Annotated in this window: 36 protein-coding genes (1 of these 36 running past the window's edge); 24 read left to right on the forward strand and 12 right to left on the reverse strand. The window is 73.6% G+C overall.

Annotation, left to right across the window (positions count from 1 at the left end):
- The 3 genes from ACFTWP_RS27280 to ACFTWP_RS27290 form a co-directional block, all read left to right on the forward strand.
- Positions 1 to 308, forward strand: the final stretch of a protein-coding gene (locus ACFTWP_RS27280) for a response regulator (protein WP_380267521.1). Its footprint begins 442 nt before the window's first position; only the last 308 of its 750 coding nucleotides appear in the window; its start codon lies off the left edge, out of view; the stop codon is at positions 306 to 308.
- Between the two features lie 181 nt (positions 309 to 489).
- The gene (locus ACFTWP_RS27285; RefSeq protein ID WP_380267522.1) at positions 490 to 1,128 is read left to right on the forward strand and encodes a DUF485 domain-containing protein; all 639 of its coding nucleotides are present in this window, start codon (positions 490 to 492) and stop codon (positions 1,126 to 1,128) included.
- A 23-nt stretch (positions 1,129 to 1,151) separates the two neighbouring features.
- Positions 1,152 to 2,801, forward strand: coding sequence for a cation acetate symporter (locus tag ACFTWP_RS27290; protein ID WP_380267558.1), 1,650 nt, complete (start codon positions 1,152 to 1,154; stop codon positions 2,799 to 2,801).
- A gap of 36 nt (positions 2,802 to 2,837) precedes the next feature.
- Here the strand turns inward: ACFTWP_RS27290 and ACFTWP_RS27295 are convergent, their stop codons facing one another.
- Both ACFTWP_RS27295 and ACFTWP_RS27300 read right to left on the reverse strand, forming a co-directional pair.
- Positions 2,838 to 3,530 carry a response regulator gene (locus ACFTWP_RS27295; protein WP_380267523.1) on the reverse strand — a complete coding sequence of 231 codons (693 nt, stop codon included), beginning with the start codon at positions 3,528 to 3,530 and terminating at the stop codon, positions 2,838 to 2,840.
- Positions 3,527 to 5,161: an ATP-binding protein gene (locus ACFTWP_RS27300; RefSeq protein ID WP_380267524.1), complete on the reverse strand. Its 1,635-nt coding sequence runs from the start codon at positions 5,159 to 5,161 to the stop codon at positions 3,527 to 3,529. Before ACFTWP_RS27300 ends, ACFTWP_RS27295 begins: the two co-directional genes overlap by 4 nt.
- 350 nt (positions 5,162 to 5,511) lie before the next feature.
- Here ACFTWP_RS27300 and ACFTWP_RS27305 point away from each other — a divergent pair, with 350 nt between their 5' ends.
- The 3 genes from ACFTWP_RS27305 to ACFTWP_RS27315 all read left to right on the forward strand — a co-directional run bounded on the left by ACFTWP_RS27305 (position 5,512) and on the right by ACFTWP_RS27315 (position 8,426).
- Entirely contained in the window at positions 5,512 to 6,387 is an 876-nt protein-coding gene (locus ACFTWP_RS27305; protein ID WP_380267525.1) for an ABC transporter ATP-binding protein, read from the forward strand.
- The gene (locus tag ACFTWP_RS27310) at positions 6,377 to 7,288 is read left to right on the forward strand and encodes an ABC transporter permease (RefSeq protein ID WP_380267526.1); all 912 of its coding nucleotides are present in this window, start codon (positions 6,377 to 6,379) and stop codon (positions 7,286 to 7,288) included. The genes ACFTWP_RS27305 and ACFTWP_RS27310 overlap by 11 nt, the downstream gene beginning before the upstream one ends.
- A gap of 76 nt (positions 7,289 to 7,364) precedes the next feature.
- Positions 7,365 to 8,426, forward strand: a complete 1,062-nt coding sequence (locus tag ACFTWP_RS27315; protein WP_380267527.1) for an ABC transporter substrate-binding protein — start codon at positions 7,365 to 7,367, stop codon at positions 8,424 to 8,426.
- Positions 8,427 to 8,706: 280 nt separating this feature from the next.
- Here ACFTWP_RS27315 and ACFTWP_RS27320 read toward each other — a convergent pair whose 3' ends face one another.
- The gene (locus ACFTWP_RS27320; protein ID WP_380267528.1) at positions 8,707 to 9,609 is read right to left on the reverse strand and encodes a sucrase ferredoxin; all 903 of its coding nucleotides are present in this window, start codon (positions 9,607 to 9,609) and stop codon (positions 8,707 to 8,709) included.
- A 251-nt stretch (positions 9,610 to 9,860) separates the two neighbouring features.
- Entirely contained in the window at positions 9,861 to 12,311 is a 2,451-nt protein-coding gene (locus ACFTWP_RS27325) for a DNA topoisomerase (ATP-hydrolyzing) subunit A (RefSeq protein ID WP_380267529.1), read from the reverse strand.
- Between the two features lie 377 nt (positions 12,312 to 12,688).
- Here ACFTWP_RS27325 and ACFTWP_RS27330 point away from each other — a divergent pair, with 377 nt between their 5' ends.
- The 3 genes from ACFTWP_RS27330 to ACFTWP_RS27340 all read left to right on the forward strand — a co-directional run bounded on the left by ACFTWP_RS27330 (position 12,689) and on the right by ACFTWP_RS27340 (position 17,057).
- A complete protein-coding gene (locus tag ACFTWP_RS27330) occupies positions 12,689 to 14,056 on the forward strand; it encodes a M16 family metallopeptidase (RefSeq protein ID WP_380267531.1) in 1,368 nt (455 codons plus the stop codon).
- A gap of 20 nt (positions 14,057 to 14,076) precedes the next feature.
- A complete protein-coding gene (locus ACFTWP_RS27335; RefSeq protein ID WP_380267559.1) occupies positions 14,077 to 15,441 on the forward strand; it encodes a M16 family metallopeptidase in 1,365 nt (454 codons plus the stop codon).
- Positions 15,442 to 15,845: 404 nt separating this feature from the next.
- Positions 15,846 to 17,057, forward strand: coding sequence for an RtcB family protein (locus ACFTWP_RS27340; RefSeq protein ID WP_380267532.1), 1,212 nt, complete (start codon positions 15,846 to 15,848; stop codon positions 17,055 to 17,057).
- A gap of 170 nt (positions 17,058 to 17,227) precedes the next feature.
- On the opposite strand, the gene ACFTWP_RS27345 is transcribed toward ACFTWP_RS27340, so the two are convergent.
- Positions 17,228 to 17,506, reverse strand: coding sequence for an HPr family phosphocarrier protein (locus ACFTWP_RS27345; protein ID WP_380267533.1), 279 nt, complete (start codon positions 17,504 to 17,506; stop codon positions 17,228 to 17,230).
- Positions 17,507 to 17,724: 218 nt separating this feature from the next.
- Between ACFTWP_RS27345 and ACFTWP_RS27350 the strand changes: the two genes are divergently transcribed.
- The 4 genes from ACFTWP_RS27350 to ACFTWP_RS27365 all read left to right on the forward strand — a co-directional run bounded on the left by ACFTWP_RS27350 (position 17,725) and on the right by ACFTWP_RS27365 (position 23,144).
- Entirely contained in the window at positions 17,725 to 20,529 is a 2,805-nt protein-coding gene (locus ACFTWP_RS27350; RefSeq protein ID WP_380267534.1) for a GNAT family N-acetyltransferase, read from the forward strand.
- 95 nt (positions 20,530 to 20,624) lie between these two features.
- Entirely contained in the window at positions 20,625 to 21,215 is a 591-nt protein-coding gene (locus tag ACFTWP_RS27355; RefSeq protein ID WP_380267535.1) for a DUF5998 family protein, read from the forward strand.
- Between the two features lie 40 nt (positions 21,216 to 21,255).
- A complete protein-coding gene (locus tag ACFTWP_RS27360; protein ID WP_380267536.1) occupies positions 21,256 to 22,443 on the forward strand; it encodes an alkaline phosphatase family protein in 1,188 nt (395 codons plus the stop codon).
- Positions 22,444 to 22,490: 47 nt separating this feature from the next.
- Positions 22,491 to 23,144, forward strand: a complete 654-nt coding sequence (locus ACFTWP_RS27365) for a thymidine kinase (RefSeq protein WP_380267538.1) — start codon at positions 22,491 to 22,493, stop codon at positions 23,142 to 23,144.
- A gap of 22 nt (positions 23,145 to 23,166) precedes the next feature.
- Here ACFTWP_RS27365 and ACFTWP_RS27370 read toward each other — a convergent pair whose 3' ends face one another.
- Positions 23,167 to 23,952 carry a VOC family protein gene (locus ACFTWP_RS27370; RefSeq protein WP_380267539.1) on the reverse strand — a complete coding sequence of 262 codons (786 nt, stop codon included), beginning with the start codon at positions 23,950 to 23,952 and terminating at the stop codon, positions 23,167 to 23,169.
- An 11-nt stretch (positions 23,953 to 23,963) separates the two neighbouring features.
- Positions 23,964 to 24,119 carry a hypothetical protein gene (locus ACFTWP_RS27375; RefSeq protein ID WP_380267540.1) on the reverse strand — a complete coding sequence of 52 codons (156 nt, stop codon included), beginning with the start codon at positions 24,117 to 24,119 and terminating at the stop codon, positions 23,964 to 23,966.
- On the opposite strand from ACFTWP_RS27375, the gene ACFTWP_RS27380 reads away from it, so the two are divergent.
- Positions 24,118 to 24,969 (forward strand): sulfurtransferase, encoded by an 852-nt coding sequence (locus tag ACFTWP_RS27380; RefSeq protein WP_380267541.1) that lies wholly within the window; start codon positions 24,118 to 24,120, stop codon positions 24,967 to 24,969. The genes ACFTWP_RS27375 and ACFTWP_RS27380 overlap by 2 nt on opposite strands.
- Positions 24,970 to 25,076: 107 nt before the next feature.
- Here ACFTWP_RS27380 and sepH read toward each other — a convergent pair whose 3' ends face one another.
- Entirely contained in the window at positions 25,077 to 26,153 is a 1,077-nt protein-coding gene (sepH, locus tag ACFTWP_RS27385; RefSeq protein WP_380267542.1) for a septation protein SepH, read from the reverse strand.
- A gap of 575 nt (positions 26,154 to 26,728) precedes the next feature.
- On the opposite strand from sepH, the gene ACFTWP_RS27390 reads away from it, so the two are divergent.
- Positions 26,729 to 27,574: a hypothetical protein gene (locus ACFTWP_RS27390; protein ID WP_380267543.1), complete on the forward strand. Its 846-nt coding sequence runs from the start codon at positions 26,729 to 26,731 to the stop codon at positions 27,572 to 27,574.
- A gap of 51 nt (positions 27,575 to 27,625) precedes the next feature.
- Here the strand turns inward: ACFTWP_RS27390 and ACFTWP_RS27395 are convergent, their stop codons facing one another.
- Both ACFTWP_RS27395 and ACFTWP_RS27400 read right to left on the reverse strand, forming a co-directional pair.
- Positions 27,626 to 28,942: a D-arabinono-1,4-lactone oxidase gene (locus ACFTWP_RS27395; RefSeq protein ID WP_380267545.1), complete on the reverse strand. Its 1,317-nt coding sequence runs from the start codon at positions 28,940 to 28,942 to the stop codon at positions 27,626 to 27,628.
- Positions 28,943 to 29,045: 103 nt separating this feature from the next.
- Positions 29,046 to 30,302 (reverse strand): MFS transporter, encoded by a 1,257-nt coding sequence (locus ACFTWP_RS27400; protein ID WP_380267546.1) that lies wholly within the window; start codon positions 30,300 to 30,302, stop codon positions 29,046 to 29,048.
- 133 nt (positions 30,303 to 30,435) lie between these two features.
- Here ACFTWP_RS27400 and ACFTWP_RS27405 point away from each other — a divergent pair, with 133 nt between their 5' ends.
- Positions 30,436 to 31,638, forward strand: a complete 1,203-nt coding sequence (locus ACFTWP_RS27405) for a ferrochelatase (RefSeq protein ID WP_380267547.1) — start codon at positions 30,436 to 30,438, stop codon at positions 31,636 to 31,638.
- Positions 31,639 to 31,669: 31 nt separating this feature from the next.
- Positions 31,670 to 32,485: an inositol monophosphatase family protein gene (locus tag ACFTWP_RS27410; protein WP_380267548.1), complete on the forward strand. Its 816-nt coding sequence runs from the start codon at positions 31,670 to 31,672 to the stop codon at positions 32,483 to 32,485.
- 169 nt (positions 32,486 to 32,654) lie between these two features.
- On the opposite strand, the gene ACFTWP_RS27415 is transcribed toward ACFTWP_RS27410, so the two are convergent.
- Positions 32,655 to 32,840, reverse strand: coding sequence for a hypothetical protein (locus ACFTWP_RS27415; RefSeq protein ID WP_073924886.1), 186 nt, complete (start codon positions 32,838 to 32,840; stop codon positions 32,655 to 32,657).
- Positions 32,841 to 33,303: 463 nt separating this feature from the next.
- Here ACFTWP_RS27415 and ACFTWP_RS27420 point away from each other — a divergent pair, with 463 nt between their 5' ends.
- The 4 genes from ACFTWP_RS27420 to ACFTWP_RS27435 all read left to right on the forward strand — a co-directional run bounded on the left by ACFTWP_RS27420 (position 33,304) and on the right by ACFTWP_RS27435 (position 37,321).
- Positions 33,304 to 33,957 carry a response regulator transcription factor gene (locus tag ACFTWP_RS27420; RefSeq protein WP_380267549.1) on the forward strand — a complete coding sequence of 218 codons (654 nt, stop codon included), beginning with the start codon at positions 33,304 to 33,306 and terminating at the stop codon, positions 33,955 to 33,957.
- A gap of 74 nt (positions 33,958 to 34,031) precedes the next feature.
- Entirely contained in the window at positions 34,032 to 35,345 is a 1,314-nt protein-coding gene (locus tag ACFTWP_RS27425) for a sensor histidine kinase (RefSeq protein ID WP_380267550.1), read from the forward strand.
- Positions 35,346 to 35,557: 212 nt separating this feature from the next.
- Positions 35,558 to 36,541 carry an acyl-ACP desaturase gene (locus ACFTWP_RS27430; RefSeq protein ID WP_380267551.1) on the forward strand — a complete coding sequence of 328 codons (984 nt, stop codon included), beginning with the start codon at positions 35,558 to 35,560 and terminating at the stop codon, positions 36,539 to 36,541.
- A gap of 480 nt (positions 36,542 to 37,021) precedes the next feature.
- A complete protein-coding gene (locus tag ACFTWP_RS27435) occupies positions 37,022 to 37,321 on the forward strand; it encodes a DUF4193 domain-containing protein (RefSeq protein ID WP_073924890.1) in 300 nt (99 codons plus the stop codon).
- 315 nt (positions 37,322 to 37,636) lie between these two features.
- On the opposite strand, the gene ACFTWP_RS27440 is transcribed toward ACFTWP_RS27435, so the two are convergent.
- Positions 37,637 to 38,083 (reverse strand): DUF3093 domain-containing protein, encoded by a 447-nt coding sequence (locus ACFTWP_RS27440; protein ID WP_380267552.1) that lies wholly within the window; start codon positions 38,081 to 38,083, stop codon positions 37,637 to 37,639.
- A gap of 188 nt (positions 38,084 to 38,271) precedes the next feature.
- On the opposite strand from ACFTWP_RS27440, the gene ACFTWP_RS27445 reads away from it, so the two are divergent.
- Genes ACFTWP_RS27445 through ACFTWP_RS27455 form a run of 3 tightly spaced genes read left to right on the forward strand, consistent with a single transcriptional unit; the run spans position 38,272 to position 40,139 of the window.
- The gene (locus ACFTWP_RS27445; protein WP_380267560.1) at positions 38,272 to 38,811 is read left to right on the forward strand and encodes a PaaI family thioesterase; all 540 of its coding nucleotides are present in this window, start codon (positions 38,272 to 38,274) and stop codon (positions 38,809 to 38,811) included.
- Complete coding sequence (dut, locus tag ACFTWP_RS27450) at positions 38,808 to 39,275, forward strand: dUTP diphosphatase (protein ID WP_380267553.1); 468 nt, start codon at positions 38,808 to 38,810, stop codon at positions 39,273 to 39,275. The genes ACFTWP_RS27445 and dut overlap by 4 nt, the downstream gene beginning before the upstream one ends.
- 57 nt (positions 39,276 to 39,332) lie before the next feature.
- Positions 39,333 to 40,139: a DUF3710 domain-containing protein gene (locus ACFTWP_RS27455; protein WP_380267554.1), complete on the forward strand. Its 807-nt coding sequence runs from the start codon at positions 39,333 to 39,335 to the stop codon at positions 40,137 to 40,139.
- Positions 40,140 to 40,453: the final 314 nt, after the last annotated feature.

A 40,453-nucleotide genomic window follows, 5' to 3' on the forward strand; every position in this document is an offset into this window, starting at 1 on the left:
TCTCGCCGCAGATCCAACGGCGGCTGCTGGAAAGGCTGTCGGCGGGCACGGCCGAGGAGCGGGCGCCGGAGCGGCGGCCGCACGCGCTTCCCGCCTCGCTGCCGGACGGGCTGACCACCCGGGAGGCCGAGGTGCTGGCCCTGATCGCCGAGGGCCTGTCCAACGCCGAGATCGCCGGGCACCTGTTCGTCAGTCCGGCCACGGTGAAGACCCACATCAACAACCTCTTCGCCAAGACCGCCGTCCGCGACCGGGCCCAGGCGGTCACCTACGCCTTCCGACACGGGATCGCCCGGCCGCCGGCCTGAGCGGACCGGACCCGCACCAGGGGGACGGTGGTGAGGGAGTGTCATCCGCAGCCCGGACGGTCTAGGCCTTCCGGGCTGATTCCTCACCTCATTGAGTGAACGTATCTGCCATCGGGCATGGCCCGGCGCGGGGGCGCGACCATCATGGGGCGGTCAGCGTGCGCCGGGCCCAGGAGCAGCAGTGCCACAACAGCACACGAGCAGTCCCGACCAGGGGGAGCGGTTCGACTGGTGGGCCGTACGGCCCGCCGGGCCGGACGGTGCTGTTCCGACGTCCCGTCAGGTCTCCCCGCCGGACCAGCGTCCCGCGCAGCCGCAGCCGCAGCCGCAGCCGCAGTCCCAGCCGCAGGCAGGACGGCGGCCCGGGCAGGCCGGGGTGGCGGCCTCCCCCGTCACGGCCACGCCGTCCGTACCCGCCCCCGCCGTGGCCGCTTCCGCCGCACCCGCCCCCGCCGGTCCGGCCGTGGCGCCGCCGGCCGAGCCCGCCGACGCCGTCGACGTCCCCGACGCCGCCGAGGTGTACCGCGCGGTACAGGAGAGCGCGGCGTTCCAGCAGATCCGCCGCAGCTACCGGGCGTTCGTGTTCCCCGCCGTGGGCGCCTTCCTGGGCTGGTACCTGCTGTACGTCGGGGCCCAGGCGGTCGCCCCCGCGCTGATGCGCAGTCGGGTCGCCGGCCCGCTCAACGTGGCCTGGGTGCTCGGGCTGCTCCAGTTCGCCTCGACCTTCCTGCTGACCTGGCTGTACGCCCGCAACGCCCGGACCCAGCGCGACCGCGCCGCACTCGAACTGCGCTGGACCACCCAGGACCGGCTCCGGTGAGCGCCGCCACGGCCCTGGCCGTCCTGACCCCGGCGACCGTCGGCACCGCCACCCCGCCCCCGGGAGCCCCCGGCGGGGACCACCACGGGCTCGCCGTCGCCCTGTTCGCGCTGGTCGTCCTGGTCACCCTGGCGATCACCCTCTGGGTCGGCCGGCGGGGTCAGGCCGCCGAGGACTTCTTCGCCGGCGGGCGTGACTTCAGCCCGCTGCAGAACGGTTTCGCACTCTCCGGCGACTACCTCTCGGCCGCCTCCTTCCTCGGTGTCGCGGGCCTGATCTCGCTCTACGGATACGACGGTGTGCTGTACAGCATCGGATTCCTGGTGGCGTGGCTGGTGGTGCTGATGCTGGTGGCCGAACTGGTGCGCAACGCCGGCCGCTACACCCTGGCGGACGTCCTCGCGCTGCGGATGCGCGACCGCCGGGTCCGGGCGGCGGCCGGCAGCGCCAGCATCGTGGTCACGCTGCTCTACCTGATCGCCCAGATGGTCGGAGCCGGCAGCCTGGTGGCGCTGCTGCTGGGCACGGACAGCGGCCAGGCCAAGACCTGGACGATCGTCGGCGTCGGTGCGCTGATGATCGTGTACGTGACGGTGGGCGGGATGCGGGCCACCACCTGGATCCAGATCGTCAAGGCCTTCCTGCTGATCGCCGGGTCGGTCCTGCTGACGGTCCTGGTGCTTGTCCGGTTCCACGGCGACCTGGCCGACCTGATGCGCACCGCCGCCGACCACAGCGGCGCGGGGCGGCGGTACCTGGAGCCCGGCCTCAAGTACGGGACGGGCCTGACCAGCCGGCTGGACTTCTTCAGCCTCGGCCTGGCGCTGGTGCTCGGCACCGCCGGGCTGCCGCACATCCTGTCGCGCTTCTACACGGTGCCCACCGCCCGGGCCGCCCGGCGCTCCACGATGTGGGCGATCGGACTGGTCGGCGCCTTCTACCTGATGGCGATCGTGCTGGGCCTGGGCGCGACCGCCCTGATCGGCTCGCCCGCCGTCCGGGCGGCGAACCCGGCGGGCAACACCGCCGTCCCGCTGCTCGCGCTCGACCTCGGCGGCGGTGAGGGCAGCACCTGGGGGATCATCCTCTTCGCGCTGATCTCCGCCATCGCGTTCGCCACCATCCTGGCCGTGGTCGCCGGCCTGACCCTGGCCTCCTCGGCGGCCTTCGCGCACGACCTGTACGCCCGGGTCTGGCGCCGGGCGGACGCCGGCGGTCAGGTGACCGGGCGTCAGGAGGTGGTGGTCGCCAGGGTCGCGGCCGTGGTGATCGGGGCGCTGGCCATCGCGCTGAGCCTGTTCGCCCAGCAGCTGAACGTGGCCTTCCTGGTCGGCCTGGCCTTCGCCGTGGCGGCCTCGGCCAACCTGCCGGTGCTGCTGTACAGCCTGTTCTGGCGGCGGTTCACCACCCGGGGCGCGATCTGGTCGGTGTACGGGGGGCTCGTCCCCGCGGTGCTGCTGGTGGTCTTCTCGCCGGTGGTGTCGGGCAGCCGGACGGCGGTCTTCCCGGGAGTGGACTTCCACTGGTTCCCGCTGGAGAACCCCGGGCTGGTCTCCATCCCGCTGGGATTCCTGGCCGGCTGGCTCGGCACGCTCACCTCCCGGGAGCTGCCGGACCCGGACCGGTACGCGGAGCTGGAGGTCAGGGCGCTGACCGGCACCGGGGCGGCCTGAGCGGCCCGACTGCCGCCCGGCCGGCCGCTGCCGCCCTCAGCGGCGTTCGGCGGGCAGCACGTAGCGGTGCTCGGGCCGGCCGGTGTCGCCGTAGCGCAGGCTCAGCCGCAGCCGGCTGTCCCGCTCCAGCTGCTTCAGGTACCGCTGGGCGGTGGAGCGGCTCAGACCGGTGGCGTCGGCGACCTCCTGGGCCGACAGCGGACGCCCGGCGCGGCGCAGTTCGCCCAGCACCAGTTCGGTGGTCGGCGCGGAGTGACCCTTGGGCAGGGTCGCCATCGGGGAGGCGGCGCTGCGCAGGGTGGCGAACATCCGGTCGACCTCGTCCTGGCAGGCCTCGCGGGCGGCCGGCCCGGCCAGGGCGTGCCGCAGGTCGGCGTACGCGACGAGCTTCTCGCGCAGCCCGGCGAAGGTGAACGGCTTCACCAGGTACTGCAGCGCGCCGTGCTGCATCGCCGCGTGCACGGTCGAGACGTCGCGGGCGGCGGTGACCATCATCACGTCGCAGCCGATCTGCCGCTCGCGCATCCGGCGGACCAGTTCGAGGCCCGTCGCGTCCGGGAGGTGGTGGTCGAGCAGGAGGAGATCCACCGGCCGGCGCTCCAGCGCGGCCAGCGCCTCGGCCGCGCTGTGCGCGGTGCCGACCACCCGGAACCCGGGCACCTTGGCCGCGTACGCGGCGTGCACGTCGGCGACCCGGAAGTCGTCGTCCACCACCAGGACGTCGATCACGGCGCCACCTCCAGGGTGAGTTCCACGGCTGCCTCCGCGAGGGCCGCGGGGTGCAGGGCCTCCGGCAGTTCGACGGTGAACCGGGCGCCGCCGAGCGGGCCGCGGTCGACCGCGATCCGGCCGCCGGCGCGTTCGGCCAGCCGCCGCACCATCGCCAGGCCGAGGCCGCGCGGGCGGTGCGCGGGGGCGTCCTTGCTGGTCCAGCCCTCGTCGAAGATCCGGATCCGCAGCTCCTCGGGCACCCCCGGGCCGCTGTCCTCGACGCCCAGCAGCAGGGTCGAGCCGGCGGACAGCAGGGTCACCTCGATCCTCCCGCCCACGGGCGAGCCGGCGGAGCCGAGCGAGTCCACCGCGTTGTCGACCAGGTTGCCGAGCACGGTGACCAGCGCCCGGGGGTCCAGGGCCGCGTCCGGCAGGTGGCTGGCGGGTGTGATCGTGAGCCGGACGCCGCGCTCGGCGGCCACCGCGGCCTTGCCCGCCAGCAGGGCCGCCACGTGCGGGTCCTGCACCTGCTCGGCGATCTTGGCGGTGACGGCCGCGTGCGAGCCGGACTGCTCGGAGATGAACGCCACCGCCTGATCGTGGCGGCCGAGCTCCAGCAGGCCGAGCAGGGTGTGCATCCGGTTGGCGTGCTCGTGGTCCTGCGCCCGGAGGGCCTCGGTGAGGCTGCGGGTGGTGTCCAGCTCCCGCACCAGGGACTCCAGCTCGGTGCGGTCGCGCAGCGTGACCACCGCGCCGTCCTGTTCGGTGGTCGTCCGGTTCACCACCAGCACCCGGTCGCCCTGGACGGCCGGCAGGTCGCTGCCCTCGGTCCGCCCGGTCAGCACGTCGGCCAGCCGGCCCGGTGGGAGGACCTCGTCCACGGGGCGTCCGACGCAGTCGGCCGGCAGGGCGAGCAGCCTGACGGCCTCGTCGTTGGCCAGCCGGATCCGCCCGCGGCGGTCCAGCGCCACCATGCCCTCGCGGATGCCGTGCAGCATCGCCTCCCGCTCCACCAGCAGCGCCGAGATGTCGGCGAGCGCGATGTTGTGGGTGCGCCGCTTCAGCCGGCGGGCCAGTACCAGGGTCGCCGCCAGGCCCGCCGCGAGGCCGGCCCCGGCGCAGAGCAGGATGCCCGCGACCATGCCCAGCATCCGCCGGCGGATCGAGTCGTCGCTGATCCCCACCGACACCTCGCCGACGATCCGGCCGTCGGAGAGGCGCAGCGGGACCTTGCCGCGCGCGGTGCGGCCCAGCGTGCCCTCCTGGATCGCGGTGACGCTGCGCCCGCTGAGCGCGGGCTCGGGGTCGGTGCTGACCCGCTGGCCGATCCGTCCGGGGTCGGTGTGCGAGAGCCGGATGCCGTCCAGGTCGGTGATCACCACGAAGCTGGCCCCGGTGGCCAGCCGGATCTGCTCGGCGTCCTGCTGGGCGGCGCCGGAGTCCCGGGCCGCGGCGGCCCGGGCGATGCCCTCGTCGGCGGCGGTGGACTGGGCGATGGACAGCGCCCGCTGCATGGCGTCGCGGTCCAGTTCCGAGCTGACCGGGGCGAGGAACAGCCCCGCCGTCACGGCGGTGACGCCCACGGTGACGACGGTCTGGCTCAGCAGCAGCTGGGCGAAGACCCGGCGGGGCCAGTGCGGGCGCTTCATCGGGTGCTCCTTCCGGCGGCTGGGCCGGGCTGGGCCGGGCGGGTGTGGGCGGGTGCGGGCTGGGTCGGCGGGGGCGGACCGGGCGGCGGCGACTGCGGTCGGGTCGGCCGCTGGGGTCGGGGCAGGTCAGGGCCGGTCCTGGCGGCGGGGTCGGGTCGGCAAACCATACGTTTCCGAAGTGTTTCTGTCAGCTGCGCCCCCGCTGTTGTAGCGGAAGCAAAACGAGCAGAACACCCCTCAACGCGCGGAAGCCGCAGTACGCCGACAAGGCTCCCGCCGTGACCCGCGCCACTCCTAACCTCCGGAGCACAGCACAGAACCCGGCGACGGAGCCGGACCTCGGAGGTCTCATGAGCGAGCAAGGCAAGCCGGTCACCGGAGGGGGGACCAGCGCCCCGGAGCGGCCGGGCGGACCGGTCACCACCGTCCCCGCGATCGAACTGGTCAACGCGACCAAGCGGTTCAGGACGCCCTCCGGGGCCCTGCACACCGCCGTCCGCGATCTGGACCTCACCGTCGCCCAGGGTGAGTTCGTCGCCGTGGTCGGCCCCACCGGCTGCGGCAAGTCGACCACGCTGACCCTGGTCAGCGGTCTGGAGGAGCCCACCGAGGGGGAGGTGCGGGTACAGGGACGGCCGGTCGAGGGGATCGGCGACGAGGTCGGCTTCGTGTTCCAGCAGGACGCGGTGTTCCCCTGGCGCACCGTGCTGTCCAACGTGATGGCCGGCCCGCGCTTTCGCGGGGTGCCCGCCGCGGAGGCCCGGGAGCGGGCCCGCGACTGGCTGGCCCGGGTGGGTCTGGCCGCCTTCGAGGACCGCTACCCCCACCAGCTGTCGGGGGGCATGCGCAAGCGCGTCGCGCTCGCCCAGACCTTCGTCAACGACCCGAAGATCCTGCTGATGGACGAGCCCTTCTCGGCGCTGGACGTCCAGACCCGGGCGCTGATGTCCGACCAGCTGCTGGACCTGTGGGCCGGCACCGGCTCCTCGGTCGTCTTCGTCACCCACGACCTGGACGAGGCCATCGCCCTCGCCGACCGGGTCGTCGTGATGACGGCCGGGCCGGCCACCGTCAAGGAGGTCTTCACCGTCGACCTGCCGCGTCCGCGCACGGTGGAGGCCGTCCGGCTGGAGCCCCGGTTCATCGAGATCTACCGCGAAATCTGGGCGTCCCTCGGCGAAGAGGTCCGCATCACCCGCGAGAGAGGAGCGGGCAATGCCGCTTGACCGCACGTTGTCGCCCGAGGCCGCCGCAGCCGCCGGGGCCGCCCCCGCGACGGCCGTGGCCACCGCCCCCGAGCAGCCGGCCACCCGGACCGAGGCCCGTGAACGCGCCGCCCGCAACCGGAAGTTCACCGTGTACGGGGCCCGGGTGCTGGTACTGGCGGCCTTCCTCGGACTCTGGGAGGTCTGCGCGCGCAGCGCGGTCATCGATCCCTTCAACTTCTCCCAGCCGTCGAGGATCTGGAACCAGATCTGGCTCTGGATCACCCACGGCACCGCTCAGGGCTCGCTCGGCGAGCAGATCGCGTACACCCTCTACGAGGCCCTGACCGGCTGGGTGATCGGCGTCGTCGGCGGCGTGCTGCTGGGCATCGCCCTCGGCCGCGTCCGGTTCCTGTCGGACGTGCTCGGCCCGTACATCAAGGTGCTCAACGCGATCCCCCGGATCGTGCTGGCGCCGATCTTCCTGATCTGGTTCGGGCTCGGCCCGGCCTCCAAGGTGGCCTCCGCCGTCGTCCTGGTGTTCTTCCCGGTCTTCTTCAACGCCTTCCAGGGCGCCCGGGAGGTGGACCGCAACCTGGTGGCCAACGCCCGGATCCTGGGCGCGAACAACCGGAAGGTCACCCTGCAGGTGGTGATCCCGGCCGCCACCACCTGGATCTTCACCAGCCTGCACGTCAGCTTCGGCTTCGCGCTGATCGGCGCCATCGTCGGGGAGTACATCGGCGCCACCAAGGGCCTCGGCCTGCTCGTCGCCGCCGCCCAGGGCACCTTCAACGCGGCCGGCGTGTACGCCGCCATGACCATCCTGGCGGTGGTCGCCCTGCTCACCGAGGGCGTGCTCACCTTCGCCGAGAAGCGGCTCTTCCGCTGGAAGCCGGCGGACGCCGGCGATGGCCGCTGACCTCGCCCCCACCCCCACCCCCACCCCCACCCCCTCCTTCGCCCCGACCGCAGATGCAGAAAGAGGCCCCCACCTCATGCGCAGAACCGTCGTAGCCGCCGTCGCCGCCGCGCTGCTCGCCTCCCTCACCGCCTGTGCCAACGACGCCGCCTCCACCTCCCACAGCGGTGCCGCGCCCGCCGGGCCGGCCGTCGAGGGCCCCAAGGTCAAGATCATGGTCGGTGGCCTGGACAAGGTCATCTACCTGCCCGCCATGCTCACCCAGCGCCTCGGGTACTTCGCCGAGGCCGGCGTCAACGTCGAGCTGATGAGCGAGCCCGCGGGTGTCAACGCCACCACCGCGCTGCTCGCCGGCGACGTCCAGGGTGCGGTCGGCTTCTACGACCACACCATCGACCTCCAGGCCAAGGGCAAGTCCGTCGAGTCGGTGGTCCAGTTCTCGCAGGCCCCCGGCGAGGTCGAGGTGGTGTCCAGCAAGCAGGCGGACGCCGTGAAGTCGGGCGCCGACTTCAAGGGCAGGAAGCTCGGCGTCACCAGCCTCGGCTCCTCCACCGACTTCCTCACCAAGTACCTGGCCGTCAAGAACGGGGTGGCCGTCAGCGAGTTCAGCCCGATCGCGGTCGGCGCCGGCCAGACCTTCATCGCCGCGCTCCAGCAGGGCAGCATCGACGCCGGCATGACCACCGACCCGACCGTGGCCAACATCCTGGCCAAGGACATCGGCAAGGTGCTGTACGACATGCGGACCCCGGAGGGCTCGCGGGCCGCGCTCGGCGGCCTGTACCCCTCCTCCTCGCTCTACATGAACACCGACTGGGTCGAGAAGAACAAGGACACCACCCAGAAGCTCGCCAACGCGTTCGTGAAGACGCTGAAGTGGATGTCCACCCACGCGCCGGAGGAGATCGCCGCCAAGATGCCCGCCGACTACGGCCAGGGCGGCGCCGAGCAGTACGCGGCCGCGATCAAGGCGACCCTGCCGATGTTCACCACGGACGGGGTGATGCCCGCGGACGGCCCGAAGACGGTGCTCGCGGTGCTCGCCGCCTTCCACCCGGACGTCCAGGGCAAGGAGTCCTCGATCGACCTGGCGAAGACCTACACCACCGAGTTCGTCGCCAAGGCCGCGACCGGCTGACCCCGCCGGACCGGCTGGACCGCCGGCCGGGCCGGCTGGTCCACTCCGCTGATCCACCCCGCTGATCCACCCCGCCCCGGCGGGCCCCAGGGCCCGCCGACCCCGGCGCGCACCGCGGCCGCCACGCCGCCCCCCTCGGCGCGCGCCCGCGTGGCGGCCCCCGCACCCCCGGACAGTGGGCGCGGGGGCCGCCACAGCCGTCCCAGCGGCCTCGCACGCCCCATCTGTGCCGGGACCGCCGCCGTGCGCCCCGGCGGTCACGCCCTCACAGTTGGCGCCGTCACAGCCGGCGCAGCGCCGTCACGTCCATCCGGGCCGGCGTCGCCGCGGCCTTGCCGCAGCTCTCCGGACGCGGCGGCTCGCTCGCCCCCCGGACCACCTCGACCTCCCAGCCCCGGCCGTCCGCGTGCCGGACGCCGACCAGCCAGCGCCCCTCGCCGGCCGGCTGCTGCGTCAGCGTCAGCACGTCCACCCGGGTCTCCCCGGTCGCCTCCCGCACCGCCTGCTCGGCGGCCTGGCCCGGCCGGTCCCACCCGGAGCAGCCGCGCGACCACTCCGGCACCATGTGGCCGGAGGCGGTCGCCGCCAGTACCTCCTTGGCGCTCTCCGGGGTGAGCCGCCCGTACGCGTAGCCGTGGGGGAGCACCAGCATGGTGGGGGAGAAGCGGTGGCCGCCCAGGTGGGTGACCTCCCACACCTCGCTGTGCCCGGCCGCGGCCAGCTCGGCGGCGAGCGGGCGCCCCAGCAGCGCGCAGCAGCGGTCCCGCCGACCGTTGGTGCACACCAGGGCCAGCGGTCCGCCCACGTGCTCGGCGCCGAAGCCCTGGTGCAACCCGGCCCCGAGCGCGCCGAAGTCCAGGGCCAGCAGCTCGGCCGGGTCCGCCACCGAGCCGCGCCGGACCCACGACCGACCCGGCACCGTGTGCGCGACGATCACCTCGCGCCCGCTGGCCGGCAGGTGGTCGGCGTGCCGCCCGGGCCGCCGGATCAGCGCCACCCGCACGCCCGTGCCCTCGCAGGCGGCGTCCAGGGCCCGGCCCAGCGAGGGGTCGAGGTGGCTTTCGGTGAGGGCCTTGGCGCCCCACGGCCCGGTCTGCTCGACCAGCAGCCAGGTCATCGCGACCGCGGCGGTGGCGGCCAGCGGCTCCGACAGTTCAAGCGACGCCGTCGCACAGGTGCTCACCCGGCCGAGCCTACCTGCGCCCGCCGGCGCGGACCCGCGTACGAGCGGTTCGCACTCCTGCCCCCGCACTCCTGCCCCCGCACGCCCCGCCCCCGCACGCCCCGGGGACGCGCGGCCGGCCGGAGGCGAGGCCGGAGACGGCCGAGGGAGGGGCGCCGGACAGCGCCCCTCCCTCGTCCTCGTCCCCAGCTACCGCGAGGCCGTTACGCCTGCGCGGCCGCTAGCCCGCGTGACGTTCGCCCGCGCGACCGTCACGCCGGCCCGGCCACCGCCGCGATCGGCGTCGTCACCGGCAGTCCGGAGCCGTCCCGGCGCGGGTCGCGCTCCGGCAGCTCCACCGGCACGCCCTTCTCCGTCGCCGCCCGGGCCGGCGCCGCACCGACCCAGGCGAACGCCAACGCGTCCTCGCCGCGCAGGAACCGCTGGCAGCGCACGCCGCCCGTCGCCCGGCCCTTGCGCGGATACTGCTCGAACGGGGTGACCTTCCAGCTGCTCTGGGCCTCGCCCGTCAGCGTGCCCGAGGCACCGGCCACCGTGACCACCACCGCGTCCGCCGCCGGATCCACCGCCGTGAACGACAGCACCCGCGCCCCGTCCGTCAGCTTCACGCCCGCCATGCCGCCCGCCGGCCGGCCCTGCGGACGGACCTGGCCCGCCGGGTAGCGCAGCAACTGGGCGTCCGAGGTGACGAAGACCAGGTCCTCGTCGCCGGTCCGCAGCTCCACCGCGCCGACCAGCTCGTCACCCTCCTTGAGGGCGATCACCTCGAACTCGTCCTTGTTCGCCGGCCACTCCGGCACCACCCGCTTCACCACGCCCTGCACGGTGCCCAGCGCCAGGCCCGGCGAGGACTCGTCCAGCGTGGTCAACGCGATCGCCCGCTCACCGGCCTCCAACCGCAGGAACTCCGACACCTGCGCGCCACCCGCCAGGGTCGGCGAAGGCGTCGGCGGCAGCCCGGGCAGGTCGATCACCGGCAGGCGCAGCACCCGCCCGGCCGAGGTCACCACACCGACGTCGGCCCGCGCCGTCGCCGGCACCGCCGAGACGATCACGTCGTGCCGGCCCCGGGACTCGGCCGGCTCCAGCGGCTCCCCGTCCGCCGTCCGCGCCAGCAGGCCCGTCGAGGAGAGCAGCACCCGGCACGGGTCGTCCGCCACCTCCAACGGCACCGACAGCGCCGCGGTCGGCACCGCACCCGCTTCCAGCAGCACCGTCCGGCGCTCGGTGCCGAACTGCTTGGACACCGCGGCCAGCTCGGCGGAGACCACCCCGCGCAGCTTGGTGTCCGAGTCCAGGATCGCGGTCAGCTCCGCGATCTCGCTGTTCAGCTTGGCCTGCTCGCTCTCCAGCTCCACCCGGTCGAACCGGGTCAGCCGCCGCAGCGGCGTGTCCAGGATGTACGAGGTCTGCGTCTCCGACAGCGAGAAGCGCTCGATCAGCCGCTCCTTCGCCTGGGTGGCGTTCTCGCTCGACCGGATGATCGCGATGACCTCGTCGATGTCCAGCAGGGCGACCAGCAGCCCCTCGACCAGGTGCAGCCGCTCCTGACGCTTGCGCCGCCGGAAGTCGCTGCGCCGGCGCACCACCTCGAAGCGGTGGTCGACGTAGACCTCCAGCAGTTCCTTCAGGCCCAGCGTCAGCGGCTGGCCGTCCACCAGCGCCACGTTGTTGATGCCGAAGGTCTCCTCCATCGGCGTCAGCTTGTAGAGCTGCTCCAGCAGCGCCTCCGGCACGAACCCGTTCTTCACCTCGATCACCAGCCGCAGCCCGTGCTCGCGGTCGGTGAGGTCCTTGACGTCCGCGATGCCCTGCAGCTTCTTCGCGTTGACCAGGTCCTTGATCTTGGCGATCACCTTCTCCGGGCCCACCGTGTACGGCAGTTCCGTCACCACGATGCCCTTGCGGCGCGCGGTGACGTTCTCCACCGTGGTGGTGGCCCGGATCTTGAAGGTGCCGCGGCCGCTCTCGTACGCGTCCCGGATCCCCGACAGGCCGACGATCCGCCCGCCCGTCGGCAGGTCCGGGCCCGGCACGAAGCGCATCAGGGTGTCGAGGTCCGCCGTCGGATGCTTGATCAGATGCCGGGCCGCGGCCACCACCTCGGCCAGGTTGTGCGGCGGCATGTTCGTCGCCATCCCGACCGCGATCCCGGACGTGCCGTTCACCAGCAGGTTCGGGAACGCCGCCGGCAGCACCGACGGCTCCTGCTCGCTGCCGTCGTAGTTCGGCCCGAAGTCGACGGTGTCCTCGTGGATCGACTCCACCAGCGCCATCGACGCCGCGGTCAGCCGCGACTCGGTGTACCGCATCGCCGCCGGCGGGTCGTCGTTGCCCAGCGAACCGAAGTTCCCGTGACCGTCGATCAGCGGCAGCCGCATCGAGAACGGCTGCGCCATCCGCACGACCGAGTCGTAGATGGACGCGTCACCGTGCGGGTGCAGCCGGCCCATCACCTCGCCCACCACGCGCGCGCACTTCACGTGCGCGCGGTCCGGACGCAGGCCCATCTCGTTGGCCTGGTAGAGGATCCGCCGGTGCACCGGCTTCAGACCGTCCCGCGCGTCCGGCAGCGCACGCGAGTAGATCACCGAGTAGGCGTACTCCAGGAAGGAGCCCTGCATCTCGTCCACGACATCGACGTCGAGGATCCGCTCCTCGAAATCTCCGGGCGGCGGGGTAGGCGAACTGCGGCGGGCCATCGCGGCGGGGCTCCCTTGCGTCTGTCGGCTTCGTCTGCCGCTCCGGTCCGTGGGCCCGGGGCGGCGCTGTGCTCTGGGACTGCTCTCTGTGCACTGCGGACTGCGTCGGTACTGCGTGGACGGCGCCGTTCCGGCGGACCGGGCGGCGCCCCCGGGCCACTCCCGGTCAGTCGTTCGGCGCCCCCATTGTGAACCCTACGGCCGACAGACCCCGCCAAGGGCCGCCACCCCACCCGGCCGCCACCCGCGCCGCCGCGCTTCCGCCCGTGGCGAACGCCCGCCCCGCGCGGACACAACCACGGCTCCCACGCGTTGCACCACAATGGGGGACGCCCAACGAACCCCCCGACCCTAGACGACGGGAAGGACCCGAGCGCATGGCCAACCCGGCCCCCGCAGCCGCCTCCACCGGAGGCACTGGCGCTGCCATCGCCATCACCGAACACCGCCTGGCCAACGGCCTGCGGGTCGTCCTCTCCGAGGACCACCTCACCCCGGTCGCCGCCGTCTGCCTCTGGTACGACGTCGGCTCCCGCCACGAGGTCAAGGGCCGCACGGGTCTCGCCCACCTCTTCGAGCACCTGATGTTCCAGGGTTCCGCCAACGTCTCCAACAACGGGCACTTCGAACTCGTCCAGGGCGCCGGCGGCTCGCTCAACGGCACCACCAGCTTCGAGCGCACCAACTACTTCGAGACCATGCCCGCGCACCAGCTCGAACTCGCGCTCTGGCTCGAAGCCGACCGGATGGGCTCGCTGCTCTCCGCCCTCGACGACGCCTCGATGGAGAACCAGCGCGACGTCGTCAAGAACGAGCGCCGCCAGCGCTACGACAACGTGCCGTACGGCACCGCCTTCGAGAAGCTCACCGCGCTCTCCTTCCCGGACGGCCACCCGTACCACCACACCCCCATCGGCTCGATGGCCGACCTGGACGCCGCCACGCTGGAGGACGCCCGCGCGTTCTTCCGCACCTACTACGCGCCCAACAACGCCGTCCTGTCGGTCGTCGGCGACATCGACCCCGAGCAGACCGTCGCCTGGGTCGAGAAGTACTTCGGCACCATCCCCGCCCACGACGGCAAGCAGCCCCCGCGCGACGGCAGCCTGCCCGACACGATCGGCGCCGAGAGCCGCGAACTCGTCCAGGAGGACGTCCCCTCCCGCGCCCTGATGGCCGCCTACCGGCTCCCGCACGACGGCACCCGCGAGGCCGACGCCGCCGACCTGGCCCTCACCATCCTCGGCAGCGGCGAGTCCAGCCGCCTCTACAACCGCCTGGTGCGCCACGACCGCACCGCCGTCGTCGCCGGCTTCGGCCTGCTGCGCCTGGCCGGCGCCCCCTCGCTCGGCTGGCTCGACGTGAAGACCTCCGGCGACGCCACCATCGACCAGATCGAGAGCGCCGTCGACGAGGAGCTCGCCCGCTTCGCCGCGGAGGGCCCCACCCCGGAGGAGCTCGAACGGGCCCAGGCCCAGATCGAGCGCGAGTGGCTCGACCGGCTCACCACCGTCGCCGGCCGCGCCGACGAACTCTGCCGCTACGCCGTCCTGTTCGGCGACCCGAAGCTGCTGAACGACGCCCTCCCCAAGGTCCTCGACATCACCGCCGAGGAGGTCAAGGCCCTGGCCGCGGCCCGCCTGCACCCCGACAACCGCGCCGTCCTGGTGTACGAGCCCACCGACGACACCGACGGCACCGACGACGCGACCGCCGACGACACCGACGAGGAGACGGCCGCATGAGCACCGACCCCACCCCCGCCATGACCTTCCACCCGCAGCCCCAGCCCGGCACCCCCACCCCGTGGGCGTTCCCCCGGCCCGACCGCACCACCCTCGCCAACGGCATCACCGTCCTCCACTGCGACCGCCCCGGCCAGCAGCTGGTCGCCGTCGACGTCCTCCTGGACGCCCCGCTCGCCGCCGAGCCCGAGGGCCTCGACGGGGTCGCCGGCATCCTCGCCCGCGCCCTCAACGAGGGCACCGACACCCTCACCGCGGAGGAGTTCGCCGCCGAGCTGGAGCGGGCCGGCGCCACCCTCGACGCGCACGCCGACCACGCCGACATCAGGGTCTCCCTGGAGGTCCCGGCCTCCCGCCTGCAGCGCGGACTGACCCTGCTCGCCGACGCCCTGCGCGCCCCGGCCCTGCCCGCGAACGAGATCGAGCGCCTCGTCGCCAACCGGCTCGACGAGATCGTCCACGAGCAGGCCAACCCGTCCCGCCGCGCCGCCAAGGCCCTCTACGCCGAACTCTTCGACGCCGCCGACCGGCTCTCCCGCCCCCGCGGCGGCACCGCCGACACCGTCAAGAGCATCGACCGGGCGGCCGTGCAGGCGTTCTACGACGCGCACGTGCGCCCCGCCACCACCACCGTCGTGCTGGTCGGCGACCTCACCGGCACCGACCTGCCCGCCCTGCTCGAAAGCACCCTCGGCACCTGGACCGGCTCGGCGGCGGAGCCCAGCGCGCACGCCCCGGTCACCGCCGACGACACCGGCCGCGTCGTCATCGTGGACCGGCCCGGATCCGTCCAGACCCAGCTGCTCATCGGCCGGATCGGCCCCGACCGCCACGACGACACCTGGGCCGCGCAGATCCTCGGCACCTACTGCCTGGGCGGCACCCTCACCTCCCGCCTCGACCGCGTCCTGCGCGAGGAGAAGGGCTACACCTACGGTGTCCGTGCCTTCGCCCAGCCGCTGCGCTCCGCCGCGGACGGCTCCGGCCGCGCGATGCTCGCCATCAGCGGCTCGGTGGACACCGCCTCCACCGCCCCGGCGCTCGCCGACACCTGGACGATCCTGCGCACCCTCGCCGCCGAGGGCCTCACCGACGCCGAGCGCGAGGAGGCCGTCCAGTTCCTGGTCGGCGTCGCCCCGCTGAAGTACGAGACCGCGGGCTCCGTCGCCGGCACCCTCGCCGACCAGGTCGAGCAGGACCTGCCGGACGACTACCAGGCCGAGGTCTACCGCCGGCTCGCCGAACTCGGCACCGCCGCGGCCACCGAGGCCGTGGTGGCCGCGTTCCCGCCGGAGCGCCTGGTCACCGTCCTGGTCGGCGACGCCGCGGTGATCGCCGACCCGGTCCGCAAGCTCGGGATCGGCGAGGTCACCGTCGTCTCCTGAACCGACGCGTCTCTGAACCGGCGCGTCTCTGAACCGGCGCGCCACCGAACCGAACCGACGCACCACCCGAAGGGGCCCGACGGAGCATCAGCTCCGCCGGGCCCCTTCGCGTCCGCCGGAGAAATTCCCTTGCCGCGCCCGGCGCCCCCGTGGGTAGATACATCCCGCAGCCGAACGTGCTGCGCAGGTGCCAGGACGACGGAAGGAGGCGGTCACCATGCGGGTCGAGCCCACCCTGCGCCCCACCGGCGCTCAGCGCTCCCCGAGACTGCCCCGTCCCGCCTCGCGCCGACGCCGCAGCTCCTGAGCGCCGCGTCCAGGTCGTACCCGAGCCACGCCGGAAGCTTCGCGCGGCACCCCCCGAACTAGCATGGAAACCAGTCGACCCCGGAGGTCGTTCAGTCATGTCGCAGACCGCAGTACCCGCCCCGTACGAGATCGCCGGAGCCCGCGTCCCGATCCGGATGTGGACCGACCCGGCCACCGTCGAGGGCCAGGCCATCCAGCAGTTGCGCAACATCAGCACGCTGCCCTGGCTGCACGGCCTCGCCGTGATGCCCGACGTCCACCTGGGCAAGGGCGCGACCGTCGGCTCCGTGATCGCCATGAACGGCGCCGTCTGCCCAGCCGCTGTCGGCGTCGACATCGGCTGCGGGATGAGCGCGGTGAAGACCTCGCTCACCGCGAAGGACCTGCCGGACGACCTCTCCCGACTGCGTTCCAAGATCGAGCAGGCCATCCCGGTGGGCCGCGGACTGCACACCGACCCGGTCGACCCGCGCAAGCTCCACGGCTTCGGCGCGACCGGCTGGGACGACTTCTGGGAGCGGTTCGACACGGTCGCGCCCGAGGTGAAGTGGCGGCGCGAGCGGGCGATGCAGCAGATGGGCTCCCTCGGGTCGGGCAACCACTTCATCGAGGTATGTGTGGACATGTCCGGTTCCGTGTGGCTGATGCTGCACTCCGGCTCGCGCAACATCGGCAAGGAGCTGGCCGAGCACCACATGGGCGTCGCCCGCTCGCTCCCGCACAACCAGGGGCTGGTCGACCGCGACCTCGCGGTCTTCATCGCGCAGACCCCGCAGATGGAGGCCTACCGGCAGGACCTGTTCTGGGCCCAGGAGTACGCCAAGAAGAACCGCGCGGTGATGATGGCGCTCTTCCAGGACGTGGTGCGCCGCGAGTTCGCGAAGGCGCGGGTCGGCTTCGACCAGGTGATCAGCTGCCACCACAACTACGTCGCCGAGGAGCGGTACGACGGCGTCGACCTGCTCGTCACCCGCAAGGGCGCGATCCGGGCCGGCTCCGGCGACTTCGGGATCATCCCCGGCTCGATGGGGACCGGTTCGTACATCGTCCGCGGTCTGGGCAATGAGACGGCCTTCAACTCGGCTTCGCACGGAGCGGGCCGGAAGATGAGCCGGACCGCGGCCAAGAAGCGGTTCACCACGAAGGACCTGGCCGAGCAGACCAAGGGCGTCGAGTGCCGCAAGGACAGTGGCGTCGTGGACGAGATCCCGGGTGCCTACAAGCCGATCGAGAAGGTCATCGCCCAGCAGAGGGACCTGGTCGAGGTGGTCGCCCACCTGAAGCAGGTCGTCTGCGTGAAGGGCTGACCGAAGGGCCCTGCGTCATGGGCGGATCTCCGTGCAGCGGGGGCCCGCCCATGACGGGCGGCGCGGTCGTCCCGCTGCCGCACGCGCGAACTGCCCGGCGCCCGCCCGGTCCGGGCATGCCGGAGGGGTGCGCCGTCCCGCTGTGGCGCACCCCTCCGGCCGGCGACGGCTCAGGCTGCGGGCAGCTCGTCGAGGCCCTCGTGGACGAGCTTGGCGACGCGGTCCAGGGCGCTGTCGGCGCCTTCGGCGTCGGAGGCGAGGACGACCTCCTCGCCACCCTCGGCGCCGAGGCCGAGCAGGCCGAGCATCGACGCGGCGTTGACGGCCTTGCCGTCGGGCTTGGCGATGGTCATCGGCACGCCCGTGGCCGTGACGGCGCGGACGAAGATGGAGGCGGGACGGGCGTGCAGGCCCTCGGCCCAACCGATGGTGACGCGGCGCTCAGCCATGAGACGTGCCTTTCGGTGTTGCTGGCCATGTTACGTAGACGGCCATGTTGTCTAGACCAGTGTCGCATGCGCGCCGGACTGCTCCGCCGCCGAGCGCGGCCGCGGCGGCCCGCTGACCGGCGGTGTCACCCCGGCCGGGCCACCGGAGGCCGTCCTTCCACACTGCCGCCGGTGCGCGCCCGGCGCCATGCGGCTCGCCGCCGGATAACCTGACGAATGTGGACGACTCTCCGGTACCGCAGGCGAAGCCGACCGACGAGCAGGGCTACCCCCGGCACTGGGAGGCCGACGTCCTGCTGCGGGACGGCGGGACGGCCCGGATCCGGCCGATCACCACCGCCGACGCGGCGCGACTGGTGGAGTTCTACGAGCAGGTGTCCGACCAGTCGAAGTACTTCCGGTTCTTCGCGCCCTACCCCCGGCTCTCCGACAAGGACGTCCGGCGCTTCACCCACCACGACTACGTCAATCGGGTGGGCCTGGCCGTGGTGGTCCGCGACCGCTTCATCGCCACGGTCCGCTACGACCGCATCGACGAGAACGGGCGCCCCTCCGAGGACGGCACCGACGCCGAGGTCGCCTTCCTGGTGCAGGACGCGCACCAGGGCCGGGGCGTCGCCTCCGCGCTGCTGGAGCACATCGGGGCGGTGGCGCAGGAGCGGGGCATCCGCCGCTTCATCGCCGAGGTGCTCCCCGAGAACCGCAAGATGGTCAAGGTGTTCACCGACGCCGGCTACACCCAGCGCCGCAGCTTCGCCGACGGCGTGGTGCACCTGGAGTTCGACCTGGAGCCGACCGCGGCCTCGCTGGCCGTGATGCGCGCCCGCGAGCACCGCGCGGAGGCGCGCTCGGTGCAGCGGCTGCTCACCCCCCGCTCGGTCGCCGTGGTCGGGGTCTCGCGCAATCCGCAGACCGTCGGCCGGGCCGTCCTGCGCGACCTCAAGGGCTTCCGCGGGCCGGTGTACGCGGTGAACCGCAACCTCCCGCCCGGGTCAGAGCTGGACGGCGTGCCGGTCCACCGCTCGGTGCTGGAGATCCCCGGGCCGGTTGACCTCGCGGTGATCACGGTGCCGGCCGCCGCCGTGCCCGCCGCCGTCGCGGACTGCGGCGCCCACGGCGTGCAGGGCCTGGTGGTGGTCACCGCCGGGTACGCGGAGACCGGCCCGGAGGGCCGCGACCAGCAGCGCGCGCTGGTCCGCCAGGCCCGGGCGGCGGGCATGCGGGTGATCGGCCCGAACGCGTTCGGGCTGGTCAACACCGACCCGGAGCAGCCGCTGAACGCCTCGCTCGCGCCCGTCCTGCCCGAGCGCGGCGGTTTCGGGATCTTCTGCCAGTCCGGGGCGATCGGCGTCGCCCTGCTGGAGGCCGCGCACCGCCGCGGCCTGGGCGTCTCCTCCTTCGCCTCGGTGGGCAACCGCTCGGACGTCTCCGGCAACGACCTGCTGCAGTACTGGGAGGAGGACCAGGCCACCGACGTGGTGCTGCTGTACCTGGAATCCTTCGGGAACCCCCGCAAGTTCACCCGGATCGCCCGTCGGCTGGCCACCGTCAAGCCCGTGGTGGTGGTCAAGGGCGCCCGGCACACGGGGAGCCTGCCGCCGGGGCACGCCGTCCAGCCGGCCGCGAGCGGCCTGCGCGACGCCACCGTGGACGCACTGTTCCAGCAGGCCGGGGTGCTGCGGGTGGACACCATCACCGAGCTGTTCGACGCCGGCGAGCTGCTGGCCCGCCAGCCGCTGCCGCCCGGCGACCGGGTGGCCGTGGTCGGCAACTCCGACTCGATGGGCCTGCTCACCCATGACGCCTGCCTCAGCGCGGGGCTGCGCCCGCGCACCCCGGTCGACCTGACCACGGCCGCCACCGGCGAGAACTTCCGGATAGCCCTGGACACCGCGCTCGCCGACCCGGCGGTCGACGCGGTGATCGCGGTGGCCATCCCGCCGATCGGCACCGCCGCGCACGCCTTCATGGGCGGCCGGCTGCACGAGGACGACCCCGGTTCGGACGACCCGGAGATCGCCGAGGCCCTCCTCGAATCCGCATCCAGGGCCAGGGAGTTGGGCAAGCCCCTGGTACTGGCCCACCTGGCGCTGACCGACCTGCCCGGCCGGCTCCGCACCGGCGGCATCCCGGCGTACCCGGCGCCCGAACGGGCCGTGCACGCACTCGCGCACGCCGTCCGGTACGCCGACTGGCGGCGCCGTACGGCCGAGGCCGAGGAGACCGCGCGAGTCCCCGAGCTGGACCGGATCGACGAGGGGGCGGCGCGAAGGCTGGTCGAGACGGCGCTCGGCACCCGGGCCGCCGCGGCCGCCCGCCTGCAGCCGGGCGGCGCCCGGATCACCCTCCCCGAGGCGGACGGGAACGCCCTGCTGGCGACCTACGGCATCGACGTCCACCCGACGCTGCCGGCGCCCGACGAGGAGAGCGCGGTGCGCGCCGCCGCCACCCTCGGCTACCCCGTCGCGCTCAAGGCCACCGCGCCGCACCTGCGCCACCGCCCGGACCTCGGCAGCGTCCGCCTCGACCTCACCGGCGAGCCCGGGCTGCGCCGGGCCCACCGGGAGCTGGACGCGCTGCTGGGCGGCGCCGCCCAGGCGCGGCTGGTGGTGCAGGGCCTGGCGCCGCGCGGGGTGGACACCGTGATCGGTGCCACCGTCGACCCCGCGGTCGGCACCATCCTGTCGTTCGGCCTGGCCGGCGCCCCCGCGGAACTGCTCGGGGACGTCGCCCACCGGCTGGTCCCGGCCACCGACCAGGATGTGGCGAGTCTCATCCGGGAGGTCCGGGCGGCGCCGCTGCTGTTCGGCTGGCGGGGCTCGGACCCGGTGGACACCGCGGCGCTGGAGGAACTGCTGCTGCGGGTGTCCTGCCTGGTGGACGACCTGCCGGAGGTGGCGGCGGTGGATCTCGAACCGGTGGTCGTGGCCCCGCACGGACTGGCGATCCTGGGGGCGCGGGTACGGATCGCGCCGCTGCCCGTACGCAGCGATCTGGGCCCGCGTGCCATGAGCAGCCTGTAACCTTCCTTGGTTGCGCCCCATCCGGGGCGCCCGTGCGCCGGGATCCCCGGCGCCGTGCCGCCCGCTTCGTCGGCGGACCATGCCAGGATGGAGCTATGGCCAAGACCGGTACCACCACTCAGGACCTGCGCTCGGCGATCGAGCGCAGCGGCTACTACCCTGCCCTGGTGTCCGAGGCGGTCGAGTCCGCGGTGGGTTCCGAGCCGATCAGCTCCTACCTGGTGCACCAGGAGACCACCTTCGACGCCAACGAGGTCCGCCGGCACGTCACGGTGCTGGTCCTCACCCAGACCCGTTTCGTGGTGAGCCACACCGACGAGCAGTCCGGCGACGCGAACAGCCCGGTGCCCTACGCGACCACCTCGACGGAGTGCGTGCGGCTCGACCGGATCGGCTCCGTCGTGCTCAGCCGGATGGTCTCCAACCCGGAGACGTACACGCCGGGCACCCTGCCGCGCGAGGTCGTCCTCACCATCGGCTGGGGCGCGGTGCAGCGCCTGGACCTGGAGCCGGCCGGCTGCTCGGACCCGAACTGCGAGGCCGACCACGGCTACACCGGGTCGGCGACGGCTGACGACCTGTCACTGCGGGTCAGCGAGGCCGGCGACGGACCCGAGACGGTCGCCCAGGCACTGGTCTTCGCCCGGGCGCTGTCCGAGGCGACGATCAGCAGCGGCCGGGCCTGACCACCGCTCCCGGACAGCCCAGGAAACAGACACCTTCACGATGACTCTCGCACCCGCCGACGGCTACGACTCCTACGAGATCCTGGATCCGGCCGACGCCCCCGCGCCGTTGTACGGCAGCGGGTCGCTCTGCGACCTGCTGCCCTCGGTCGCGGCCGGGCTCGGAGTGGCCGGCTTCACCTCCACCCTGCCGATCGCGCCGGCCGACCGGGTCGCCGTGTTCCTGGTCGACGGCCTGGGCTGGGAGCTGCTGCTGCGCCACCCCGAGTACGCGCCCTTCCTCAGCTCGCTGATCGGCAGCTCGCTCGGCAACACCGGCCGCCCGCTGACCGCGGGGTTCCCGGCCACCACCGCGACCTCGCTGGCCTCGGTGGGCACCGGTCTGCCGCCGGGCCTGCACGGGCTGGCGGGGTACACGGTGGCGGTGCCCGGCGCCGGGTACCTGATGAACCAGCTGCGCTGGCAGCCGCCGACCGAGCCCAGCGTGTGGCAGCCGTACCCGACGGTCTTCGAGCAGGTCCACGCGGCCGGCGTGGCGACCTGCCAGGTGTCCTCGCCGCTGTTCTCGACCACCCCGCTGACCAGGGTGGCGCTGTCCGGCGGCACCTTCCTCGGCCGGACCACCGGCGAGGAGCGGATGGACCTGGCGGCCCGCTGGCTGACCGACCACGACCGGGCGCTGGTCTACACGTACGTGAGCGAGCTGGACGGCGCCGGCCACCGGTTCGGGGTCGACTCGGACGACTGGCGGATGACCCTCGACAGCGTCGACCGGCTGGCCCGGCGGCTGGCCGACCAGCTCCCGCCGCGCTCGGCGCTCTACGTCACCGCCGACCACGGCATGATCGACATCGCGCCGGAGGACCGGATCGACTTCGACGAGGACTGGGAGCTGAGCGCCGGCGTCGCGCTGCTCGGCGGGGAGGGCCGGGCCCGGCACGTGTACGCCGTCCCGGGGGCGGCCGCGGACGTCTTCACCGTGTGGAGCGAGGTGCTCGGCGACCGGATGTGGGTGGCCACCCGCGAGCAGGCGATCGCGGCCGGCTGGTTCGGCCCCTCGGTGGACGACCGGGTCTACCAGCGGATCGGGGACGTGGTCGCGGCGGCCCGGGACGACGTGGCGGTGATCGCCTCCCGCAGCGAGCCGGGCGAGTCGACGATGATCGGCCTGCACGGGTCGATGACGTCGGTCGAGCAGCACGTGCCGTTGCTCGAAGTCCGCGGCTGACCTTCCCGATACCGTCCGACCTCAACCGAAGGGCCTCTGCACCACCCATGGCTGAACTGGTGTTCTTCTCGGGGACGATGGACTGCGGCAAGTCGACGCTCGCGCTCCAGCTGGACCACAACCACGCCGCGCGCGGGCGGCAGGGGATCATCTTCTCCCGCCACGACCGGGCCGGTGCCTCGACCATCTCCAGCCGGCTCGGGCTGCGGGCCGAGGCGGTGGAGGTGACGGACGCGTTCGACTTCCACGCCCACGTGGTGCAGCTGCTCTCGGCGGGCGGCCGGGTCGACTACCTGATCTGCGACGAGGCCAACTTCTACGCGGCCGAGCAGGTCGACCAGCTGGCCCGGGTCGTCGACGAACTGGGCATCGACGTGTTCACCTTCGGCATCACGACCGACTTCCGCACCCGGCTGTTCCCCGGCTCGCAGCGCCTGATCGAGCTCGCCGACCGGGTCGAGGTCCTCCAGGTCGAGGCGCTCTGCTGGTGCGGCGCCCGGGCCACCCACAACGCCCGGACGGTCGGCGGCGTGATGGTCGTCGAGGGCGCGCAGGTGGTCGTCGGCGACATCTCCGTCAGCGAGCACGAGATCGGCTACGAGGTGCTCTGCCGCCGCCACCACCGCCGGCGGCTGACCGCGGCGACGGCCCGCGCCTCGGTGCTCTCGCCGGACGTCCTCCCGTTCGAGCAGCAGGCCTGAGGCCCCCGGCGGCCCGGCCGGATCAGGTCGGTCCGACCACCGAGAACAGTCCGCCGCGCGGGTCCGCCAGGTGCACGACGCGTTCGCCGGCGGGGTCGTGGCCGGTCGCGCGGGCCCCGGGGTCCCGGCCGGGCGCGCTCACGGCCGTACCGCCCGCCGCCACCGCGAGGGCTGCCGTCCGGTCCGGATCCGCGACGGTGAAGCACGCCCGCCAGCGCGCCGGGGCCCGGCCGTAGGTGCGGCGGATCCCGGCCACCGGCCTTCCGGCGGCGAGGAGTTCGCACGCTTCGGTGCCGGCCGTCCGGTCCCGCACCTCGCAGGCCAGCACGGCGCGGTAGAACGCGCGGGCACCCGACGGGTCGGGGGTGAGCAGCGAGGTCGCGGCGGGGGTGCCCGGCTCGCCGGTCCGCTCCCAGCCGAGGTGCTCCTCGCCCTGCCAGAGCCCGAACACCGCGCCCGAGACGTCGGCCGCGATGGCGAGGCGCCCGGCCCCGCCGGCCTGCACCGGTCCGACCGCGACGGTGCCGCCGCACTCGCGCACCCGCTGGCTCGCCTCGTCCGCGTGGTCCGCCGCGAAGTACGTGGTCCAGCCGACCGGGTGGCCCGGCGCGCCGGGGGAGACCCCGAGGCCCGCCACCGGCGAGCCGTCGGCCCGGGCCCGGACGTACGGGCCGATCCGGGCGGGGCCGGGGGAGTACTCCCAGCCGAACAGCCGGCCGTAGAAGGCCCGGGCGCCCTCCAGGTCGTCGGTCAGCAGGCTCATCCAGCAGGGCGTGCCCTGGGCCAGACGGAGTGTCACCGCGGGCATGGCAGGCCTCCTCACGGAGCGACGAAGCGATCGACGCGGCCGGTGCACGCGTAGGGGGCGATGCTCGCACCACCGGTGCGCCGGCGGTGGCCGGCCGCGCGGAGGAGGCGGGCAAAGAAGGGACAAAGAGCTTCCGTGCGGCGCCGCTGCGCGAGAATGTCGGCCATGGACAGCTTCCCGAAGAACTCGCCGTTGATTTCCGTGGCCGATCTGGCGGCGGCGCTCGCCGCCGACCGGCCGCCGGTGCTGCTCGACATCCGTTTCCAGCTGGGCCGCACCTCCAGCGTGGGCGACTACGAGGCCGGGCACCTGCCCGGCGCGTACTTCGTCGACCTGGACCGCGAGCTCGCCGCCCCGCCCGGCACCGCGGGCCGGCACCCGCTGCCCGACGAGGAGACGCTCGGCGCCGCGCTGAGCCGCGCGGGGGTCGACGCCGACCGGCCGGTGGTGGTCTACGACGCGGGTCCGGCGATGTCGGCGGCCCGGGCCTGGTGGCTGCTGCGCTGGGCCGGCCACCCCGACGTACGGGTGCTGGACGGCGGCCTCGCCGCCTGGGAGGCGGCCGGCCTGCCGCTCAGCACCGAGGTGCCGCCGGCGGCGGCGGGCGACTTCAAGCCGGTGCCGGGCCGGATGGCGACCGTGGACGCGGACGGCGCGGCCGCGTTCGCCCGCCGGGGGCTGCTGTTGGACGCCCGGGCCGGCGAGCGCTACCGCGGGGAGGTCGAGCCGATCGACTCGAAGGCGGGGCACATCCCCGGCGCGGTGTCGGCGCCGACCACCGAGAACACCGGTCCGGACGGGCGGTTCCTGCCGGCCGCCGCTCTGGCCGCCCGCTTCGGCGCGCTCGGCGCGGGTGAGCGCGAGGTGGCGGTCTACTGCGGTTCGGGTGTGACGGCGGCGCACCAGGTGCTGGCGCTGGAGCTGGCCGGGTTGCCGGCCGCGCTGTACCCGGGCTCGTGGAGCGAGTGGTCGCGCGACCCGCAGCGCCCGGTCGCCACCGGGCCCGAGGAGGGCTGACCCGCCGTCACCACCGGCCGCACGGCCGGGCGTACGCGAGGGCGGCCGCCCCCCGTCGGGGGAGCGGCCGCCCTCGTGCGCACCTGCGCCCTTCGCGGGCCGGGCCGCTACTCCTGCTTCTTGCGGCGGCTGCCGAAGACGATCTCGTCCCAGCTGGGCACGGTCGCCCGCCGCCCGGGGCGCACGCCGTCCGCCTCGGCCTGCCGGTCGGTGGTTCCGACCAGCCGCTCGCGGTGCGGCGCGACCGCGCGCGGCATCAGGATGTCCGCGTACGCCGAGCCCGCGCCGATGCCGGCCGCCGGGGCCGCCGGCTCCTCGACCTCCTCGACGACCTCCGCGACGGCGGGCTCCACCGGGGCGGGGGCGCCGACCGCGAGGTCACCGCGGAAGGCGGGCACCACGTCCAGCAGGCTGGTCAGCGAGTCGCGCGACTCGGCCGTGGCCTCCCGCGACTCCCGTACCTCACGGGCCGACATGATGCGGTCCGCGGAGGGGCGGTCGATCATCGGGCGCAGCGGCCGGTCGTGCGGCAGCCTGGCGATCCGCGGGATGAACGGGAAGACCTGCTCGTCCTCGCGCTCGACGTTCTCGCCGATCAGCGCGCGGGCCTCGTCGTCGTTGGGCTGCACGAGCCGCCGCGGCGGGTCGTACGTCCAACTGGCGGTGCGGCCCTCGCCGTCCGCGCGGTAGCCGAGGATGACCTCCCAGGTGCCGTCGTCGCGACGCCAGGAGTCCCACCGCTCGGTGTCCTTCTCGGCGCCGCGCAGGGCGAGCCGTTCGGCGACGGCCTCGCCGAGCTGGGGCCCGGTGGACTCGCCGTGCCGGCGGATGGCGGTCTTGCGGGCGCGCTCGGCCATGAAGGCGCGCTCGGCCAGCACCGGACCCTCGAAGCGGCGGACCCGGTCGACGGAGATGCCGGCGGCCTGGGCGACCTCCTCGGCGGAGGCACCTGCTCGTATCCGCGCCTGGATGTCCCGGGGGCGGAGGTGGCTCTCGACCTCGATCTCGATCTGACCGAGGCGCGGCCGGTCCCCGCGGATGGCGGCGCGCAGCCGCTCGTCGATGGGGAGGGTGTACTCCGTGCTGTCGGCAGCCTTGAGCACCAGCCGTGTGCCGTCGTTGCTGACGGCCACGACGCGCAGTTCGGGCACGGTTACCTCCCGGGTGGTGCCTGCCGACGTCACCTGCGTCGCTGCTCCCGTACTGAGTGTGGCCTGCCCACTGGCGGCTGGCCACAACCTTGCTGAGTTCCCCGGCGTGTCGGGCTGTTGCCCGGGCACGCCGCTGTGGCACGGTTGCCTTTTTGCCACGTCACCGGTCGACGTCGCGCCTGGGTGTCCCGGCCGTCCTCGCACGTGGAGTGACGCGACGATCCGGGACGGGCGCCGCCGTGCGTTCCTGTTCCGTGGTCGTCGGGCGATCTGCCGGTTGATGGGCAGTCGACAAGTCGACCGAAGGCTCAGGCTCCACGAACAGTACTCCATTCGTGGCATCCGGAGGGGCGGCTCGCCGCTCAAGTCTCCCGCGATTCACGGGAATCTCAAGAGCTGCCACTTCAACGGCGGACCGTTGGCAACCGGACGGTGATCATCTTCACATATATCGACTGCAAAGAACCGGACATTCGCCCCTTGTGTCCTTCTTTGGGCAAGATGGAATGACTTGTTCGAAGAATGGTCGAACCGACTGAGGGATGTCGATGCCGGAGCAGAAGTCCGCCGAGGAGGGCGGAAAGGGCGGGAAAAGGATTGATCTGAGCATGGCTCAGGTCGCGGCCAGCGCCCTCGCCACCATGGTCGGCGCGCTGCTCGCCTCCGAACTCGGGGTGGCCGGAACCGTCATCGGCGCGGCGGTGGTCAGTGTCGCCGCCACCACCAGTACGGCCGTGTTCCACCACCTCTTCCGGCGGACCGGGGACCAGCTGCGGGTGGCGACGGACCGCGGCTCGACCGATCGCGGCGGAACCGATCGCGGCGCGACCGGGCCCGGCGTGACCCGCCGTGGGGAGAAGGCCAGCCGGCCGGACCTCGCGACGACCGATGGCGGCCCGGCGGCCGGCCCGCCGGCCCCGTCCGCGGACTGGAACAGCTCCCGGGTGCTGCGGTCCCGGCCGCGGTGGACCTGGAAGTCCTACGCGGCGGCCTCCGGGCTGGTCTTCCTCCTGGCGATGGTGCCGATCGTCGGATTCGAGCTGGCGACCGGCCAGCCGGTGTCGGCGACCGTCCAGGGCGGGACGGGGCAGGGGACGTCCTTCGGCGGGACGGTGCACGGCACCCCGTCGACCCGGCCGTCCGACCGGTCCACCCCGTCCGACCAGTCCACCCCGTCCGACCAGTCCACCCCGTCCGGCGCGTCGCCGGCCTCGCCGCAGCCCTCGCCGTCCCCGGCCGGCCCGGGCGCCTCGCCGTCGGCCGCACCCTCCGGCGGAAAGTCCCCGGGGCCGTCCGCCGCACCGTCCACGGGCGGGCCGGCGTCCCCGGAGTCCGGCACTCCCGCCGGGAGCGCCGCCGCGACCCCGTCCGGCGGTGCGGGCTCCGGCAGCGGATCCTCGCCGGCCCCCGGTGGCCCGGACGTCGGGCCCGCCTCCGCCGCCCCGACGCCGTGAGGCGGCCGGTCCCGTCCCGTGAGCGCGCGGCCCGTCCCGGCGCCGCCGCGCCTACTCGCCCAGCACCCGCCGCAGGTAGTCGTTGCCGAACAGCCGCTGCGGGTCGACCTTGTCGCGCAGCGCGGTGAAGTCGGCGAACCGCGGGTACACCCCCGCCAGGTACTCGGCGTCCCGGGTGTGCAGCTTGCCCCAGTGCGGGCGGCCCCGGTGGGCGGTCATCAGCCGCTCCACCTCGGTGAAGTAGCCCTGCTCGGCGGTGCCCCGGTAGAGGTGGACGGCGATGTAGACGCTGTCGCGCCCGCTCGCGGTGGAGAGCCAGAGGTCGTCGGCGGGGGCGAAGCGCACCTCGACGGGGAAGCTGATCCGCCAGTCGGAGCGCTCGACCAGGGCCTTCAGCTCGCGCAGCACGGTGGTGGCCGCCTCGCGGGGCACCGCGTACTCCATCTCGGTGAAGCGCACCGTGCGCGGGCTGGTGAACACCTTGTACGCGGTGTCGGTGTACGTCCGCTCCGACCAGGCCCGGCTGGCGAGGGCCGCGATCGAGGGCACCGAGCCGGGGAACCGCCGGCCCACCCGGCAGGCGCCCTCCCAGACCGTGTTGGAGAGGAACTCGTCGTCCAGCCAGGCCTTGAACCGGGGCAGCGGCGCGGCCGGCCCCTGGCTGCGGTTGTTGCGCTTGGTGGAGCAGCGGTCGGTGTGCGGGAACCAGTAGAACTCGAAGTGCTCGTTGACGGCCGCCAGGTCGTCCAGCCGCCCGAGCACCTCGTCGAAGCGCATCGGCTGCTCGTGGGCGGTGAGCAGGAAGGCGGGCTCCACCCCGAAGGTGATCGCGCTGACCACGCCGAGCGCGCCGAGGCCGAGCCGGGCGCCCTGGAACAGCTCGGGGTTCTCGGTCGGCGAGCAGTGCTGCACGCTGCCGTCGGCGAGGACGATCTCCAGGGCCCGGATCTGGGCGGCCAGCGAGCCGGAGTCGCGACCGGTGCCGTGGGTGCCGGTGCTGGTGGCGCCGGCGACCGTCTGCACCTCGATGTCGCCCATGTTGGTCAGCGACAGGCCGGCCGACTCCAGCAGCCGGTTCAGTCGGGAGAGCGGCAGGCCGGACTCCACGGTCACCGTCCCGGCCTCGCGGTCCAGGCCGCGGACGGCGGTGAGGCCGTCCGGGCGGACCAGGACGCCGTCGCCGGCCGAGGCGATCGCGGTGAAGGAGTGCCCGGAGCCGACCGCCTTGACCGTCCGGCCCGACTCGGCGGCCCGCCGGACCAGCTCGGCCAGCTCGGCCGCCGAGGCCGGCGTCGCCACCTCGGCGGGGTGGGTGCTCTGGTTGCCGGCCCAGTTGGTCCAGCGGCCGGCGGTGATGGCCTGGGGCATTGCGGTGCCTCCTGCTCCGTGGCCGAACGGCGTCGGCACTGTCCAGCGTGGAGCGGTGCGCCGCACGCCCGACCGCTACCCGTGGGTAGGGAGCGTAGCCAGTTCAACGCCCCAGGTCTACGGTCTGCGGGGCCTCTTCGCCGGTACCCGAGGCGGGCAGCCCGGCGTGCAACCGGCCCAGTCCCGCCAGCGCCGTGAGCGCGGCGAAGGCACCCGCGCCGACCGGCACCCAGTAGCCGGCGGGGGCGCCCGCGGCGTCCACCAGCCAGCCGGCCGCGGAGGAGCCGAGGGCCACGCCGAGGGCCAGCCCGGTGGTCGTCCAGGTCATCCCCTCGGTCAGCCGGGCGGCCGGGACGAGGCGCTCGACCAGGGCCATCGCGGTGATCAGGGTCGGGGAGATCGCGGTGCCGGCGAGGAACAGCGCGCCGCCGATCGCGACCAGGCCGGCCGTGCCGGACACCGTCTGTCCGACGATCACCAGCGGCACCATGCTGACCGCCATCACGGCGACCCCGAGGATGAACCGGCGGGCCATCGACCCCGCCAGCTTCAGCGTGCCGAACACCACGCCGGCCAGGCAGGAGCCGAGGGCGTACACGGCGAGCACCAGGCTGGCGGCGGCGGTGTGGCCCTGTTCCTGCGCGAAGGCCACCGTCACCACCTCCACCGAACCGAAGATCGCACCGGTCGCGACGAAGGTCAGCACCAGCACCTGGAGCCCGGCGGTGCCGATCGCCGATCCGCGGCCGCCGTGCGCCGACGGGTGGACCGGCGGCTCGGTGCCGCGCTGCGCGGTGAACAGCACCACGCCCACCGACAGGAACACCCCGGCGAGCAGCACCCCGGCCTCCGGGAAGACGGCGGTGGCCAGGCCGATGGAGAGGATCGGTCCGACGATGAAGCAGACCTCGTCCACCACCGCCTCGAACGAGTACGCGGTGTGCAGCCTGGGTGCCTCCTCGCGGTAGAGGTGCGCCCAGCGGGCGCGGACCATCGCACCCGTACTGGGCATCGTGCCCATCACCGCTGCGCAGACGAACAGCGTCCAGTCCGGGGCGCCGAACCTGGCGCAGAGCAGCAGTCCGGTGGTGGCGGCGACGGCGAGCGCGGTCGCGGGCAGTGCCACCCGGCGCTGCCCGTAGCGGTCCACCAGCCGGGAGACCTCCGGGCCGGCCGCCGCGGCCGCCAGCGCCAGCGTCGCGGCCACCGCGCCGGCCACCCCGTACGAGCCGCGCAGCTGCGCCAGCATCGTGACGATCCCGATGCCGGTCATCGAGATCGGCAACCGGGCCACGAACCCGGCCGAGGAGAAGGCCAGGCTGCCGGGGGCGGCGAAGATCCGGCGGTAGCTGGACAGCACGGGGGGCTCCGAGTGAGGGTAAGGAACATTGCAGGCAAACACAGCTTACGTAGCCTGGCAAAGGGAATTTCACCGGACGCGGCGGCCCGGACCTGCCCGCGGCCCCGGCCGCCGCAGTGGCAGGATCAGTGGCATGTCCGACGCGCACACACCCTCAGTCTCCGGCACCGGGGCCGACGCCGCCCGGGCGGCCGGCGCGGCCGCCCCGGCCGCCCCCTCCGGTGCGGCGGCGCCCTACGACGCCCTGCTGCTGCTCTCCTTCGGCGGGCCCGAGGCCCCCGAGGAGGTGGTGCCCTTCCTGGAGAACGTCACCCGGGGCCGGGGCATCCCGCCGGAGCGGCTGAAGGAGGTCGGCAAGCACTACTTCCTGTTCGGCGGGGTCAGCCCGATCAACGAGCAGAACCGCGAACTGCTCGCCGCCCTGCGCAAGGACTTCGCCGGCCACGGCCTCGACCTGCCGGTCTACTGGGGCAACCGCAACTGGGCGCCCTACCTGGTCGACACCCTGCGGGAGATGGCCGCCGACGGCCACCGCCGGATCGCCGTCCTCGCCACCAGCGCCTACGCCGGCTACTCCGGCTGCCGCCAGTACCGCGAGAACCTCGCCGACGCCCTGGCCCGGCTCGCCGCCGAGGGCCTGCCCGAGCTGCGGGTCGACAAGCTGCGCCACTTCTACAACCACCCGGGCTTCGTCCGCCCGATGATCGACGCCACCCTGGCGGCCCTGGCCGAACTGCCCGCGTCCGTCCGGCCCGGCGCCCGGCTCGCCTTCACCACCCACTCCATCCCCGACACCATGGCCGAGGCCTCCGGCGCACCCGACGACCCGGCCCGCGGCACCCCCGGCGGCGCGTACGTGGCCCAGCACCTGGAGGTCGCCCGGCTGATCGCCGACGCCGTCGCCGAGGCCACCGGCGCGCCCGAGCGCCCCTGGGAGCTGGTCTTCCAGAGCCGCAGCGGCGCGCCGCACGTCCCGTGGCTGGAGCCGGACATCTGCGACCACCTGGAGGCCGTGCAGCAGGCCGGCGCCCCCGCCGTGGTGATGGTGCCGATCGGCTTCGTCTCGGACCACATGGAGGTCAAGTACGACCTCGACACCGAGGCCCGCGCCAAGGCGGCCGAGCTCGGCCTCCCGGTCGCCCGGGCCGCCACCGTGGGCGCCGACCCCCGCTTCACCGCCGCCGTCCGCGACCTCGTCCTGGAACGGGCCGCCGCCGAGCGCGGCGCCGCCCCCGAGCGCTGCGCCCTCGGGCGGCTCGGCCCGGCCCGGGACGTCTGCGCCGCCGCCTGCTGCCCCAACCCGCGCGCCCCGCGCCCGGCCGCCGCCGGCGCCTGAGCGCCCACCACCCCGCCGAGAGGACCGACCCGTGCCCGACCGCGTGCCCAGCCCCGAACTGCTCGACGAACTGCTCTCCGTCGCGCTGGAGGCCGCCGACCTGGCCGGCGCCCTGCTGCACGACGGCCGCCCCGCCGACCTCGGGGTGGCCGGGACCAAGAGCAGCCCGGTCGACGTGGTCACCGAGATGGACCTGGCCTCCGAGAAGCTCGTGCTGGAACTGATCACCGGCCGCCGCCCCGACGACGGCTACCTCGGCGAGGAGGGCGCCGACCGCCCGGGCAGCAGCGGGGTGCGCTGGGTCGTCGACCCGCTCGACGGCACCGTCAACTACCTGTACGGCCTGCCCTCCTGGGGTGTCAGCGTGGCCGCCGAGCTGGACGGCCGGGCGGTGGTCGGCGTGGTCGCGGTGCCGGCCCGCGGCGAGGTCTTCCACGCCGTGCTCGGCGGCGGGGCCCACCTCAACGGCCGGCCGGTGCGCACCCGCCCGGCCGCCCCGTGGGGCCGGGCGCTGATCGGCACCGGCTTCGGCTACGTCGAGTCGGTGCGGGTGCGGCAGGCCGAGGTGCTGCTCGCGCTGATGCCGGAGGTTCGCGACATCCGCCGGGCCGGGGCCGCCGCCGTCGACCTCTGCGACGTCGCCGCCGGCCGCCTGGACGGTTTCTACGAGCGCGGCCTCCAGCCCTGGGACCGCGCGGCCGGACTGCTGATCGCCGCGGAGGCCGGCGCGCTCTGCGGCGGGCGCCCCGGGCAGCCGGCCGACGGACGGCTCACCGTCACCGCACCGCCCGGTGTCTTCGAGCCGCTGCAGGCCCGGCTGGAGGAGCTCGGCGCCTGGCGCGACTGACCCCGCCGCCCCGGGCCGGCGCGGCGCCGCGCCGGCCCGGGGCAGCGAAGAGCCCTGGCGCGGGGGCACCAGGGCTTGGGTTTTCGCGGACCGCTGCGGGTCGGACCGGACTTCCGGCGGGTCGGGCAGCGGTGGGTCCTGCGTGTGGTGGGTCGGACGTGTGGCGGTGTCAGGCAGCGGCGCGGTGCCGCTCCAGCACCGTGTCGACGCCGTGGTCGGCGGCGAGCCGGCGGAGGTCGTCCAGCTCGGACTGCTCGACCTCGGCGAGGAACTCGTCCCCGGACTCGATTGCGCGGTGCAGATCCTGTTCGGCGTTCTGTATGCGCTGCAGGATTCCGGCGGTGAAGGCGTCCATACGGGCCCCCTTACTGTGTCGGACGTGCACGGTCGTGTGTTCCCCGGCGAGTGGGTCCGGTGCCAACGAAAGCGTCCGGGACCGGGCCTGTGCTTCTCCGGTCGGGCGCGGAGACGGCCTGCGGCCGCTCCCGGTGACGTCCCAGCCCCCAGGCCGGTGCGGATGAACGCACGGCGGGTGGGTGCGACCGGCCAACAGCCAGATCGCGGGTGTGCACGTGTCCTCCCCCGCCCCCGGCGGGGGAAACCTCCCCGGCTGAGAAAGTTGCCCGCGTCACAGTCCAAGCGGAGCGCGACCCTCTGATTGGCGGCCGGGGCTCTTACCCGAGCTTTACCCGACCACCAGGCAGGATGGACCCACCGTCGGAGTCGTGCGTCCGCTCCCGGTGGACCCCGGCCGCGCCCGCGCGGCACGCCGGGCGGACGGTCCACGGTGGGCGGGGCCAGGAGAAGGGACAACCATCGTGCGGGTACTCGTCGTCGAGGACGAGCAGCTGCTCGCCGAAGCCGTCGCCACCGGACTGCGCCGCGAGGCGATGGCCGTGGACGTGGTCTACGACGGGGAGGCCGCACTGCAGCGGATCGCGGTGAACGACTACGACGTCGTCGTCCTCGACCGCGACCTCCCCCTGGTGCACGGTGACGACGTCTGCCGCAGCGTGGTCGACCAGGGCCTGGCGACCAGGGTGATCATGCTGACCGCCTCCGGCGACATCAGCGACCGGGTCGAGGGCCTGGAGATCGGCGCGGACGACTACCTCCCCAAGCCGTTCGCCTTCAGCGAGCTCGTCGCCCGGGTGCGGGCCCTGGGGCGCCGCGCGACCGTCCCCCTCCCGCCGGTGCTGGAGCGCGCCGGGATCTCGCTCGACCCCGGCCGTCGCGAGGTGATCCGGGAGGGCCGGCCGATCCAGCTCGCGCCCAAGGAGTTCGCCGTGCTGGAGGTGCTGATGCGGGCCGGCGGCGCCGTCGTCTCGGCCGAGCAGCTGCTGGAGAAGGCCTGGGACGAGCACACCGATCCCTTCACCAACGTCGTCCGGGTCACCGTGATGACCCTGCGCCGCAAGCTCGGCGACCCGCCGGTGATCATCACCGTCCCGGGGTCCGGCTACCGGATCTGACCTCCGCCGGCCCCACCCCGCCGGGCCCCACCCCGCCGGGCCCCGCCGCCCGGACACCCCCCGAGAGGACCACCATGACCACCCCGCCCCCGGCCGGCGGGCCCCACGGCGCGCCCGTCGGTGGCCCGCGCGCCGTGCCGCCCCGCCCGGCGCAACCCCCGCAGCCGCCCAGGATCGAGTCCCACCGGCACGAGCAGATCTACACGCCGGGCGACGGGCTGCTGGCCTGGATGCCGTTCCGGCCGACCATCCGGATGCGGCTGACCCTCCTGTACGGCGGCATGTTCCTGATGGCCGGGGTCGTGCTGCTGCTGCTGATGTACGTCTTCATGCAGCAGGCCTTCCACGACGCGGCCCCGCCCAAGCTGCAGATCGGCCAGGGCGTCTCGATCCTCACGCCGGACGGCCAGAGCGTGACGGCGCAGACCTTCAACCAGTGGTTCAGCAACTACCAGTCGGTCCAGTCCCAGCACGCCCTGGACACCCTTCTGCGCAAGTCGCTCACCGTGCTGGTCTGCCTCGCGGTGATCGCCTTCGCGGCGGGCTACGCGATGGCCGGCCGGGTGCTGCGCCCGCTCGGCCGGATCACCCGCACGGCCCGCGAGGTGGCCGGCTCCGACCTGCACCGCCGGATCGAGCTGGACGGCCCCGACGACGAGCTCAAGGAGCTCGCCGACACCTTCGACGACATGCTGGACCGCCTCGACCGCTCGTTCGACTCCCAGCGCAAGTTCGTCGCCAACGCCTCGCACGAGCTGCGCACGCCGCTGGCGATCAACCGCACGCTGCTGGAGGTCCAGCTCTCCGACCCGGCGGCCTCGACCGACCTCCAGCAGCTCGGCAAGACCCTGCTCGCCACCAACGAGCGCAGCGAGCAGCTGGTGGAGGGCCTGCTGCTGCTGGCCCGCAGCGACAACGAGCTGGTCGACCGGCGGCCGGTGGAGCTCTCCGAGGTGGCCACCAGGGCGCTGGAGCAGATCCGGCCGGAGGCGGCGCGCCGCGAGGTGGAGCTCAGGGCGGACCTGGCGCCGGCGGTCGTCTCGGGCAACGGGGTCCTGCTGGAGCGGATCGCGCTCAACCTGATCCAGAACGCGGTGCGCTACAACGCGGCCGACGGCTGGGTGGAGATCTCCACCGCGGAGGCCCCGGGCGGGGGCGGTGAGCTGGTGGTGAGCAACACCGGGCCGGTGGTCCCGGGCTACGAGCTGGAGCACATCTTCGAGCCGTTCCGCCGGGTCAAGGGCGCGGACCGGACCCGGAGCGACAAGGGCGTGGGCCTCGGGCTCTCCATCGTCCGCTCGGTGGTCCGGGCGCACGGCGGGGCCATCGAGGCCACTCCGCGCGCCGGAGGCGGCCTCACGATGCGGGTGCGCATTCCGGGCGCCTGATCCCGTCCGCGGGCCGTAGGCGCCCGCACACGCCCTCGGGTGTCCCCGCGCTCCGTGCGCGGACCATCCCCGCCGCCTCCGCCGGCCGTGTCAGAACGACATAAGTGCTGGCGGGGGCGGCTTGTCTTTTCCGGTCCGAGCAACTTACGGTGTCGTAACCTACGCATCCGTAAGTGTGGCCCCCGGGTGCCCGTCCCTCAGGAGCAAGAGCCGTGACCATCGCCCCCGTGCAGCGCACCGCATCGACCGGTTCGACCGCCTGGACCGACGCGCGTCTGATCCTCGCCCTCGAAGAGGTGGTGGAGACCGAGCTCAACCGCCACCTCAAGGTCGCCAAGGAGTGGATGCCCCACGAGTACGTCCCGTGGAGCCAGGGGCGCGACTTCGACGGTGTGCTCGGCGGCGAGGCCTGGGCGCTGGAGCAGTCCAAGGTCACCCCGCTCGGCCGGATCTCGCTGGTGGTCAACCTGCTGACCGAGGACAACCTCCCCAGCTACCACCACGAGATCGCCACCATGTTCGGCCGCGAGGGCGCCTGGGGCACCTGGGTGCACCGCTGGACGGCCGAGGAGGGCCGCCACGGCATAGCGCTCCGCGACTACCTGCTGGCCACCCGCGCCGTGGACCCGGTCGAGCTGGAGCGGGCCCGCATGATCCACATGTCGGAGGGCTTCGAGTCCGACAACGCGCACAGCATGCTGCACTCGGTCGCGTACGTGGCGTTCCAGGAGCTCGCGACCCGCATCTCGCACCGCAACACCGGCCACTTCGCCGGCGACCCGCTCTGCGAGCAGCTGCTGGCGAAGATCGCGAACGACGAGAACCTGCACATGGTCTTCTACCGCAACCTGCTGAAGGCCGCCCTGGAGATCGCCCCGGACCAGGCCATGCGCGCGATCGCCGACGTGGTGATCAACTTCCGGATGCCCGGCCACGGCATGCCCGGCTTCGAGCGCTCCGCCGCCCAGATCGCCATCGGCGGCATCTACAACCTCCGGATCCACCACGACGACGTGCTGCAGCCGGTGCTGCGCCACCTGAAGGTGATGGAGATCGGCGGCCTCGGCCCGGAGGGCCTGCAGGCGCAGCAGGAGCTCGGCCTGTTCCTCGACGGGCTGGACGCCCAGGCCACCAAGTTCGACGAGCGGCAGGCGGCCCTGCTGGCCCGCCGGGCGGCCAACGCGGCGAGGAAGTAGTCCGCCGGGGGCGCCGTCGGGGTGTCGACGGTGGGTGGATTTCCCAGATTTCGCCCGAAAAATTCATAACGTGAGCAAGGTCACACCAGGTAGCGCCACACGATCGGGCGACCCCGTAGGGTGATCATGTCGCCAGCCGGGCCGGTCGCTTTCCGTGACCGGATCGCCGGCCCCCCGCTCGTGCTCCGTACGGAGTAGTGCCTGGTGGGACGGCATCCCGACGGCGATCAGCCCGCTCCCCGACTACGGGGAGTGTTCGCGGCGGGCGCCGGCGGGGGAGCCCGGGACGCCCCCGGGCGAGGCCGTTCGGGGCCCCCGGGAGCACCCCGACCGGGCCGCGGCTGAGTGTCGATTGAGTAACAGGGCTTGAAGTAAGGCAAAATCTCGGCCTCGGGTCGGGCACAAGACCGGCCCCCCGTGCGTTACGTGCGCTGGAGATACCGCACACACCGCAGACACCCGGAGGGGGAGAGCGAACACATGGCAACGGACTACGACACCCCACGCAAGACCGATGACGACCTCAACGAGGACAGCATCGAAGAACTGAAGGCTCGTCGCAACGAGAAGTCGACCAGCTCGGTCGACGTCGACGAGTTCGAGGCGGCCGAGGGCCTGGAGCTCCCCGGCGCGGACCTCTCGAACGAGGAACTGTCGGTCCGGGTGCTCCCGCGCCAGGCCGACGAGTTCACCTGCATGAGCTGCTTCCTGGTGCACCACCGCAGCCAGCTGTACAGCGAGAAGAACGGCAACCCGATCTGCCGGGACTGCGGCGCCTGAGCACCGGGCGGTCAGGGCCCGGGCCCCACGGCTTCCGTGGGCTCGGCACACCGCCCCGTCCGGCCCCGGGCAGCGGGGCTGGAGGCAGAATCGGCGGCCGTTCCGTCGGCCGCACCGGCAGGCTGGTCCTGCAGTACACGGCAGCAACAGCACCACCGGCGGTAACAGCAGTAACAGCAGTAGCGGCAGTCGTGACAGCGGCTGCGGCGCCTGCGCCCCCGGGGCCCCCGACGGCACCGGAGGCACGGGAAACAGGAGGGACGGTCCCGCAGCGGCGGAACCGTCCCTCCTCCCGTTCTGCCGGCCCCGGAGGGCTCAGGCGGTACGTCGTCGGGCCTGGGCCAGCGCCGCGGCCAGCCGCTCGGGCGAGCGGGTGGACAGGTACAGGTACGGCGTCGGGTCGGCCGGGTCGGTCACCTCGACCCGCAGCGCCGTCGGGACGTAGCTGCGCAGCAGCATGAACGCCCGCGGGTCGGCCTTCACCCCGCGCCAGGCCACCGCCTCGACCGGGGTCAGCGCGTGCGCCTCGCCGAGCGCCTCCACCGGGATCCGGGCCTGGCCGGCCACCAGCGAACCCTGCACCACCCGGATCCGGGCGGACCCGTAGCTGTTGACCGCGGCCGCGCCGGCCGCCACGCCGACCACCAGGCCGATCAGTGCAGCCACCCCGCCGACCCGCAGCAGGATGAGCGCGAGCGTCAGCCCGAGCGCGACCGGGAGGAGCCACCAGGAGCGGGGAGCGGTGAGGCGTTCGTCGTACATGCCCCCATTGTGGGCACCGGCCCCTGAGGACGCGGACGGCGCCCCCGGCGCCACAGTTCCTACCGGTCGGTAGGGTTGGTTCCGTGACCGGATCCATAGCCTCCCAGCCGGCGCCGACGGGCTCGGAGCAGCCCACCGAGCGCCCCGCCGTCCAGCCCTCCCCGACCACGCCGCCGCCGGACGCCGTCCTGCCGCCCCGGGCGCCCGAGGCCCCCGCGCCGGGCACCCCGCTGGGCTCGCACTACGACCACTGTTTCGGCTGCGGGCCCCAGCACCCGGCCGGGCTGCGGATGAACGTCGTGGCCGGCGAGGGGCTGGACGTCGTCGCCGAGTTCACCGTCGGGTCCGGCCACCAGGGCGGTCCCGGGCTGGCCCACGGCGGCCTGCTGACGACGGCGATGGACGAGACCCTCGGCTCGCTGAACTGGCTGCTGCACTCCGCCGCCGTCACCGGCCGTCTGGAGACGGACTTCGTCCGCCCGGTACCGGTCGACTCGGTGCTGCACATCCGGGCCAGGATCACCGGCGTGCACGGACGGAAGATCTACAGCGCGGCCGAGGGCCGGATCGGCGGCCCGGACGGGCCGGTGGCGATCACGGCGCAGGCGCTCTTCATCCAGGTGAAGCTGGAACACTTCACTCGGCACGGTCGGCCCGAGGACGTCAAGAAGGCCTTGGACGACACCGACCTGCTGAAGCGCACCCGAGCCTTTGAGGTGAATCCGTGAGCACCACCGCCCGCCCGCCGGTAGACGTTCTGATCAGGCGAATCGACCCGGAGCTGCCCCTGCCCGCCTACGCCCAGCCCGGCGACGCGGGAGCGGACCTGCGCACCACGGTCGACGCCGAACTCGCCCCCGGCGAGCGGATCGTCCTGCCGACCGGCATCGCCATTGCGCTGCCGGACGGCTACGCGGCGTTCGTGCACCCGCGCTCGGGGCTCGCAGCTCGTTGCGGAGTTGCCCTTGTGAACGCCCCAGGGACGGTCGATGCCGGGTACCGTGGGGAGATCAAGGTGATCGTCGTCAATCTGGACCCGCGCGAGGGTGTCAGCTTCCGCCGTGGGGACCGGATCGCCCAGCTGGTCGTCCAGCAGGTCGAGAAGGCCCGCTTCCACGAGGTGGCCGAACTGCCCGGATCGGCACGCGCCGAAGGCGGGTTCGGGTCGACCGGTGGCCATGCCGCGGTCTAGGCTGCCCGCGGCCGAGCAGGTATTCGTGTCGGTCTTGGACCGGGAAGGACAGTGACCGTGTTCCGTCGTCGCCAGAAGAGCGAGGACGCTGTCGAGCAGCTCGCCGACGACGCCATCAGCGCCGACGAGACGGCCGATGACGTCGAAGGTTCCGCCGACTCCGAGAGCGAGAACGTGACCGAGCCGGACCCGACCGAGCGGGTCGGCCTGCCGCCGGCGCCCCGTCCGGACGGTCCCTGGGACCACTCCGAGCTGGAGCAGCCGGAGGAGGGCCGAGTCGACCTCGGCGGTCTGCTGGTCCCCGGAGTCGAGGGCATGGAGCTGCGGGTGGAGGTGGCCGGCGACTCGATCGTCGCCGCCACTCTCGTCCTCGGCAACAGCGCAATCCAGCTGCAGGCTTTCGCCGCCCCGAAGTCCGAGGGCATCTGGGGCGAGGTCCGCGAGGAGATCGCCACCGGCATCACCTCGCAGGGCGGTCTGGTCGAGGAGGAGGAGGGCCCGCTGGGCTGGCACCTCCGCGCCCAGGTCCCCGTCCAGCTTCCGGACGGCACCCAGGGTGTCCAGCTGGTCCGGTTCGTGGGCTGCGACGGCCCGCGCTGGTTCCTGCGCGGAGTGATCTCCGGCCAGGCTGCGGTGCAGCCCGAGATGGCCGGCATCCTGGAGCAGGTCTTCCAGCAGACCGTCGTCGTTCGCGGTGACATCCCGATGGCGCCTCGCGACCCCATCGTGCTGAAGCTCCCGGAGGACGCCCAGATGGTCGCCGACGGTGGCGCCGTGCCCGCCGAGGACGCCGCCGGCAACCGCTTCGGCGGTGCCGCGCTCGACCCGTTCGCGCGTGGCCCGGAGATCACCGAGGTCCGCTGAGCCGCAGCTCAACGCACAGATCGCCCCTGCCCGGGAGACCGCGGCGGGGGCGATTTGCTTGTGGCGTCCCGCCCCCGTACAGTTCTCCGGGTTGCCCCAGTGGCGACACGCTTCCCCTCCGGTGGAATTCGGATTCAGGTTCGGATTCGCGAGGGAAAGCAGCCCGAGAAACTCTGCTAGAGTTCGGGAGCGCCGAAAGGCCCCAGGGAATTGGATGAACGAAACTCCGGTAAACGGAGCGGAGAACGTCTGATAAGCTGGAAACACGAAAGAACGAAGCGCCCGGAGAGTTCACGAGAGTGGCTCGAAGGAAG

The sequence above is a fragment of the Kitasatospora sp. NPDC057015 genome (genome assembly GCF_042673745.1).
GTDB lineage: Bacteria > Actinomycetota > Actinomycetes > Streptomycetales > Streptomycetaceae > Kitasatospora.

Excerpts from the sequence above, each read along its gene's own strand:
- ACFTWP_RS27300 (WP_380267524.1), bottom strand. The coding sequence starts at position 5,161 with ATGAAGCGCCCGCACTGGCCCCGCCGGGTCTTCGCCCAGCTGCTGCTG.
- ACFTWP_RS27305 (WP_380267525.1), top strand. The coding sequence starts at position 5,512 with ATGAGCGAGCAAGGCAAGCCGGTCACCGGAGGGGGGACCAGCGCCCCG.
- ACFTWP_RS27310 (WP_380267526.1), top strand. The coding sequence starts at position 6,377 with ATGCCGCTTGACCGCACGTTGTCGCCCGAGGCCGCCGCAGCCGCCGGG.
- ACFTWP_RS27315 (WP_380267527.1), top strand. The coding sequence starts at position 7,365 with ATGCGCAGAACCGTCGTAGCCGCCGTCGCCGCCGCGCTGCTCGCCTCC.
- ACFTWP_RS27325 (WP_380267529.1), bottom strand. The coding sequence starts at position 12,311 with ATGGCCCGCCGCAGTTCGCCTACCCCGCCGCCCGGAGATTTCGAGGAG.
- ACFTWP_RS27330 (WP_380267531.1), top strand. The coding sequence starts at position 12,689 with ATGGCCAACCCGGCCCCCGCAGCCGCCTCCACCGGAGGCACTGGCGCT.
- ACFTWP_RS27335 (WP_380267559.1), top strand. The coding sequence starts at position 14,077 with ATGACCTTCCACCCGCAGCCCCAGCCCGGCACCCCCACCCCGTGGGCG.
- ACFTWP_RS27340 (WP_380267532.1), top strand. The coding sequence starts at position 15,846 with ATGTCGCAGACCGCAGTACCCGCCCCGTACGAGATCGCCGGAGCCCGC.
- ACFTWP_RS27345 (WP_380267533.1), bottom strand. The coding sequence starts at position 17,506 with ATGGCTGAGCGCCGCGTCACCATCGGTTGGGCCGAGGGCCTGCACGCC.
- ACFTWP_RS27355 (WP_380267535.1), top strand. The coding sequence starts at position 20,625 with ATGGCCAAGACCGGTACCACCACTCAGGACCTGCGCTCGGCGATCGAG.
- ACFTWP_RS27360 (WP_380267536.1), top strand. The coding sequence starts at position 21,256 with ATGACTCTCGCACCCGCCGACGGCTACGACTCCTACGAGATCCTGGAT.
- ACFTWP_RS27365 (WP_380267538.1), top strand. The coding sequence starts at position 22,491 with ATGGCTGAACTGGTGTTCTTCTCGGGGACGATGGACTGCGGCAAGTCG.
- ACFTWP_RS27370 (WP_380267539.1), bottom strand. The coding sequence starts at position 23,952 with ATGCCCGCGGTGACACTCCGTCTGGCCCAGGGCACGCCCTGCTGGATG.
- ACFTWP_RS27380 (WP_380267541.1), top strand. The coding sequence starts at position 24,118 with ATGGACAGCTTCCCGAAGAACTCGCCGTTGATTTCCGTGGCCGATCTG.
- ACFTWP_RS27375 (WP_380267540.1), bottom strand. The coding sequence starts at position 24,119 with ATGGCCGACATTCTCGCGCAGCGGCGCCGCACGGAAGCTCTTTGTCCC.
- ACFTWP_RS27390 (WP_380267543.1), top strand. The coding sequence starts at position 26,729 with ATGGCTCAGGTCGCGGCCAGCGCCCTCGCCACCATGGTCGGCGCGCTG.
- ACFTWP_RS27395 (WP_380267545.1), bottom strand. The coding sequence starts at position 28,942 with ATGCCCCAGGCCATCACCGCCGGCCGCTGGACCAACTGGGCCGGCAAC.
- ACFTWP_RS27405 (WP_380267547.1), top strand. The coding sequence starts at position 30,436 with ATGTCCGACGCGCACACACCCTCAGTCTCCGGCACCGGGGCCGACGCC.
- ACFTWP_RS27415 (WP_073924886.1), bottom strand. The coding sequence starts at position 32,840 with ATGGACGCCTTCACCGCCGGAATCCTGCAGCGCATACAGAACGCCGAA.
- ACFTWP_RS27425 (WP_380267550.1), top strand. The coding sequence starts at position 34,032 with ATGACCACCCCGCCCCCGGCCGGCGGGCCCCACGGCGCGCCCGTCGGT.
- ACFTWP_RS27435 (WP_073924890.1), top strand. The coding sequence starts at position 37,022 with ATGGCAACGGACTACGACACCCCACGCAAGACCGATGACGACCTCAAC.
- ACFTWP_RS27440 (WP_380267552.1), bottom strand. The coding sequence starts at position 38,083 with ATGTACGACGAACGCCTCACCGCTCCCCGCTCCTGGTGGCTCCTCCCG.